Source organism: Vibrio sp. B1REV9 (genome assembly GCF_905175395.2).
Classification (GTDB): domain Bacteria; phylum Pseudomonadota; class Gammaproteobacteria; order Enterobacterales; family Vibrionaceae; genus Vibrio; species Vibrio alfacsensis.
Window position 1 is genome coordinate 1 of the sequence record NZ_CAJIMW020000552.1, and the last position, 57,671, is coordinate 57,671.

The 57,671-nt window shown below is 42.2% G+C and carries 42 protein-coding genes and 6 pseudogenes (1 of these 48 running past the window's edge); 20 read left to right on the forward strand and 28 right to left on the reverse strand.

Going from position 1 to position 57,671, the window contains the following annotated elements; translation table 11 throughout:
- From KHN78_RS04610 to ccoN, 6 genes are all read right to left on the reverse strand, one after another.
- Positions 1-173 (reverse strand): heavy metal translocating P-type ATPase metal-binding domain-containing protein (locus KHN78_RS04610; RefSeq protein ID WP_211920047.1); only part of this gene is annotated, 173 nt, incomplete at its 3' end.
- 4 nt (positions 174-177) lie between these two features.
- On the reverse strand, positions 178-654 hold the full coding sequence (locus tag KHN78_RS04615) for a FixH family protein (RefSeq protein ID WP_211920013.1): 477 nt from the start codon (positions 652-654) through the stop codon (positions 178-180).
- Between the two features lie 91 nt (positions 655-745).
- Positions 746-1,720, reverse strand: coding sequence for a cytochrome-c oxidase, cbb3-type subunit III (gene ccoP / locus KHN78_RS04620; RefSeq protein WP_211920014.1), 975 nt, complete (start codon positions 1,718-1,720; stop codon positions 746-748).
- A complete protein-coding gene (locus KHN78_RS04625) occupies positions 1,720-1,893 on the reverse strand; it encodes a cbb3-type cytochrome oxidase subunit 3 (protein WP_005396487.1) in 174 nt (57 codons plus the stop codon). The genes ccoP and KHN78_RS04625 overlap by 1 nt, the downstream gene beginning before the upstream one ends.
- 9 nt (positions 1,894-1,902) lie before the next feature.
- Positions 1,903-2,523, reverse strand: a complete 621-nt coding sequence (ccoO, locus tag KHN78_RS04630; RefSeq protein WP_211920015.1) for a cytochrome-c oxidase, cbb3-type subunit II — start codon at positions 2,521-2,523, stop codon at positions 1,903-1,905.
- Positions 2,524-2,535: 12 nt separating this feature from the next.
- On the reverse strand, positions 2,536-3,963 hold the full coding sequence (ccoN, locus tag KHN78_RS04635) for a cytochrome-c oxidase, cbb3-type subunit I (RefSeq protein ID WP_211920016.1): 1,428 nt from the start codon (positions 3,961-3,963) through the stop codon (positions 2,536-2,538).
- 256 nt (positions 3,964-4,219) lie between these two features.
- Here ccoN and KHN78_RS04640 point away from each other — a divergent pair, with 256 nt between their 5' ends.
- The 3 genes and pseudogenes from KHN78_RS04640 (at position 4,220) to KHN78_RS04650 (ending at position 7,598) form a co-directional block, all read left to right on the forward strand.
- Positions 4,220-4,576 carry a hypothetical protein gene (locus KHN78_RS04640; protein ID WP_211920017.1) on the forward strand — a complete coding sequence of 119 codons (357 nt, stop codon included), beginning with the start codon at positions 4,220-4,222 and terminating at the stop codon, positions 4,574-4,576.
- Positions 4,577-4,689: 113 nt separating this feature from the next.
- Positions 4,690-5,876 (forward strand): annotated as a pseudogene (locus KHN78_RS04645) (FIST signal transduction protein).
- Positions 5,866-7,598: pseudogene (locus tag KHN78_RS04650) on the forward strand (ATP-binding protein). Before KHN78_RS04645 ends, KHN78_RS04650 begins: the two co-directional pseudogenes overlap by 11 nt.
- Before the next feature lie 725 nt (positions 7,599-8,323).
- Here KHN78_RS04650 and KHN78_RS04655 read toward each other — a convergent pair.
- The 4 genes from KHN78_RS04655 to matP form a co-directional block, all read right to left on the reverse strand.
- Positions 8,324-9,538, reverse strand: a complete 1,215-nt coding sequence (locus tag KHN78_RS04655; protein ID WP_211920018.1) for a hypothetical protein — start codon at positions 9,536-9,538, stop codon at positions 8,324-8,326.
- Positions 9,539-9,648: 110 nt separating this feature from the next.
- A complete protein-coding gene (locus tag KHN78_RS04660; protein ID WP_223917771.1) occupies positions 9,649-9,972 on the reverse strand; it encodes a hypothetical protein in 324 nt (107 codons plus the stop codon).
- A 124-nt stretch (positions 9,973-10,096) separates the two neighbouring features.
- Complete coding sequence (locus KHN78_RS04665) at positions 10,097-10,408, reverse strand: DUF3634 family protein (protein ID WP_211920019.1); 312 nt, start codon at positions 10,406-10,408, stop codon at positions 10,097-10,099.
- Between the two features lie 10 nt (positions 10,409-10,418).
- Positions 10,419-10,868: a macrodomain Ter protein MatP gene (matP, locus tag KHN78_RS04670; protein WP_128810870.1), complete on the reverse strand. Its 450-nt coding sequence runs from the start codon at positions 10,866-10,868 to the stop codon at positions 10,419-10,421.
- Between the two features lie 197 nt (positions 10,869-11,065).
- On the opposite strand from matP, the gene KHN78_RS04675 reads away from it, so the two are divergent.
- Together KHN78_RS04675 and fabA are read left to right on the forward strand one after the other, a co-directional pair.
- Complete coding sequence (locus tag KHN78_RS04675; RefSeq protein ID WP_211920020.1) at positions 11,066-12,706, forward strand: Lon protease family protein; 1,641 nt, start codon at positions 11,066-11,068, stop codon at positions 12,704-12,706.
- A gap of 70 nt (positions 12,707-12,776) precedes the next feature.
- A complete protein-coding gene (gene fabA, locus KHN78_RS04680; protein ID WP_211920021.1) occupies positions 12,777-13,295 on the forward strand; it encodes a bifunctional 3-hydroxydecanoyl-ACP dehydratase/trans-2-decenoyl-ACP isomerase in 519 nt (172 codons plus the stop codon).
- A 148-nt stretch (positions 13,296-13,443) separates the two neighbouring features.
- Here fabA and rmf read toward each other — a convergent pair whose 3' ends face one another.
- The 14 genes and pseudogenes from rmf to KHN78_RS04750 form a co-directional block, all read right to left on the reverse strand.
- Positions 13,444-13,617, reverse strand: coding sequence for a ribosome modulation factor (gene rmf / locus KHN78_RS04685; RefSeq protein ID WP_005532367.1), 174 nt, complete (start codon positions 13,615-13,617; stop codon positions 13,444-13,446).
- 171 nt (positions 13,618-13,788) lie between these two features.
- A complete protein-coding gene (locus KHN78_RS04690) occupies positions 13,789-15,456 on the reverse strand; it encodes a DUF3466 family protein (RefSeq protein WP_211920022.1) in 1,668 nt (555 codons plus the stop codon).
- A gap of 7 nt (positions 15,457-15,463) precedes the next feature.
- Positions 15,464-17,383, reverse strand: coding sequence for an ABC transporter ATP-binding protein (locus KHN78_RS04695; protein WP_211920023.1), 1,920 nt, complete (start codon positions 17,381-17,383; stop codon positions 15,464-15,466).
- A pseudogene (locus tag KHN78_RS04700) lies at positions 17,361-17,560 on the reverse strand (glutaredoxin family protein). The gene KHN78_RS04695 and the pseudogene KHN78_RS04700 overlap by 23 nt, the downstream one beginning before the upstream one ends.
- Before the next feature lie 72 nt (positions 17,561-17,632).
- Positions 17,633-19,757 (reverse strand): annotated as a pseudogene (gene rlmKL / locus KHN78_RS04705) (bifunctional 23S rRNA (guanine(2069)-N(7))-methyltransferase RlmK/23S rRNA (guanine(2445)-N(2))-methyltransferase RlmL).
- A gap of 510 nt (positions 19,758-20,267) precedes the next feature.
- Positions 20,268-20,810, reverse strand: a complete 543-nt coding sequence (locus tag KHN78_RS04710) for a cell division protein ZapC (RefSeq protein WP_211920024.1) — start codon at positions 20,808-20,810, stop codon at positions 20,268-20,270.
- Between the two features lie 164 nt (positions 20,811-20,974).
- Positions 20,975-21,985: a quinone-dependent dihydroorotate dehydrogenase gene (gene pyrD / locus KHN78_RS04715; protein ID WP_211920025.1), complete on the reverse strand. Its 1,011-nt coding sequence runs from the start codon at positions 21,983-21,985 to the stop codon at positions 20,975-20,977.
- A 438-nt stretch (positions 21,986-22,423) separates the two neighbouring features.
- A pseudogene (locus KHN78_RS04720) lies at positions 22,424-27,275 on the reverse strand (NAD-glutamate dehydrogenase).
- Between the two features lie 198 nt (positions 27,276-27,473).
- On the reverse strand, positions 27,474-27,692 hold the full coding sequence (locus tag KHN78_RS04725) for a DUF2835 domain-containing protein (RefSeq protein ID WP_211920026.1): 219 nt from the start codon (positions 27,690-27,692) through the stop codon (positions 27,474-27,476).
- A 58-nt stretch (positions 27,693-27,750) separates the two neighbouring features.
- Positions 27,751-30,357 (reverse strand): aminopeptidase N, encoded by a 2,607-nt coding sequence (gene pepN, locus KHN78_RS04730; protein ID WP_211920027.1) that lies wholly within the window; start codon positions 30,355-30,357, stop codon positions 27,751-27,753.
- Positions 30,358-30,636: 279 nt separating this feature from the next.
- A complete protein-coding gene (locus KHN78_RS04735) occupies positions 30,637-31,302 on the reverse strand; it encodes a hypothetical protein (protein WP_211920028.1) in 666 nt (221 codons plus the stop codon).
- A gap of 328 nt (positions 31,303-31,630) precedes the next feature.
- Positions 31,631-33,625, reverse strand: coding sequence for a carboxy terminal-processing peptidase (prc, locus tag KHN78_RS04740; RefSeq protein WP_211920029.1), 1,995 nt, complete (start codon positions 33,623-33,625; stop codon positions 31,631-31,633).
- A 17-nt stretch (positions 33,626-33,642) separates the two neighbouring features.
- Entirely contained in the window at positions 33,643-34,269 is a 627-nt protein-coding gene (proQ, locus tag KHN78_RS04745; RefSeq protein ID WP_211920030.1) for an RNA chaperone ProQ, read from the reverse strand.
- A 97-nt stretch (positions 34,270-34,366) separates the two neighbouring features.
- Entirely contained in the window at positions 34,367-34,840 is a 474-nt protein-coding gene (locus KHN78_RS04750; protein ID WP_211920031.1) for a GAF domain-containing protein, read from the reverse strand.
- A gap of 93 nt (positions 34,841-34,933) precedes the next feature.
- Between KHN78_RS04750 and KHN78_RS04755 the strand changes: the two genes are divergently transcribed.
- The 4 genes from KHN78_RS04755 to rsmF all read left to right on the forward strand — a co-directional run bounded on the left by KHN78_RS04755 (position 34,934) and on the right by rsmF (position 42,318).
- The gene (locus KHN78_RS04755) at positions 34,934-36,730 is read left to right on the forward strand and encodes an ABC transporter ATP-binding protein (protein ID WP_211920032.1); all 1,797 of its coding nucleotides are present in this window, start codon (positions 34,934-34,936) and stop codon (positions 36,728-36,730) included.
- 21 nt (positions 36,731-36,751) lie between these two features.
- Complete coding sequence (locus KHN78_RS04760; RefSeq protein WP_211920033.1) at positions 36,752-37,999, forward strand: paraquat-inducible protein A; 1,248 nt, start codon at positions 36,752-36,754, stop codon at positions 37,997-37,999.
- Positions 37,992-40,646 carry an MlaD family protein gene (locus KHN78_RS04765; protein ID WP_211920034.1) on the forward strand — a complete coding sequence of 885 codons (2,655 nt, stop codon included), beginning with the start codon at positions 37,992-37,994 and terminating at the stop codon, positions 40,644-40,646. The genes KHN78_RS04760 and KHN78_RS04765 overlap by 8 nt, the downstream gene beginning before the upstream one ends.
- 235 nt (positions 40,647-40,881) lie before the next feature.
- The gene (gene rsmF / locus KHN78_RS04770; protein WP_211920035.1) at positions 40,882-42,318 is read left to right on the forward strand and encodes a 16S rRNA (cytosine(1407)-C(5))-methyltransferase RsmF; all 1,437 of its coding nucleotides are present in this window, start codon (positions 40,882-40,884) and stop codon (positions 42,316-42,318) included.
- Positions 42,319-42,636: 318 nt separating this feature from the next.
- On the opposite strand, the gene KHN78_RS04775 is transcribed toward rsmF, so the two are convergent.
- On the reverse strand, positions 42,637-43,470 hold the full coding sequence (locus KHN78_RS04775) for a S1 RNA-binding domain-containing protein (RefSeq protein ID WP_211920036.1): 834 nt from the start codon (positions 43,468-43,470) through the stop codon (positions 42,637-42,639).
- 218 nt (positions 43,471-43,688) lie between these two features.
- Here KHN78_RS04775 and KHN78_RS04780 point away from each other — a divergent pair, with 218 nt between their 5' ends.
- A complete protein-coding gene (locus KHN78_RS04780; protein WP_211920037.1) occupies positions 43,689-45,044 on the forward strand; it encodes a hypothetical protein in 1,356 nt (451 codons plus the stop codon).
- A 22-nt stretch (positions 45,045-45,066) separates the two neighbouring features.
- Here the strand turns inward: KHN78_RS04780 and KHN78_RS04785 are convergent, their stop codons facing one another.
- Complete coding sequence (locus KHN78_RS04785) at positions 45,067-45,573, reverse strand: PaaI family thioesterase (protein ID WP_211920038.1); 507 nt, start codon at positions 45,571-45,573, stop codon at positions 45,067-45,069.
- Between the two features lie 382 nt (positions 45,574-45,955).
- Here KHN78_RS04785 and KHN78_RS04790 point away from each other — a divergent pair, with 382 nt between their 5' ends.
- Both KHN78_RS04790 and KHN78_RS04795 read left to right on the forward strand, forming a co-directional pair.
- Positions 45,956-47,008, forward strand: a complete 1,053-nt coding sequence (locus tag KHN78_RS04790) for a 3-deoxy-7-phosphoheptulonate synthase (protein WP_211920039.1) — start codon at positions 45,956-45,958, stop codon at positions 47,006-47,008.
- A gap of 32 nt (positions 47,009-47,040) precedes the next feature.
- A complete protein-coding gene (locus tag KHN78_RS04795) occupies positions 47,041-47,523 on the forward strand; it encodes a YajQ family cyclic di-GMP-binding protein (RefSeq protein ID WP_128810850.1) in 483 nt (160 codons plus the stop codon).
- A 105-nt stretch (positions 47,524-47,628) separates the two neighbouring features.
- Here the strand turns inward: KHN78_RS04795 and KHN78_RS04800 are convergent, their stop codons facing one another.
- On the reverse strand, positions 47,629-48,549 hold the full coding sequence (locus tag KHN78_RS04800; RefSeq protein WP_211920040.1) for a bifunctional precorrin-2 dehydrogenase/sirohydrochlorin ferrochelatase: 921 nt from the start codon (positions 48,547-48,549) through the stop codon (positions 47,629-47,631).
- 554 nt (positions 48,550-49,103) lie between these two features.
- Between KHN78_RS04800 and KHN78_RS04805 the strand changes: the two are divergent.
- From KHN78_RS04805 to KHN78_RS04830, 6 genes and pseudogenes are all read left to right on the forward strand, one after another.
- A pseudogene (locus tag KHN78_RS04805) lies at positions 49,104-50,131 on the forward strand (amino acid ABC transporter substrate-binding protein).
- A gap of 79 nt (positions 50,132-50,210) precedes the next feature.
- Positions 50,211-51,416, forward strand: a complete 1,206-nt coding sequence (locus KHN78_RS04810) for an amino acid ABC transporter permease (RefSeq protein WP_211920041.1) — start codon at positions 50,211-50,213, stop codon at positions 51,414-51,416.
- A gap of 1 nt (position 51,417) precedes the next feature.
- Positions 51,418-52,515, forward strand: a complete 1,098-nt coding sequence (locus KHN78_RS04815) for an amino acid ABC transporter permease (protein ID WP_211920042.1) — start codon at positions 51,418-51,420, stop codon at positions 52,513-52,515.
- 23 nt (positions 52,516-52,538) lie between these two features.
- Positions 52,539-53,288 carry an amino acid ABC transporter ATP-binding protein gene (locus tag KHN78_RS04820; RefSeq protein WP_128810846.1) on the forward strand — a complete coding sequence of 250 codons (750 nt, stop codon included), beginning with the start codon at positions 52,539-52,541 and terminating at the stop codon, positions 53,286-53,288.
- A 359-nt stretch (positions 53,289-53,647) separates the two neighbouring features.
- Positions 53,648-54,310 carry a Bax inhibitor-1/YccA family protein gene (locus KHN78_RS04825; protein ID WP_211920043.1) on the forward strand — a complete coding sequence of 221 codons (663 nt, stop codon included), beginning with the start codon at positions 53,648-53,650 and terminating at the stop codon, positions 54,308-54,310.
- Positions 54,311-54,660: 350 nt separating this feature from the next.
- On the forward strand, positions 54,661-54,990 hold the full coding sequence (locus tag KHN78_RS04830; protein ID WP_128810845.1) for a TusE/DsrC/DsvC family sulfur relay protein: 330 nt from the start codon (positions 54,661-54,663) through the stop codon (positions 54,988-54,990).
- 2 nt (positions 54,991-54,992) lie between these two features.
- Here the strand turns inward: KHN78_RS04830 and yccX are convergent, their stop codons facing one another.
- A complete protein-coding gene (gene yccX, locus KHN78_RS04835; RefSeq protein WP_128810844.1) occupies positions 54,993-55,265 on the reverse strand; it encodes an acylphosphatase in 273 nt (90 codons plus the stop codon).
- 90 nt (positions 55,266-55,355) lie between these two features.
- Between yccX and KHN78_RS04840 the strand changes: the two genes are divergently transcribed.
- Both KHN78_RS04840 and KHN78_RS04845 read left to right on the forward strand, forming a co-directional pair.
- Entirely contained in the window at positions 55,356-56,759 is a 1,404-nt protein-coding gene (locus KHN78_RS04840; RefSeq protein ID WP_211920044.1) for a methyl-accepting chemotaxis protein, read from the forward strand.
- 168 nt (positions 56,760-56,927) lie between these two features.
- A protein-coding gene (locus tag KHN78_RS04845) for a class I SAM-dependent methyltransferase (protein WP_211920045.1) crosses the window boundary here: on the forward strand, positions 56,928-57,671 show its 5' portion. Its footprint extends 450 nt past the window's final position; 744 of the gene's 1,194 nt are visible here — the first part of the coding sequence; it begins with the start codon at positions 56,928-56,930; its stop codon lies beyond the right edge, outside the window.

Genomic DNA, 57,671 nt, shown 5'->3' on the forward strand with positions numbered 1-57,671 from the left:
TCTGCTGGTGCCGTTCGGTATTGGTAGTAGGAGACAAGGCCACTCTCAACGATAGTTTGCGCGACCGTTTCACAACCTGGACAACACATATCGCGAACTTCGCCCAATATTTCGACTTTGAAATCCGTGTTGGCTGGTACATCTTCACCGCAGTGATAACAGGATTTGCACATAGATTTACTTCATTAATGTTGTTGGTAATGCTGGAAACTCGACTCGTCCTTGGATCATCCACTCATTATTGTGAGGTTGTAGCTCTACGAACCAAGGTCCTTGTATCGATTGTTCCTGTGTAAAACGATAATTGCCTTTTGCATCCGCCGTTAACAACTTAGTGAAATCACGGTCAGGCAAGGTGCGATGAGTAAACGTTGCGGTTAACGCTGGGTAGTGGGGCAAGCTGCCTTTCGCAAAGGCGATAATAATATTGTTGTCATCAGAGGAGACGCTTGCATTAAGATCAAGATCTCGAGCGACATTCATTTTACTGATGTCGATGTTAATCCCTTTTCCTTTTTTATAGTAATCCTCGGCGACCAAAGATACTGAGTTATTGGCGAATACGACCACTGTAACGATCGTCCATACAATCACGGTAAGAGGCAGGATGATCAGAAACCACGGCCAAAATTGTTTATACCAAGGCTTTACCATAAAAAAGTTCTCAACAGCTAAATGAAAAAAATTGTAAGGCTTTAAATTTAAAGGAAAGACAGCCCCTGTAAAAGGGGCTGTTATTGAAATGTTACTTATTATCAGTGTTGCTTAGACTCCATACATAAGCGGAAACAAGTTGAACTTTGTCTTCACCTAAAATGTCTTTCCAAGCCGGCATCACACCAGAACGGCCATTCATTACCGTTTCTGTTACGTCTGCACGAGAATCACCAAATAGCCAATCTTGATCGGTAAGGTCAGGTGCACCAACCGCAGGGTTACCTTTACCATCTGTACCGTGACAAGCTGCACACACGACGAATCGGGCTTTACCAGCAGCCGCTTCTCGTGCGTTCACTTTACGTCCAGATAAGCTAAGCGTGTAACTCACTACTTCTTCTACGCCTTGCTCACCAAGAGCATCTTTCCAGCCTGGCATTTGACCAATGCGACCATCCATTATCGTTGTCACGATTGCCTCTGGCTCTCCGCCGTATAGCCACGCATCATCGGTTAGATTCGGGAAACCTTTTTGTCCGCGGGCATCAGAACCATGACATTGAGAACAGTTTTGCAAGAATAAGCGTTGACCCACTTTAATTGCTTCAGGGTCTTGAGCAATTTCAGGAATAGGGCGTAGACCATTCTCATTATGAGCAAGTGCACGGAATGCTTCACCGAAGTAAGCATCTGCATCATCAAGCTCTTTCGCATATTGGTTTAACTGCTTATTCTCTTGGGCTCTAGCGATGGCTTCTTTAGACTCTTCCAATGAACGGACTGTTTGATCCGAACTTTGCCAATTTAGGACACCTTTGAAGTTTCCTAAACCAGGGAAAAGTGTCAGATATACTGCTGCAAATACAAATGTACTAACAAACAGATAAGTCCACCACTTTGGCAGAGGGTTGTTAAGCTCGCGAATACCATCGTACTCGTGGCCCATGTCTTCCCCTTCCTCGACGCCCATTTTGTCTTTAGCGCACCAAGTAAGGAGAATCGCACAGCCGACTAGCGTACCGACAGTAATCACGATAATCCAGAGACTCCAGAATGTAGTCATTACTTCTTCACTCCTTGGTTATTTGGGGTCGTTTGTTCTTCGTCAGCAAACACCAAGTTGGCATCTTCTTCAAAGCGAGCCTTACGCTTTTTGCTAAATGCCCACCAAACGATGCCAATAAAACTAGCGAAGAGCACCACGGTATAAATACTATGAATTGTACCGAAATCCATGTGACCCCCTTATTTCATTGCATGACCAAGAGACTGAAGGTAAGCGATGATTGCGTCCATCTCTGTTTTACCTTCTACTTCTTGAGCCGCATTCGCGATTTGTTCATCTGTGTACGGAACACCAAACTGATTACGGAAGATTTCTAGCTTCTTCTGCGTTAGTTTGCCGTCAAGTACATTTTCTTCTAGCCAAGGGAAACCTGGCATATTTGATTCTGGTACGAGTTCTCGTGGATCGATTAGATGAACACGGTGCCATTCATCAGAGTAACGACCACCTACGCGCGCCAAATCTGGACCAGTACGCTTAGAACCCCATAGAAATGGGTGTTCCCAAACACTTTCACCAGCAACCGAGTAGTGGCCGTAGCGCTCTGTTTCTGAGCGGAATGGACGGATCATCTGACTGTGACAAACGTTACAACCTTCACGTATGTAAACGTCACGACCTTCCATTTCCAGAGCGGTGTAAGCGCGTAGGTTTTCTACGGGCTCCGTGGTTTGCTTTTGGAAAATCAGAGGCGTGATTTCAACAAGCGCACCCCAACTGATTGCAAAGACGATGAAAATAGCCAGCAAACCGACATTACGTTCTAGGATTTCATGGCGATTATTCGAATTATTACTCATTCTTTAATCTCCTTATGCCGGTTGAGGGATAGCTTTTAAGCTTTCTTTAGGCGCAGTTACCGTTTTGTACGTGTTGTATGCCATTAGAAACATACCGAATAGGAAAATGAATCCACCTAGGAAACGTACAAAATAGAACGGGTAAGATGCTTCTACAGACTCGACAAAGCTGTAAGTCAACGTACCATCAGAGTTAACTGCGCGCCACATTAGGCCTTGCATCACACCTGAAATCCACATTGCAACGATGTACAAAACCGTACCGATCGTTGCTAACCAGAAATGCACATTGATCAAACTAACTGAGTACATGCGCTCTTGGCCAAATAGACGAGGAACTAGGTGATACACAGAACCAATAGAAACCATAGCAACCCAACCTAACGCACCAGAGTGAACGTGACCAATGGTCCAGTCCGTATAGTGTGAAAGGGCATTTACCGTCTTGATTGACATCATTGGCCCTTCAAACGTAGACATACCGTAGAAAGACAACGAAACAATTAGGAAACGTAGAATAGGGTCGTAGCGAAGCTTATGCCATGCACCAGACAGAGTCATAATACCGTTGATCATACCACCCCAGGACGGAGCGAATAGAACCAAAGACATCACCATGCCTAGAGACTGAGTCCAGTCAGGTAACGCGGTATAGTGTAGGTGGTGAGGACCAGCCCAAATGTACAGAGAAACCAGTGCCCAGAAGTGAACGATAGATAAACGGTAAGAATAAACAGGGCGTTCAGCTTGTTTAGGGACAAAGTAATACATCATACCTAGGAAACCAGCGGTCAGTAGGAAACCTACCGCATTGTGTCCATACCACCATTGAACCATAGCATCCACTGCACCGGCATAAATCGAGTATGATTTACCGAGAGAGACAGGAATTGCCATACTGTTCACGATATGAAGTATTGCTACTGTAATGATAAAGGCACCGAAGAACCAGTTAGCCACATAAATGTGAGAAGTATTACGCTTAATGAGTGTTCCGAAGAACACCACCGCGTAAGATACCCATACAATCGCAATAGCGATATCAATAGGCCATTCCAACTCAGCATATTCCTTACCAGAGGTAATACCTAAAGGTAAGGTGATTGCTGCAGCAAGGATGATTGCTTGCCAGCCCCAAAAGGTGAAGGCAACGAGTGGGCCACCAAAAAGACGTGTTTGACAGGTACGCTGAACAACATAATAAGATGTTGCGAACAGAGCACTGGTACCAAACGCAAAAATTACCGCATTAGTATGCAGTGGACGTAAACGACTGTACGTCAACCACGGCGTATCAAAGTTTAGCTGTGGCCAAACTAATTGAGCGGCAATCAAAACACCAACAGCCATACCAACTATGCCCCATAAAATGGTCACAAGGGTAAATTGGCGAACGACTGTATAGTTGTAGTTTTGTTCAAGCTGCTTTACTTGGCTCATTTGCATGCTTCCAATTTCTAATTAACTACACTTTACTTCCAACACGACTTGCGTCGTAACACCACCCAAGTAAACTCTAGAACTGAAGTGTTATCATCACTTTATTTCCATTGCTGACTTTAATAAAAAGTGGCATTTTCAGTGCGTCACTATACTTGAATTAACAATTCAATGACAGAGTAGTAACCTTACTGGACCTCAGGAAATCATTTTTTATTTAAAAAGTTTGAAGTTTGTAACAAGGATATTAGGAATTATGGCCGCACAAAAGTTAACAAAGGCAAGACTTGCACAAATCTTAATCATGCTCAGTCTGTTAGTTATTGCATTTTTCTGGCGCACCTTTACTTACGAGACTAATAGCACGGTTGATTGTTCACAAAAACAGCGATGTGATGTAACAATTGGGACAGAGAAAGTCGTAATAACTAAGCGAACTGATGGTTTTTCGCTTGAACTTAAGGAAAATAGCAGTATAAAAATTGATCTAAATCAAGGTGGCAATTTTCTTGAAGTTGACGATAAATATCTAAATGTTGAATTGAATCGTATTTCTGAAGATAAGGTGATTAGATTCAAATTAAACCAAAATAATGTCGAAGTGTATTTATAAATTAGATCTGGCACGTAATAATGGGTTCTTCTTTGTACAACTAATGCAATTTAATGTAGCACTAATTAATTGCACTGGTATAAAAGAAGCGTGGCAATCAATATTAAAATCGTATGCACTGTCAAACATTATTCACTCATATCGCTGACGAATATTTAGCGATTGAGAAATTTCGAACAGAACTTACTCAAACGAACTTATGTCATCTCATTTGTTATTACACAGACGGGTACGATTTTCGGGCGATCCAAAAGGCACTGTTAGAGCAATTTCCTGGCATTTCATTTCATGGAGCAAGCTCCTGTCAAGCTGTCATGACCAATCACGGATACCACACAGGGCCAGTTATTGCTGTATTCGCGATCTATGATTCTGGTCAACATTCATATGGGACCGGTATTTCTAGGTATAGTAACAATATCGAGGTTAGCGTAAATGAAGCTCTGGACATGGCCTTGTTACATGCAAAACGCCCAGGAGAGGTGCCGAATCTCATTTTATTGCACGCGACACCGGGAAATGAAGAACAAATCATAGAGTGTATCGACGATCGGTTTCGTACTTTGGTACCGATTATAGGTGGTTCTGCCGCAGACGATAACATTGAGGGGCGTTGGTCAATAATTTCAACGCAAGGTAGTGAACAACACGGCATTAGCTTAACTCTATTTTATTCATCTCAACCAGTCGATGTTGCTTTTAGTGCAGGACACTCACCAACAAGCATCACCGGCATCGCAACGAAAACAAAAGGTCGATGCTTACTCGAAATTGATCATCAACCTGCTTTAGATGTCTATAGAGACTGGACAAATCATCAAGACACTCAGATTGATAAAGAGTTCTTCTTATTTACAAATACTAGCGCATATCCTCTTGGCCGCTCTGCAGGCAGTCTTTTTGAAAGGCCATATTACAAACTGTCTCATCCGATAAGAGAAACACCTGATGGTGGGATCGAACTGTTTTCCACGATTAAAGAAGGGGAAACCTTAACGCTAATGAAAGGTTGTCGAAAGCAACTGATCGCTCGAGCTGCGAGGGTGGTCAATAACGCATTTAATCAAAAATTAGAAAAGTCACAAAAAATTGGTGTAGTGAATATCTTTTGTGCCGGACCTATGCTGCACTTAAAGCAAGATATCAACGCAGTTTGTGAGCAAATTAACCAGGAACTAGACCACTTACCATTATCTGTCCTTTTACTTTTGGTGAACAAGGTAGATTTATAGGTGGCGAAAATGGACATGGAAACTTGATGATCTCATCAGCAATTTTCCACAAACCTTATGACAGATAATTATTTAGAGATATATCAACAGGAAGCGCTTCAAGAAGCCTTAGCAGAACTCAAACAAGCTAGGCATCGTGAAAAACTGCTAGCAGACGAGAACAATGCGATTTTGTCGGCAATCTCCGCAATGAGTGAGGCTAAAAACCGGAACGAGATCTTTTCTGGTTTGAATAACGTGTTAAAGAAATACATCGATTTCGATGATTTTATTGTGATTACCCGTGAATCTAGTGCACAAGCATTCAAAACGCTTATCTCTACGAATCATGTCTTTGAAAAGATGAATTGGTCACAGGGTAACGTCACCGATAGGGCACTCAATGGTGAATGCATTTTGTTATTCGAACCATTACATTTGAGTGAATTCAATCACTTGAACAGTTTTATCCAAAGTCATGTCAATTCGGTCATATTAACTGGCATTCGCTCTGAAGTTACCCAAAATATCATCCTTTTGATTGGCGCCCAAAAGGGCCAGTTCAGTATAGAAAATAAAGAAACGCTGCGACGTTTTCGACCTTTAATTGAACGGGCAGTTATTGATATCGAAACTAAAGAAAAGTTACAACGTATCGTTGATGTCAGAACTGCGCAGTTAGCAAAAGCGAGAGAAGAATCAGAAAAGGCAAACCAAGCAAAGTCTGAGTTCCTTGCCATGATGAGTCATGAAATACGCACGCCACTAAATTCCGTGTTGGGCATGCTTGATGTACTCACACACTCACAATTAAGTATTGAACAACGTGAAGCACTTAATCAAATGGAGTGTTCTGCAGAGCTTCTACTTGCGATCATCAGTGACATTCTTGATTTATCCAAAATAGAGTCGGGAAGATTTCATTTAAATGAACAATGGGTTGATTTGAGTGACGTGGTAACAAATTTAATTTCACAGAAAAAACAAACGGCTATCAACAAGAATATTAATCTGGACTTTACATTAGCGTTAGATAACTCGAAGCAATACTGGATTGATTCCACCAGGCTCTCTCAAATACTTTTAATTTGATTGGTAATGCGATCAAATTTACTGACGTTGGCAGCGTTCAAGTATCCGTAAGTGAAGAAACCCACAATAAATTGACTCTTGTTATTTCGGATTCGGGCATCGGTATCGCTAACGACAAGATAGAACATTTGTTTACGGCGTTCCATCAAGGTGACAATTCGATCACTAGACGTTATGGAGGCACAGGTCTTGGGCTAGCCATTACAAAACATTTAGTTGAGATGATGCGAGGTCGCATTCAAGTTGAGAGTGAAGAAAGCAAAGGTTCGATATTTAAAGTTTCGATACCGATTTTGTCTCGCAAGTTTCCTGTTGGACCGGAGAGCATCTCATCGAATGCGCAAACCAAATCTATGAACCTTCTCATTGTGGAAGATACTGAATCGAATCAACTTGTCATTAAATTATTGCTCAGCAAATTGGGTCACAATGTTTATATCGTCGATCATGGTGAAGAAGCATTAGCATTCTTAGAATCGTCCCAGATAAATGTCGATATGATTTTCATGGATGTCTCAATGCCAGTCATGGATGGCATTACTGCAACGAAAGAACTTCGGAAAAAAGGCATTTCAATTCCAGTTATAGCGCTAACAGCTCATACTTTAGATAGCGATAAGCAAACTTGTTTAAATGCTGGTATGAACGGATTCATATCGAAACCAATTCGCAGACAAGATATCTGCAAAGTAATTCAATCATTTTCAGAAACAGCGTAGCGCCTTAATATAGATCTTAATTATCGATAGATTATTAAGATCTATATTAAGTATTTTATGGTAAATAACGATTATGTTTAATGATGCTAATAAAATCCGTCTGATTTTAAAATCTGAGAGGGATAGGAGCCCAAAGTATTGTAGATTACGAATACAACCACACTCGATTTAACATAACACATATAATGCGCATCTAAATAAGGATAGAGTTTAGCGGTCGTTTACGTAAAATTATAGTGTTGATTTCCATCGAACTTCCAATCTGTTCCATTCATATTGCCCTTGAATGCACTAGTTCAAATACTTTGTTCACCTAACTATTCATGGCTAATTATTACTTCTCTAGCGCTCAATCAGATTACAAAGCTAAGACATGACAATTTCGTTCTAACTTGGGTAATCAGAATCTTCTATGGCTTGAACTTAGCTTAATTAAGTCGACGATTCGTCCAAGTCTCTAAGCTTATCGATAATTAAACGTTATACTTTTTTATTTGTGTTGCTCAATATCATTGTTGATGTGTTGATGTGTTGATGTGTTGATGGCAACCCGTTGCGACTCTTGGCTAACTGTCACTGACTTGATTTTATGTATGGGCTGTCGAATTCTTTAGTCCAGGCAAAAGTACCCGGCAAAATGTCGTATGACAAAAAAAACGGCCACTTTGGCCGCTTCTAACATTACATGGTAAGTTACACCGTAACTGATTTGTGTCTTGATTACCTTACATCATAGATGTCATTTTCCCTGGAGCATGCATTCTGATACTTGTCAGTGCTTCACCGGATATTTGTACGTTAGCAAACCAAAATGGTTTATGTTTTTCAAAAAAAAGTCCACTTCTTGAAAGACCATCGTAGATAGCATAAGCTCTAGCCTGCGCTAGCGCCGCACCGTATTGGCTTCGCTGTAAAATTGGAACTTGGTCAAGATCTTCTAAAATTGCAGCCTTTAAATGTTCAACGCTTTTGGGCCAATCAAACGTGTTGAGCAACTTCCGAGTTACTATCGATTCCATTTCAACAAGCACTTTAGGCAGACATGCCGTATTCATTTTTACATCTGCACAGGCATAGTATTCTTCTCTGCGATTGGCCTTTCTATAGTTCAGCATGACTTCAACCATCGCATCTTCAATTGCTGAGGTGAAATGGTTAATGATGATAACGCTCCCGAGTGTTCTTAAGGTTCCGAGAAGAACACCACTATCTGCGTCCCGAACACTGGCTGATTCTAGTCGCATCTTGGCCACATTTGATGTTAAAACAAGTTGTTGCCAAAGTTTTGGAACAAGAACCTGAATATTTTTGTCATTCCAGCGTAGCATTGGACGCGCCATCAATATGGGAAATAGCCGCCTACAGTTCTCAATGCCAATCTGGCCTATTGCCACTTTTGGGTCAGTATTGGTTTTACCTGAACGTGTATTTCTTTCGCCATATCGAGAGTTTGATATGACATCAAAGATTGTCGCACTGAGCTGATTACTTGCCGTTAGTGCTGATAATTTAGTAAAAGACAATGATGATGAATAAGCAAATGAGGCGAATTGATCGAAAGATGGGATGCCACTACAAAGTCTTTCGACGGGTAAAGAATTAAGCCTTTCAATGAGGACGTTCTCAGCAACCTTTGAAATATCAGAGACCACACGTTGTAACGTTTTTTGCCGATCTGCAATCTGTTGGCGCTTTTCTTTCACGCGTTCCTGTTCGCACAAAAGCAAAATGCGCTGATGACGCGTTATTCTTTCATTTTCATTAAAGATAACATCTTCGCAGTATCGCCCTTGTAAGCTAAGAAGTTTATCAACTTGCGATTGATCAACGACATGGGTCATGCTCGCTAGCCATTTAGCATACCTCTGCTCTACTTCTACGGATACTTTCTTTGCGATGTCTATTGCTTCTTGAGTGTATTTTTTATTTGTGAGCAACAAACTTATTCCTAACGTTGTTCTATTTATCCTGGTTGGATTTTATCATTCAAATGAACAACTCGTAAATTAAATGTGATGTTAATTCCAATATCTGCACTAGTACTGTATTTTCAATCACTGGTCGTTATGTGTAATCGAATGTATTTTTCCGTACGATCGTATCGATATTGTTTCCCTATTCTCAGATTAGATCTGACGGACTTGCAGACTTTGCTGTCTCCATTTCCCGATATCTTTTTTATTATTGCTCGCTGACTCTTGTATTCCATTTCTATCATTACATCGCAGTATCCTTGATAGTGGCTAAACTCTTTATCCACTTTCTTTTGTAACTTACGCTTGATCTTTTTTGCTAAAGGGTTCGATTCTGAATCATCAGAATAAACCCCAAAACTCACACATAATAAAATCAATAAAGTGACAACGTAATTCATTCTATTTCTCGCTTAACATCATAACTTTTAGAAAGATTACTTTTAGTCTTCTCACAAATAAAAACGGGACGCTAATAATGCGTCCCGTTTAAAAATGGTAAGTAACTGATATGTCATTCAAGTTCTAAGCGCTCTTTTTGCCCTTATTTGTTTTAAAACCCTGATGAGGAAATACGTTACGGATTCTTTGCTGCACTTTCTTTGGTACTTCTTTCGAAAAAGTTAAACGCATACCAGTGCGCTGGTTATAAACTTTCATCTCTCCAGCAAATGAATTGTGATCGACGATGTCTTGCAAATTATGCTTAAAAGATGGTGGAATATGACCTTTAATCTTCGATATCTTTCCATGATCAAAAGACACTTTAAGTACAGGCCTATCAACGGCAACTAGCCAAAAGATAACAACAGCAGCAATGAGTATTACATATAGCATCTTGTACTCCTTAACTAGATAACAATTTACTTAAGTCTTCTTTAATCGAAGTCACTTTCTGACTTGCCTTTTCACTTCTCGACGCTTCAGATAGTAAATATTCAATCGCATCAGACAATGTACAGCCCAGTTCATTCGCTCTACCGGATAGTTTTTCCCAAACACGATAATCTAGATCGATAGACTTTTTCTTGGTATGAACTTGTTCGGCATTAAAATGGCGTTTTCGTTTTGCTCGAATCGCCTGCTTGAGCTTATTTTCTAGCTCTTCAGACATATGCTTTTCTATCCAAGCAAGAACAAGTGTCGGTTCATGCTCTAACTTGCGAAGTTCATTTATTGCATGATCGGCTTCACTTGTATCAATATGGCGTGTCACGGCCTCACCATCTTTCCATTTCTTGATGAGATATTTCCATTTCCAACCACATTCCAAATTTTCAAGTTGCTGATATTTCATCCAATAGTTCCTCAAAGCATATCTAGTGACAGCGTAACCCATGATGAGGCGTTCAGCAATCAAAAGTAAACAGAGAGTCGATATTGATCACTGATTTCACGCGGTTATCGCTCTGGCTTATATTCAAGCAATTGGGACTAGGGAGTTAACCGGCATTTCGCTATAATGGCGCCAATATTAAATTATGATGATTATTAATGAACCCACTTAACTGGCAAGATGTCACGCCCTCATTTGAACCTTATGAAACTCTGTTGAATTCTGCTTCTACTATTCAAGCAAAGAGCTTCTCAGATCTTCAACCACGGTTAACCACGACGATTACGCGTTTTACAGAGATCAAAGGACTTACTCGTATCCTACTTGTAAATTGTACTGATAATTCAGTATATCGTGGTTTCATTCACGCTGCGGTGAAAAATTGCACTGATGCTCCTGTGTTAATTACGGAGTCATTGGATGCGAAAGCGCTATTTGATCGTATTCGTGTCGACTTAGATGGGAAAGTAACGTTCGAACCTGGGCTCATTTCTCGTTCACATGTTGGTTATCTAATTGTGCCCGCCAATTTAATTTTAGCAAACCCTGCACTTTGGCCGAGCATCAAATCAGCGGTTCAAGGCGCACCATTTGAACCGTTAAACGTAACACCTACTCGTATTCCTTCATCATCCGTCGAAGCGAAAATGTATGATGTTAAGTTAATTATTACCGGTGATAGAAATCAATTAGCTGAGATTGAATACGTCGATGATGACTTTTCTGCAGGCCTAACCATGTATACAGAGGTTGAAGAAGACATTCATTTGTCAGAGCGCAACCTAGAACAATACATTGGATTGGTCCATTGGATCTGTCATAAGTATCAGCTTCCTCGTTTAGAAGATACGGCATTTAAACGTCTAATGCTCGCTGGCATGCGTTATACCGAAGACCAACATTATCTTCCTATTGGCGTTATGTGGCATAGCCAACTGCTTGGCCTTGCAAGTCAGCACTGCAATACAAATACCATCAGCTTTGAGTCTATCGATCAGGCAATTGACGACAAGTACTATCGTGAATCTTATTTGCCCCAACGCGCTGTTGATGATATTCGCGATGGTCAAGTTGTGATTGAAACGACTGGCGAGCAGATCGGACAGATCAACGGTTTAACCGTGATTGATATGGCTGGACACCCGGTTTCATACGGTGAGCCGGCACGTATCTCTTGTGTTATCCACTTCGGTGATGGTGATATTTCTGACGTTGAACGCAAAGCTGAACTCGGTGGTAACTTGCATGCGAAAGGTATGATGATCATGCAAGCCTTTGTAAGCTCAGCGCTCAACCTTGATGAGCCACTTCCATATTCCGCTTCTGTAGTATTTGAGCAATCTTACAGTGAGGTTGATGGCGACAGTGCCTCTCTCGCAGAGCTTTGTTGCTTAGTGAGTGCCCTATCTGAGACACCTGTTAATCAACAGATTGCGGTCACAGGTGCGGTTGACCAATTTGGCCGAGTCCAAGCGGTTGGTGGCTTAAATGAAAAGATTGAGGGCTTCTACCAAGTTTGTAAGCATCAAGGCTTTACGGGTGAGCAAGGCGTCATTATGCCAAAAACAAACCTAAAGCACCTTGCACTGCACAAAGAAGTCATCGATAGCATCAAAAATGGTGAGTTCCATATTTGGTCAGTATCAACGGTTGATGAAGCAATTCCACTGTTAATGGACAAACCATTCCGTGGTGAAGATGACAGCATCATCAGTAAAATTGCCGAACGCATTGAAAACTTTGAAAGACACGAACATTCTGAAGGAATTGTGGAGCGCATCAAAAACTGGTTTGTCTAGTACTGATCGGAGTTGTTTAGCGTACACGTGTTCACTAAGATGCATTTGTCAAAAATTGGAGTAATTGATAATGCAAAACAAACGTGATTCTTATAACCGTGAAGATCTTATTGCGTCTAGCCAAGGCGAATTGTTTGGTCCGGGTTACCCACAACTACCTGCGCCTAACATGTTGATGATGGATCGCATTAGCAAAATGTCAGAAACTGAAGGTGACTTTGGCAAAGGTTTGATCATAGCGGAATTGGACATTACTCCAGAACTTTGGTTCTTTGATTGCCACTTCCCTGGTGACCCTGTAATGCCAGGTTGTCTTGGCCTAGATGCGATGTGGCAATTGGTTGGCTTTTTCCTTGGATGGGTTGGCGGCAAGGGCAAAGGTCGTGCGCTTGGTGTTGGTGAAGTGAAGTTTACCGGTCAAATCCTACCAACCGCGAAAAAAGTGACTTATGAAATTCATATGAAGCGTGTAGTGAACCGCAAACTGGTTATGGGACTTGCGGATGGTCGCGTTTGTGTAGACGGAAAAGAAATCTACGTAGCTAAAGATTTAAAAGTGGGCTTGTTCCAAGATACTTCTAGTTTCTAACTCCCCTACACCATTCATGCTCTAAAGGCTCCTCAGGAGCCTTTTTTATTTCAAACAAAATGTTCTGAAGCAATATCGTCTGCGCGAAACTAAATGCAGAAAAGGCTCATAATGAGCCCTTTCAAATCCTTCTTTTGTATGTGGAGAGTTATTTGTAGAGACCAGATTGTTTTTCATCTCTGGCATCACGCCAACCACCTAACCAATATGACCGAGCATCAATTTGCTGGTAAGGACAGGCCTCTTGAGACCTACCATTTAAACCAGCTTTGTATCCTTGAGATTGAGCTCGTTCTAGGCGATCACGCTTTTGTCTCTTCATAGTTAATTCCTCATACAGGTCCATTTACTAACGTACAGCTGTTATTGTGAAACTTAAATGGAGTTTTTATGACTCCAACTACAAGAATCGATCAGTTTATGAATTTTCTCAAGGCAAAAAAAAAGCACAGACTCAGATTTGTGAGCCTGTGCTTGAATTGAAAATTTCTGACTATTTTCTACGGAACCCTAACAATCCTAGCAATGTCAAAGCCCATAAACCAAGTCCCGCACCTTGACGGTCGACAGACTCACTTTCCATGCCACGTGGTTCTATCTTTCTTTCTGCTGCGTCAGCAATCGGTACCAGTTTTACTGCAACGACTTTCTCTAGCCCTGAACTGCCGTCGCCACATTTAGCGTTATGAGCCGTGCTGTTGTATCCACCTTGACACTTTAATGCCGTTGCAGAAATAACGCCCGCATCATTGATATCGCTTGCTTCAATAATGCGGTATTGATTGTTGTCCGTAGCTGCACCACCATTAGTGAGGTCATCTAAGAAACGAGGTTGAGAGCCGTACAACTCTTCATAACGCTTACCACCGTCTATGGAATCGGCTTCGAGTGTAGTAATGAATGCACTTTGTCTTCTTGGGGTACTGTCAATCTCTGGACGAGAATCGAAATCTGTCGTCCCGACTAATTCGTTAAAGTTATTGATTGAACCTACTTTAGTATTCGCGCCATCAAACAAGATGCCACCGGAGATGAATCTTGCTGTACGATCGTTTTCAACATCTTTTACGTAAAACAGGCGATTTGGATAAGCTCGTTTAAAACCACTACCACCTGCATAATACTTAGTCGTACCTACGGCAAGTTTATTTGCGTTCATCGTGTAGAGAATACTATTCTCATAGTTGTCTTGATCAGTACCAGCCCAATTCAAGCTATAAAAGGTCAGCTCTTCACTATTATCGGTTGGAACAACAAATACTGAAGCTCTAGGGTATTCGTCTTTATCGGCGTTATACCCAACACCGTAAATTTTATCACCAAGAACAGCAATGTCTCTCATACTTGCATTTGAAGTACGGCCACCGTCATATCCAGAACCACCATTCCAGTTATAGATACCATTTTGAAGTACAGAGGTTGGATTCGACTTATCAAACTTCCAAAAGGCTGCTTGTGAGGAACGAAAGCCAGGCTCAGAGCTGATTTCTGTAGAGATACTGCCTGCTACATAAACCGCATTATCAAGCTCTACTCGACCGAATGCTTGAGTACGTTTTTTACTTTCTAACTCTTGTGAAGCCAGAGGAAAGTTGCTTGTGAAAGCGACATTACGAATCTCTTCATGGTTATAATTACCCGTTACGCTACCATTTTGTGTAATTTGGGTGATAACCGTATTCGTGCTTTTATTTTTATAACCTTCCAACTCTGGCACGACGTAGGCTAAAGAGTTATCAAGTTGGCCATTAAGCTCTCTGCTATAGCCCAGATCGTATTCTCGTCTTGTCCAACTTTCATCACAATATGTGTCGTTGTAGTCTAAGAAAACATCACAATAAAATTCGAAGCCATCACGTCCATCAGTCAGATAGTCAAAACCACGCCCAATATTAAAAGGCGTTTCGCTGCGATAGTCGAAACCCGCTGCACCGTATTGCCTTGTTTCCAAACCCATTGGGTATTGGTCTACATTGGCATTACAATCAGACTTCCAACATGTCTCACCATCTTTTGACGCAGCAATTGCAACACCGTGAGTCTCTATGTCTCCCAACGGGGACGAAATCTCATAGACATTATACAGTGCCGCATTAGCATTCATCGCTGTGCCTACCATCAAAGCGACAGCGGTTAATTTGAATTTGTTTTTACAACTCATTGAATTCTTAACTATCCTGTTGCATTGCTTCGAGTTCTTCCCATCTCTCGAATGCGATTTCTAACTCCTGCTCTACAGCAGCGAGCTGTTCCAATACCGGTTGAGTTTGCTCTACAGATTTCGTGAAAAATTCAGGACTGTTCACTTGTTCTTGTAATGTCTCAATGTCCGACTCTAATTGTTCTAGTTTAGCTGGAAGAGCTTCTAATTCTCTTTGCAGCTTATACGATAACTTCTTCGAATTGTTCTTAGGTTGCGTAGTTTTGGGAGTTTCCTCAACCACTTTCTCTTTCTTCGCTGCTTTTTCAACCGAGTTACGCGAACTAAGCGCCTGTTCACGCTGCTGTTTTGCGTCGTGATAGCCGCCAACAAATTCTTCGATAACTCCGTTTCCTTCAAAGATCCAACTAGTGGTTACGGTGTTGTCAACAAACTCACGATCGTGACTCACAAGCAGCAATGTACCCTGATAATTGGCAAGCATTTCTTCTAAAAGTTCCAACGTTTCGATGTCCAAATCGTTGGTCGGTTCGTCGAGAATCAGTAAGTTGTTTGGTTTCAATAAGATACGAGCAAGCAAAAGACGATTTTTTTCACCACCAGAAAGTGCTTTTACTGGGGTTCTTGCACGTTTTGGAGCGAATAGAAAATCTTGGAGGTAGCTCAATGCATGACGTTGGCGTCCACCGACCATCACTTCCTGCTTACCATCAGCAAGGTTATCAATAACCGTTTTCTCAGGGTCGAGAATTTCACGGTATTGGTCAAAGTACGCCACTTCTAGTTTTGTACCGCAGTGTAGACGGCCTGATTGCGCTTCCAATTGACCTAGTAATAATTTTAGTACGGTACTCTTACCACAACCGTTAGGGCCGATAAGTGCGATGCGGTCGCCACGCATGATATTGAAGCTAAAATCATCAACAATCTTTTTACCATCAAAAGCAAAAGAAACATTTTCGGCTTCGAACACGATCTTGCCTGAACGTGATGCATCATCTATGTTCAAGTTGACTTTACCTTGAACTTCACGACGATCGCTGCGTTCTTCACGCAATTTTTTAAGCGCTCGAACACGACCTTCATTGCGTGTGCGACGTGCTTTAATTCCTTGACGAATCCAAACTTCTTCTTGAGCTAGTTTCTTATCGAACTCTGCGTTTTGCATCTCTTCAACACGCAGCATCTCTTCTTTATCAATCAAATACTGGTCATAGTTACCAGGGAAAGATGCCAATTGACCGCGATCTAAATCAACAATGCGTGTCGCCATGGATTTAATAAACGCACGGTCGTGAGAAATGAAAATGATCGAGCCTTTAAAATCTTTTAAGAAACCCTCTAGCCATTCGATAGTCGTTACATCAAGGTGGTTAGTTGGTTCATCCAATAGCAAAACATCAGGATCACATACTAGCGCACGTGCCAATGCAGCTTTTCGCTGCCAACCACCTGATAAATCGGTGAGTTTTGTTTCAGGAGTCAGTTTGAGGGCACCAAGAACGTTTTTTACTCGGTCATCAAAGCGCCATGCGTTTGCATGGTCAAGTTGCTCTTGAACTTTTGCAAGTCGGTTTATGTTTTTTTCGCTCGGGTCAACGGCAACTAGATCAAGAAGATCGTGATAGATCTTAAGGTGTTCGCCTACTTCGGCTAGGCCACCGGATACAAATTCGTAAACCGTACCCTCTTGATTACGTGGGGGATCTTGCTCTAGTCGAGAAACCACCACATCTTGAGTGATTTGAATTTTGCCATCGTCGAGGACAATGTCACCAGCAAGCACTTTCATTAATGTTGACTTGCCTGCACCATTTCGGCCGACTAAACAAACACGTTCGTTTTCTTGTAAAGCAAATTCTGCCTTATCTAGCAATGGGTGGTCACCAAATGCAAGTTGTGCGTTATGAACGGTAAGTAATGCCATTTTTATCCAACCAATGTGTAAGTTGATTTAAGTCGAACGGCCAGTTCAACTCAGATTCTTGAAATTTTAGAACGGGAATTGTGACGCCGTAACGAGAAAGAGTACGTCGTCAAACGCTATGTCGACGACGTGAGTTTGTTCGGCAAGACCCGTTTGTTTGACGAGGTCTAATGCCATCTCACAGAGATGGCATCCTTCAGTGCTGTATAATGTAAGCACGTTTAACATCCTTTTACTTAAAATCCTTATTTACTCTGCGTGGGTAACAAGCCAACAGTTGTGGATGTGTTTGTTACGTGAGAAATCTAACGGCAAAGTTTGGGAAGAAATATTTTGTGCTTTCAAACCTAACTCTGCTAATGCTGCTTCATCCATTTTGAAATGACGTTTATTGTTAGAGAAAACGATCGTACCACCATCACGTAACAATCGTTTTAGGTTCGTCATCAATTTAATGTGATCGCGTTGCACATCAAACGAGGTATCCATGCGTTTAGAGTTAGAGAACGTTGGCGGGTCGATAAAGATCAGATCGTATTCCCCTTTCGCGTTATCTAACCATTGCAAACAATCTGCTTGTTCGTAACGGTGTTGACGGCCCACACAACCATTGAGCTGCATGTTGTCTTTTGCCCAGTTTAAGTACGTATTGGACATATCAACTGTCGTCGTTGAGCGCGCACCGCCAACAGCAGCGTGAACTGTCGCACTGCCGGTGTACGCGAACAAGTTTAGAAAGTCTTTATTCTTCGCCATTTCACCAAGTCGACGACGAGTGATCTTATGATCTAGGAATAGACCCGTATCCAGATAATCATGCAAATTCACGATTAGTTGAACGCCGTACTCATTAACTTCTAAAGTCTGGGAAACTTGACCTAGTTTTTGGTATTGACTGCGACCTTTTTGCTTTTCACGAACCTTGAGCACTACCTTATTCGCTTCAACGCCCGTCACTTGAATCGTTGCGCGAATGATATCCGTTAGGCGACGTTTTGCTTTTTCTTCCGGTATATTTTTCGGCGCTGCGTATTCTTGAATCACGATTTGGTCTGCGTAAACATCAATAGCAACGTTGTACTCTGGAAGATCGGCATCGTAGATACGATAACAATCTAACTTTTCCTTTTTCGCCCACTTGCCAATTTTACCGATGTTTTTCTTCAAACGGTTTGAAAAATCTGGCGCTATTTGAGCATGAGTATCCGCACCTTTCACTTCATCGGAACTACGCTCAGCGATGCTATAGTTCTTCTGGTGACACGGTAACGCACCGTTGTTCAATTTAAACTGCTTATCTGCGCGCATACGTAAACAGCTAAGTAGTTCGTCAGAACTTGAGAAAATGGATGCTTTACAACCGCCAAATTCAGCTTTCAATTGGCCGCCAAATGCAGTGTACAGCGCAATCAAACCAGGCTCAGTTCCTAAGCGTTCACCGTATGGAGGGTTAGATACGATAACACCTGCTTCAAAACCTGCAGGACGAGTTAGCGTTGCTGCATCACCTTGAGTAAAGACAATCAGTTCTTCAACACCGGCACGACGTGCGTTGTCTTGAGCAACTTTCAGTACTTTTGGATCGTTATCGAAGCCAAAAAACTTAGCGTCAACTTTTTTTGACGCCACGGCGAGCCTGAACATTTGCTTCTGATTTTATTTCAGCCCAAAGCTCAGGTTCGAAGTCTTCTAATGCTTCAAAGCCCCACTGTTTACGCTTAACACCGGGAGCCATGTTCGCTGCCATCATTGCCGCTTCAATCAATAGCGTACCAGAACCACACATCGGGTCTAATAATGGTTGATGACCGTCCCAACCACAACGCATGATGATCGCGGCTGCAAGCGTTTCACGCAAAGGTGCACGACCCGACTCTGGGCGGTAACCACGTTGATGTAGACCGCTACCTACCATATCAACGCCCAAAATCGCTTTGTCTTTATGCAAACGTACGTGAACACGGATGTCTGGGTTTTCTTTGCTGATATTAGGGCGAGGTAGGCCTTTCTTCTCGAAACAATCAACGATACCGTCTTTTACTTTCATTGCTCCGTATTGGCTATTGCGGATCTCACGGTTAGTACCATTGAAATCAACGACAAATCGCTTTGAGCTATGGAACTGATTTACCCAATTAATCGAAGACGTCGACAAGTAAAGATCCATGTCGTCGTTACAAGTAAATTCCGATAAAACACGTACAAATCGAGACGCCAAGCGGCTCCACAAACAACAGCGATAGATTTGCTCTTTCGTTGCCTTAAATTTAACGCCTGCCTGTACTGGTTTTGCGTTTTCAATGCCCAGATTTGTCAGTTCTTCAACAAGCAAGTTCTCCATGCCATTTGAAGTTACCGCGAGATATTGATTCATAGTGTTCTTTCGCTGATAAAAAATGGCTTTAATTATACCTGACTTTACGATCAATGCCTCGTTTTTAAAGGTATTTTCATTTTGTTAGTACAAATACCGCCCAAACCGATGATCTGAAACTTACATCAAGTCTTTTACCAATCGCTAAAACCCTTTCCAAAACATTATCTCAATTTCATCGCTCAAATTAAAAGTGAATACTTATTTACATCAAAACTGGTATATACCAAATAATGAAATTGATCGTAATTTTATTTCAAATTGCTCTTATAGGGGAACTAATGCTGTGAAAACAATCAATCGGAAAGGTGAAATCGGTACGAATTAGATTGAATAATTTGAGATAATAGTGAGCCAGCTCATGATTGATTGATGAGTTTTCATTCAAGTTTCAATGTGACAATGATTCAAAAACTGGAAGTTTGATTATATGGGGGCAAAAAAAAATCGGCCTATCTGGCCGACTAATAAAAACAAAGGAACGAAATTATGAGTAAATCAAAAGGAAAGCTACCCGACCATCGCCATCGGAGTCAGAATAAACAGATGGTTAGCACAGCTCATTCGGTCATGCATAACCTTAATCGGTTGCCCAAACTGCAAACACTTGTTTCCATCGAGTAAAAACTCATCCTGCCCTACGTATGCACATAGACTTGATGAATCTCCAGCCTCAAGAACGATAAAAACACCATCTGAGTATTGATTGTTTAAGAAAACCATATCGCCCTCTTCTGGTTCGTGGCCACAAGATTGAGCATCGAAAAACCAGCTCTTTGGTTGTACCGGTTTATGGAAGCGCTTGGCGGCAACACAATAAAGTGTCAGCTCAGCTTGGCGATATTCATTGATGTCCAAGCAGCGTATTCTTTCGCTATAGGTTTGAAATGCGCTGGCATCATCAACGGTAAATTCATTATGTGAGAAAGCACAGTTGACCAACAACTTACGGCTAAGGTTGGTTTGGAAGAGCATATCCTCTCCCAAATCCAGCATTAGATAAGTGCTTTGCTCATCAAAATACCAATTCCATTTGTCGCTGGGTTTAAGCATGATTCCGTTCTCTTTTGATTCATTTGATCAGTAGTAAGAGGTAAGACGCTTAATTACCTTCTCATAATTTCAAATTTTACAAATGAACGGCCAAAAAAAAAGAGGAAACCATATCCTCTTTTTTAGTAACAAGCGTCGAATTCTCAACGAGTTAATAGCATGTATTATAGATTCTTAACGATATCACGTACTAAGCCAGGACCATGATAGATGAAGCCTGTATAAACTTGCACCAATTGCGCACCTGCCATCATTTTCTCTTTAGCGGCTACGTAAGAGTCAATGCCACCTACCCCAATGATCGGAAGTTTATCGCCTAGTTGCTCATGAAGCTTACGAACAACTTCTGTCGAACGTAATTGAACAGGACGGCCACTCAAACCACCCGCTTCATTCGCGTGCTTCATACCTTCAACAATTGTTCGATCGAGCGTTGTATTAGTTGCAATAACACCATCGATGTTGTTCTTCACTAATGAGTCACAAATTTGAACAATTTCATCATCAGTTAAATCTGGCGCAATCTTAAGAGCCAGTGGTACATACTTACCATGTATTTCTGCAAGTTCTGACTGTTTTGCTTTTAGTTCAGAGAGCAATTCATCAAGCGCCGCACCGTATTGAAGAGAGCGAAGTCCCGGAGTATTTGGAGACGAAATGTTCACCGCAATGTAGCCTGCGTATTCGTACACTTTCTCCATACAAATCAGGTAGTCTTCTGCACCTTTCTCGATTGGTGTGTCTTTATTCTTACCAATGTTGATCCCGAGAACGCAATTAAATTTCGCTTTCTTTACGTTTTCAACAAGATGATCGACACCTTCGTTATTGAAGCCCATTCGATTGATAATACCCTCTGCTTCAAGAAGGCGGAACAATCTTGGTTTGTCATTACCTGGCTGAGGTCGAGGTGTTACTGTACCGACCTCGATAAAACCAAAGCCCATGGCATCAAAAGCTTCTATACATTCGCCATTTTTGTCCAAACCCGCAGCTAAACCAACAGGATTACGGAAAGTGAGTCCCATACATTCTACTGGACGATTTGGTAATTGTTGGCGATAGAATAAATCAAGTGGTGTGCCGTTAAAGCGCTGGAAGTTTTGAATTGCAAGATCATGTGCCTTTTCGGCATCAAGTTGGAAAAAGCCAGTTCTGGCTAGACGGTAGAGCATTGTGCCTCCGAAAGAAAAAAGCCCCGTGTAAACGGGACAATATTATTTACCCTTTTCCAAAGTAATTCAATGAAAATGATTGAATTCTGCAAAATAACATATAACACCAGTATTATTTCATCAAAATCATAAGGTTAGTCTTACTTCTCCAATGAATTTTTGTTATTTATCTTTGTTTGGCAAACGATTTCCTCCATAAAAAGCACCACTATTAGTGACAGTGTAACTAGTCGATTAGGTACAATCCATCGTTATAAGCAACTAGTTATAAACGATTGGTTATAAACGATTGATTATAAATAATCTATTTGGTCATAAAAAAGACCCCCAATAATTGGTGTCCAACTATTGGGGGTCAGTTTAATACTAGGTTTCTATCTATTTACGTTCAATTCTATACATTCAAGGTTACACATCTAGATGGATAATGGTGCAACACTAGGAAGACGAATCACTAGATGAGCAATTGAGGTTTAAAAGCACCAACTCACGTAACGCAACTGAGAATTTAGCAAACTCGTGTACAGAACCAACTTTAAACTCATTAAGTATGCTCTCCCAACGTTGCAAAGAAGGCTCATTACTTAACATCCAATCTTCAAGTGCTTGCATCACATCTAACTCTTCAACTGCACAACCACAACTCAATACTTGTGCCGTCAACTGACGTTGTTGCCAATCAAGATCTTCCCTAAATGCGGCTCGTGCTAATGCTTGCCAGTTGTTATCAACAGCTTGACCGTTGATCTGTTTTAAGAACCAGTGCAATGATAAGCGATCGCCCAAGTTGAAATATAACTTCGATGCTTGCTCAACCGTTTTTCCTGTCTCGCTTGCAACCGCCGAGATATCAAGAGCAGATTGGAGGCTTGAAAGACGAGCAACATGGTGCGCTAATCTCTCTTCTACCCCATTATCAATCCATTTTTGAGCCAATTCATTGTGTTCTTTAACTTCTGATTCAACGAGCATCTGGTCGAGTGTTTTAGTAATCACATGCACATCCTTTTTGTACATGTCGATTAACTCACTGACTCGACTTTTCGCGCTACGATTGCGTAACAACCAACGAGAAATTCGACGCAATGCACGACGAACATAAAACATGATTTCATATTGGGCCTGTGCTGTCGCAATATTATCTAGTGCTCGCGTTTGTTGAAGAATCTCTGCAAGCTCAAAGATTTCACGGCTTGCACTATAAGCATTTGCTATATCTACAACCGATGCCCCTGTCTCTTCTTGCAATCGAGTAACGAAGTTGCAGCCCATCTCATTCACCATCTGATTCGCAAGCGCGGTAGCAATAATTTCAGCACGAAGTGGATGTTGATTCATCTGCTGCTTGTAGTTACGGCGTAACTCACTTGGGAAGTACTCAACCAATTGTTTAGCATGGAAATCGTCATTTGCGATTTCATCAACGGCCAGTTGCTCTTTGAGGACCATTTTTCCATAGGCAACGAGAACAGATAGCTCAGGTCTTGTCAAACCTACGCCCTGTTTTTCTCGTTCAATCAGTGTTTCATCATCAGGAATGTACTCTAACCCGCGATCCAAATACCCGGCTTTTTCCATAGTATGAATAAAGCGCATTTGCTCTTTGACGATGCCTACGCCTTGTTGTTCAGTCACGGAAATAGATTCAGATTGTCGATACGCGTCATCCAATACGATTTCGCCGACTTCGTCCTCCATAGATTCTAGAATTTGATTACGCTGCTTAACGGTAAGATCGCCGTTTGAAACTAGACCATTCAAAAAGATCTTAATGTTAACTTCGTTATCCGAACAGTCTACGCCACCTACGTTATCAACAAAGTCCGTGTTTACTCGTCCCCCTGTTTTGGCGTATTCAATACGACCCAACTGTGTCATGCCCAAGTTACCGCCTTCACCGACGACTTTGGCCCTTAAGTCGCGCCCGTCAATACGCAGCACGTCATTCGCACGATCACCAACGTCGGTATGCGTTTCACTAGACGCTTTAACATAGGTGCCGATACCACCATTCCAAAGCAGATCCACTTCCATTTGTAAGATCATCTTAATGAGATCATTGGGCGCTAAAGACGCTTTTTTAGTCCCCAACATTTTTTGGATTTCCGGTGTTAACTGGATTGACTTAGAACGTCTGGAGAAAATACCACCGCCCTTAGAGATCAGTTCTGCGTTGTAATCTTCCCAACTCGATCTTGGTAAGTTAAATAAACGATCGCGCTCTTTCCAACTGATCGCTGAATCTGGATTTGGATCAATGAAGATATGCATGTGGTTAAACGCAGCTTGAAGACGAATATGCTTCGAAAGTAGCATCCCGTTACCAAATACGTCCCCCGCCATGTCACCAACACCGATAACCGTGAAATCTGTAGTTTGGCAGTTAATACCCATTTCGCGGAAGTGACGTTTAACCGATTCCCAGCCACCTTTAGCAGTGATGCCCATCGCTTTGTGGTCGTAACCATTAGAGCCACCGGATGCAAACGCATCACCTAACCAGAAATTGTATTCAGTAGAGACTGAGTTAGCTAAATCAGAGAATGTTGCTGTACCTTTATCAGCAGCAACAACCAAATATGGGTCATCTTCGTCGTGGCGAACAACACTCTTAGGTGGAATGATTTCACCCTCTATGATGTTATCAGAAACATCGAGTAGTGCTCGGATAAAACGTTTGTAACAGCGCTGACCTTCAGCGAAAATTTCATCGCGGCTCGTTAGTGTTGGCTGACGCTTGCAGACAAAGCCGCCTTTCGCGCCGACTGGGACAATAACCGTATTCTTAACTTGTTGCGCTTTAACCAGACCAAGAATCTCCGTACGGAAGTCTTCTTGACGGTCTGACCAGCGCAAACCACCACGTGCAACCTTTCCACCACGTAGATGCACACCTTCGATATCCGGCGCGTACACAAAGATTTCAAAGGCTGGTACTGGTTGAGGAATATCTGGGATTTCACTTGGCTTCATCTTCAATGATAACCAAGGTTTTGGCTGCTTATCTTTATCAACTTGATAATAGTTAGTGCGAAGCGTGGCCATGATCATATCCATATAACGACGGATAATACGATCGTCATCTAAGCTTTCTACATGATCTAACTGCTCAGTAATTTTTTTAATGAGATCTTTTTGACCTTTCTCGCTTCCTTTGTGTTTCGGATCGAAACGCTTAACAAATAGCGATACCAGTTCGGTTGCCAAATCTGGGTAGTGACTTAGGGTTTCTTCAATGTACTGTTGACTAAATGGAAAGCCAACCTGGCGCATGTATCGAGCATAAGCACGTAGAATTGATATTTCACGGCCAGATAATGACGCTCCTAATACCAAGCGGTTAAAGCCGTCACTCTCTAAATCTCCAGCCCAGATTGCCGCGAATGCTTGTTGGAAACGATCACGGGCTTCACGAAGATCAACGGTTTTCTCGCTCTTATGAAGCATTGAGAAATCGAGGATCCAAAACGTTTGTCCGTTGTTTTTTTTCGATCTCATAAGGTGATTCACCGATCACGCGCAGACCTAAATTTTCCAACATCGGCATGACGTCAGATAAGTGGATTGGCTCATCACGATGATACAGTTTTAAGCGTACCGCTTTTGAATCTACCGCTTCCTCTTGAGGGCGATAAAACAGCATCCCAAGTTTATTCTCGTCACTTAATGCTTCTAAGCGCTCGATGTCCGCAACTGCAGAGCCTGGCATCATGTCTTCTTTATATGAACGAGGGAACGCGCTCATGTACTCTTTAGATAGTGGAAGCCCTTTACTTTCACCAAAGTTGGCAATAATAGATTCTTTAAGGCGGTCATCCCAAGAGGTCGATACTTCCATCAAGTTTTGCTCAATTTTTTTCACATCTACATCTATATTGTTGTTGTCTACACGAACAATGTAATGGGTTCTCGCAAGTGGGCTCTCTGAGAAAAATGTTGTAAATTCAACCTCTTGCTCACACCCAAAGTACTGTTTAAGAATGCGTTGAGTTTCTTTTCTCAGCTCTGTGTTGTACCGGTCTTTCGTCACATACACCATGCAGCTAAAGAAGCGTCCGAATGGGTCTTTACGAACAAACAAGCGCAATAAATCACGGTCTTGCATTTGAACAACGCCCATTCCTACCTCCAATAGCTCCTCTTCTCGAGCTTGAAGAAGTTCATCTCGTGGGTAGTTCTCTAAGATATTGTGCAGAGCTTTATAGGAGTATGAGCCTAGGCGATAACCACTTGCCTCAAGAATGCGTCCAACTTTTTCACGAATAAGAGGAATGCTTTGCACGGCTTGGTTGTAAACCGCTGACGTATAAAGGCCAGTGAATCGGTGTTCTCCTATCACTTTTCCATTTTCATCAAACTTCTTCACTCCAATGTAGTCGGTATATGCCGGGCGGTGAATCCTTGAAGCTTGATTGCCTTTAGTGATAATCAGTGCATATGGTTTTTTTGCCTCTAGACGAGCAGAATCTGATAGCTCAGATAATTTAATACTACGAACTCGTTTCTCATCAGCAAACAGCCCTAGCCCTTTCTCTTTTGCAGGACAGAGTTCATTGTCTCCATTGATACTTGCAAGATCGTACTCTTTGTATCCCATGAAAGTGAAGTTATGATCACCCAACCAGCGCAAATATTCGATCGTCTCATCTAAACGATCTGTGTTCATAGAAACACGATCTTTGTTGTTTTCAAGATCATCCGTTACGATCTTTAGTTTGTCGACCATTTTTTTCCAATCATCAACCACTAGACGCGTGTCGGAAAGAATTGAAAGCAACTCCGCTTTAAGGGTAAGCATTTCATCTTTACTCGTGAGTCTGTCAACTTCGATATGGAAAAGTGATTGAAGAATGCCGCTTTGACCATTTACATCCGTTACTTGGCCTTTTTCACCACGTTCCAGTTGCGTTGGGTTGTTTAACATTAGGTGCGAAACAAGATCGAGACGATTCAATGCCATCTTAATTGAATCGACTAAGAATGGACTATCTGGAACAACAATTTCCACAATAGTATGTGTGGACTGCCAACCTTGCCGACTTACCGTTGGATTAAATACCCTTACGGAAATGTCTGCTGGTTTTTTTTCATTGATATGGTGCCAAAGGCTGACAACAGCACCATAAAGATCAGATTCATTTCGCTGAATCAAATCATCATCAGCAATGTTACTAAATAAGTGTTGAGCAAGTTTAGTTACAAGCGGTTGGTGAGAAAGCTCGAGTTTGTCTTGAATCAGTTGGTACACCTTTTCAAGCAGAACCGGCACTACATTTTCACGCGCGGTCATATTCACACTCCACATTAGAATTGTTGTTTTGTAGGGGGACTCAGTTCAGGTATTCATCCCGAATCTAAGCATAGGTAATGCATAGACTTATTGTAAAAGGTTAATTACAAATGTTTAACAACTATTCGTAGTGGTAAGAGGTGAAATGTTTGATTATGTGACTAAGATTCCTGTTTAACTCTCTAGTAATATTGGGCATCACAGAGTTTCTAACTTGAGAAACTTATTATTTTGGTCAGTTGTTAGCCTAAAATGGCCTCGAATACCTAATTGACTAAGAAATGGTCGAAACTTCAGTGCTGGTAGTTGCAATCGCAAGCCGTTGTCGGTAATGACTTGAACCGAACTTGCCGCACCATTGTAATGTGAAAGAAATGTTTGATATGAAATATTGAGGGAGAAATGGTATTGGTTCATATTTCGAAATTACATAAAAGTGAGGGTGGCATTGATTACCACCCTATTCTCTCGTGGATTATTCGTCTAGCGCTTTTGTCACTTTCTCGAACAAATCTTTTGCTAAGTTGTCCATTGACTTGAGTTTTTCAAGCTCGGCACGAATCAACGCTTGGCGGTCCTCATCGTATTTACGGAACTTAAGAAGTGGATCGATCATGCGTGATGCAACCTGCGGGTTGGTGTCATTCAACTGACGTAAAATTTCCCCTGCGAACTGATAGCCAGAGCCGGACTTATCGTGGAATCGTACTGGGTTAGCGTTCAGGAATGAACCAATCAGGCTACGGGTACGATTTGGGTTCTTCAGGCTAAATGCTTCATGACTCATGGTCGCTTTTACATTTTCTAGCGCATCTTCTACAGGATTGCTACCTTGAAGCGCAAACCATTTATCCATAACTAAGCCGTCATGCTTCCACTTGTCACTGTAGTCGGACATTAACACTTCACGACATGCTAACTGAGCACTATTCGCAGCACTCATTGCCGCGATGGTATCAGTCATATTGTTCGCCGCGTCATATTGAGCAATAACAAGATCATTACCTTTCTCGGTGTGAGCCAAGAATTGCAAACAACGGTTGCGTAATGCGCGTTTCCCAATTGCATCATGCCCAATATTGTACTCGGCTTGACGCAAGCTGTGATATGTCGCACTCAGTTCATCTTCAAGCGCCTTAGAAAGTGACACTGTAATGCTATTAAGTACTGCATCAACCGCATCAATATCTACCTGTTTGTACCAACCTGTAATTTCGTTGATAGACGGAAGAAAAAGCACTTGAGCAATAAACGCAGGCTCTAAGTTTGCATCAAGAAGCACACCTCGGAATGAATCAATCAACTCATCTGAAAGTTTAACTTCACTACCCGATTGAATGTTAACTACATTCTGTCGGATATATTTTGCTAATAGCATTTGGCTTGCGTCCCAACGAGCAAAATCATTGGTTGCATGCTTCATCAAGAAACTTAACTCTTCGTCGCTGTAGTCGTATTCTAGTTTCACTGGCGCAGAAAATTCACGTAGCAATGACGGGACTGGTCGCTCAATCACATTTTCAAATACGAACGTTTGCTTATCTTGCTTCACATCTAAAACATGATGCACAGATTCACCGTTCATGATCAAAGGAATCACATCACCGTTTTGTGCATATAGTTCAATATCAAATGGAATATGCAGTGCTTGCTTAATCGCTTGGTCATGTGTCGGTTCAGTAAACTGTTCAACCGTTAGTGCGTAAGTCTTTTGAACAGCATTGTATTCGCTGCTTACTCGAAGTGTTGGTGTGCCTGCCTGGCTATACCATAAACGGAATTGAGTAAGATCCACACCTGTCGCATCTTCCATTGCACAGACAAAGTCTTCACAAGTTGCAGCCGTACCATCATGACGTTCGAAGTACAGCTTCATGCCTTTTTGGAAACCCTCTTCGCCAAGCAACGTATGATACATGCGGATCACTTCGCTTCCCTTTTCATACACGGTTAATGTGTAAAAGTTATTCATCTCAATAACTTTGTCAGGACGAATCGGGTGTGACATTGGGCTTGAATCTTCCGCAAATTGAGGACCACGGATAATACGAACGTTATCGATTCGGTTGTCGGCACGTGAACCAAGATCTGAAGAAAACTCTTGGTCGCGGAATACGGTTAATCCCTCTTTTAAACTCAATTGGAACCAGTCACGGCAAGTGACTCGGTTACCCGTCCAGTTATGAAAATACTCGTGACCGATAACCGCTTCAATGCCAAGGTAATCACGGTCTGTCGCTGTTTGATCATTTGCTAGGACGAACTTAGAGTTAAATATGTTCAACCCTTTGTTCTCCATCGCACCCATATTGAAGAAATCAACTGCAACGATCATGTAGATATCAAGGTCATATTCTAAACCAAAGCGCTCTTCATCCCACTTCATTGAGTTAATGAGTGACGTCATTGCATGGCCTGCTCGATCTAAATTACCTTTATCAACGAAGATTTCTAGATCAACAAGACGTCCCGACATTGTTGTGTATTTGTCGCGTAGAACATCAAAATCACCAGCAACAAGTGCAAACAAGTACGCTGGTTTTGGATGTGGGTCTTGCCACTGTACCCAATGACGACCATTTTCTGCATCACCCTCTGCAATACGGTTGCCATTACTCAGCAAAAATGGATACGCTGTTTTGTCTGCAATCACTTTTGTCGTATATTTTGCGAGTACGTCAGGTCTGTCTAGATAATAAGTAATGCGACGGAAGCCTTCCGCTTCACACTGGGTACAGAATGCTCCACCCGATTTGTACAAACCTTCAAGCGCTGTATTCGCTTCAGGATCCATCTTTGTGATGATCTCAAGTTCAAATTCTGCTGGCAGTTCCGCTAAAAGTAGAGAGGTCTCTTTTACTTCATGATGTGACCACTCTTCACCGTTCACTTTTACGGAGCGCAGCTCTAGCCCTTCGCCGTCTAGTTCTAGTTTTGTCGAATCGGCGTTTTGTATAACTTTTGAAACGGCCGTTACGATTGTGTCGTTATCATAAAGATCAAACGTGAGATCAATATCAGTGATAAGGTGTGATGGTACTTGATAGTCTTTGCGATATTTCGCTTGAGGAGCTTGAGACATGTCCATAAATCCTTGTATATAGAGCCACAAAAATACCAGGACGAGAGGCTCAAATACCTCTTACTGGTATCACGATATAAGCTATTTTTAGGGGTTGTGGTATCAGAATACAAGTCTTTCTACGAAAAAACGGTGCTTTTAGTGCCTTTGCTTTGTCGTTTGTTTAACATTTAATCAACATCAGAATATTTCACTATTAATCATGCACCGCGAATTAATAGACCCAAGTAACCTCAACAAGTTGGTTTTATTGAGATGCCTTGGGTATCGATGAACATGTTATGGCGTGACTCGATTTAGTACGGCGTACATCTCTCCACTCGAATCTTCAATAGTCAATTCGTTTTGCTTCAGTTTATAAGTCGTGCCTTGCTCACCATTTTCGTACATGAGTATTAGATGTTCACCTTCGGTGTAATAGACACCTTGTTTCACCGACTCTTCACCTGAGTCGTTCGAAATTCGAAACATAAAAACAAAGTCAGGCTGAAGGATGAGATCCATTTGGTTAATGTTGTTGGCCAACATCACATCACCGGCGACATGAGAACTGGACCAAATACCAGCAAGCGCATTTGGTAAACCTTTGACAAAGGTAACCCCATTTAAGTCCAATGTATTATGGTTATTGCGGTATGCGTAGATTTGAGGCGCGTCGGAATCTACGCCAAGTATGATGGTATCTTCATTGGCATTATAAAGACCTTCCCAGTGGTCTATCGAATAATCTTTTTTCTGGATATCGATAGAAAATGTATAGTCAGAACCAAGATTAAGTTTGATAGCAAGAAAGTCTTCTGTTGAACCCTCTGGATTGGGGTTCATCAAGTACCAATCCCCAATAAGAAACGGCGTATCAAACTGACTCAATTTATCTTCTTTCAAGTCTTCTGCACTTGATACGCTAAAGCAGCAAAAGCTAAGTAAAATCATGAACCATTTCATATTCGGCACCCTTATGCTTTTCTTTTAGCTTAGGCTTTAGATCTCATTTACGCTAAAAATTTGATCTATATCACGTAAATTATTGGAGAAAATTAACCAATGGTTATGCATTCCGATCAGTACTTGACGTTAACTCGGAATGAAAAAGTCTACGGTGCTCAATAAATCGTTGTTAGGAATAATCAATGATGGAAAAGAAAAACGATTTGTCTTTTTGTGCATAACGACAAATAAAATATGCCCGTTAAATAAAAAAAAGAGTGAGCCATTATGACTCACTCTTTAGGTTTGACCGTTTGTTGCTTTTACTTAAACAACGTAGCAAATATTAACGATTGATCATATCAACCGTGATCGCCACTGACTCATCAAGATAAACATCCGGCGCCTCATAATCTTTAGGAATATCATCTAAAGATTTAAACGCAGGTTTACCCAATGTTGCTTGACGTTCGTTGATGCGCTTCAAACGAAGTGCTTCCGACTTATCTGATTCTTCTTCACGCACTTTTTCGTTTAGAGACAACCAGTTATCGTCTTTTTCTTTGCGGTACTTCTCAATATCTTCTTTGATGAAACGGAATTCCATTTCATTTGCAATACGCTTGTTATGGCGTTCTGTTAAAGAAGCAATCAAAGTATCATTGCTTGGAAACACGTCATATTTTGCTTTATCAATGCTATCCCACGGCAGTGCGTTATCTTCAACACTTTCACCGGTTTCACTGGCTTCAACAGCTGTAGGATAAGCGATATCTGGTGCAACGCCACGATTCTGAGTGCTTCCACCGTCAATGCGGTAAAACTTCTGAATTGTGTATTGAACATAGCCAAGTTCTTTATCAAAAAGATCATAGATATGATTCAATGAGCGATGCTGTTGAACAGTACCTTTACCAAACGAGTTTTCACCAAGTATGACTGCACGATTGTAGTCTTGCATTGCTGCAGCAAAAATTTCTGATGCTGATGCGCTATAACGGTTAATAAGTACCGTTAATGGACCATCATAACTTACGTTACCATCAGTATCTGCATTAACTTTGATTCGGCCATAACTATCACGAACCTGAACCACTGGCCCTTCTTTAATAAAAAGACCTGTCAATGCCGTTGCTTCGGTAAGCGCGCCACCACCATTGTTTCGTAAATCAACAATGATGCCGTCTACGTTCTTAGTTTTCAGCTCAGATATCAGTTTATCTGTATCTTTGGATAGACCAACATAAAAGCTTGGCACTTCTAACACGCCAATCTTCTTACCGTCTTTTTCAATGATTTCAGATTTAACCGCACGATCTTCTAGACGCACTTTGTCACGAACGATAGTGACAACGTAACTCTTGGCTTCTTTGCCCTCAGGCAGGATCTGCAAGTTTACCTTAGTCCCTTTTGGACCTTTAATTAGCTGAACAACATCATCCAAACGCCAACCGATCACATCAACAACATCTTTGCCATCTTGGCCAACACCGATGATGCGATCACCCTCACCCAGTTGTTTACTTTTAGACGCAGGTCCACCAGCAACAAGAGAACGAATAACGGTGTAGTCATCGGTCATTTGAAGTACGGCACCAATGCCCTCAAGAGAAAGGTTCATCTCTGATTGGAATTGTTCTGCGTTTCGAGGAGAAAGATAGCTAGTATGCGGATCCACTTCACGAGCGAAAGCATTCATATATAGCTGGAATGCATCTTCGTTGCGTGTTTGTGTAATGCGCTTCATTGCGTTGTTATAGCGCTTCTCTAACATTTCCTTAATTTCCGGCCACTCTTTGCCGGTTAATTTAAGATTTAGAGCATCGTATTTAACACGTTGACGCCAAAGTTCGTTGAGTTCTGCTTCGTCTTTTGGCCAAGCAGCTTCAGAACGATCTAACTCGATCTTGTCATCAGTATCAAACTTGATTTCTTGGTCGAGTAACGTTAACGCATACGCAAAACGATCGAAGCGTTTTTGCATTGCAAGGTTATAAACATCAAAGGCAATTTTGTTGTTACCAGCTTTAAGCTGATCGTCCAATTGAATTGACCAGTTGTTAAATGAATTGATGTCATCTTGAGTAAAAATATTTCTATTGTAATCAAGCATCTCTACATAGCGTTCAAAGATCGCTTTAGAAAAGTCATCATTCAGATTGAAATGTTTATAATGAGAGCGGGTAAAACGAGATGTTACGCGTTTGCTAGCTGTTTCATGCTGCACTTCTGGAGCAAGAACCGGCAAATCATCCCTGTCTAATTTGGCTTCGAGAGCCTGAGCTGAAGCTGCTAGCAAAAAGCTAGCAGCAAACAGTGTCACTTTTGAACGGCATTTCATGCGTAGGAGTATCTCCCTTATGCGCGCAAGTGCTCCGCTTTCACAACCATTTGTAGGCCGTTAGCAAGTTGAACACGTACATCTTCCTTATTGATCTCAACAATGGTCGCAGCCATGTTTCCTTTGCCCATGTTCACGTTAACTTCATTGCCAACAGTAATTTCATCAGCATTTAGTGTGCGTGTTTCTACAGGCTTTTCTTGTTTTTGTGCTTTTGGCTTGCTTGGGCGACGAGGCTGTTGCGGTTTCTTAGCCGCTGGTTTTGCTTTTGCCTTGCCTTCTTCGCGAGCTTTTTGAGCTTGCTCTTTACGACGAGCTTGAACCTTAGCTTTGCTCTCAGCCAGTGTCGCTTGAGCGTGTTCAACGTGCTCTTCTTCTAGTGTGCCACATGGGTTGCCATCTAGATCAACACGTTCTGCACCAGCTTTTACACCGTGTAGGTAACGCCATGATGAAGTGTACTGTCTTAACGCTGCACGAAGCTGAGTTTTGCTTACTTTTTCGTCTTCATTTAGACGTTCCGCAAGATCTTGAAAAATACCAATTTTCAGAGGCTTTGCTTCACCTTCTAAAGTAAAGCACTTAGGGAAACATTCAGCAATGTATGCGATAACTTCTTTGCTGTTTTTTAACTTTTCAGTCATGAGGGGTCCTGGTTTAAGCGGATTTCCGCGAAGCATTAAGAAAAATATTCTCGTATTATAGAGACATGCCAAGGAAAAACCACACTCATGGGTGAATTTATGCGTCGTTCGCGTGTGAATTAAGCAGCTTTTCTACTTCTGACATGAAATGAACCAGGCCTTCTTCGTCAATTTCACTAAAACGGCCAATGTTCGGACTATCTATATCTAACACACCAGCAACTTCTCCATTAATAGAAAATGGAATCACAATTTCTGAATTACTCGCAGCATCACAAGCAATATGCCCCTCAAATTCATGAACGTCGTATACTCTTTGTACAAGGTTTGTTTCTGCTGCCGTACCACAAACACCCTTGCCCATTGGAATTCGAACACAGGCTGGTTTGCCTTGGAACGGACCGAGAACAAGTTGTTCACCTTTTACCAAGTAAAAACCTGCCCAATTAAGATCTTCTAGTTCCATAAATAACAATGAGCTTAGGTTGGCTAGGTTTGCAATGTAATCAGACTCAGACTCGATCAATGCGACCGCTTGTTTTGTCAGTCTTTGGTATTGTTCTATGTTCATATTACTTTCCCTTTTGCATATTAAGGCTTCCATTCTCGTAGTATGTAGCTAAAATGCACACCCACTTTATAATAGGAATTATTCTCAATTAAAATGAACCCAATAAACGACACTATTAGCCGTTCTTGGTTGATAACTCAAGTAAAAAAGCACAAGTCAAAGCTGATAATAGCCAACTTGATCGCCCTACTTGCGACCTTGATTAGTGTTCCAATCCCACTTCTTATGCCATTGATGGTCGACGAAGTGCTATTGGACAAACCTGCATCTGGCCTAGCCGCAATGAATGCCGTTCTGCCCGAAGCATGGCATACACCGACTGGTTATATCTTTTTTACACTATTTTTAGTTGTGCTCATGCGCGCCGCGAGCCAAGTTCTTAATATTGTTCAAAGTCGTCAATTTACACTCGTATCTAAGACCATCACTTTCGAAATGCGCAGCAAGATGATCGACAAACTTGGTCGCATTAGTATTCGCCAATACGAAACGAAAGGCAGTGGTGGTATCAATGCTCATCTTATTACCGATATTGAAACGATCGATAAATTTATTGGGTCTACCCTTGCTAAGTTCGTTATAAGTTTTCTTACTGTTATCGGTACCGCAATCGTTCTTCTTTGGCTTGATTGGCGCCTTGGCTTATTTATTCTCTTAGTCAACCCTATCGTCATTTACTTCTCACGGAAGTTGGGAAGTATGGTTAAGCACCTTAAACGCAAAGAAAACCACTCGTTTGAGATTTTTCAAAATCGCTTAATTGAGACGCTCGATGGCATTTATCAACTACGAGCTGCGAATAAGGAGCGTGAGTTTCTACAACAACTAAAAACGAACGCCGATCAAGTGCGAATCGATGCGGATAAATACGCTTGGCAATCGGAAGCCGCAGGTCGTGTTTCGTTTCTCCTTTTCTTAATTGGCTTTGAGTTATTTCGCGCCGTTGCGATGCTTATGGTGATGTTTAGCGACCTGACCATTGGCCAGATTTTTGCTGTGTTTGGCTACCTTTGGTTTATGCTGTCTCCAGTTCAAGAGCTATTAGGCATTCAATTTTCGTGGTATAGCGCGAAAGCCGCATTAAAACGAATTAATGACCTACTAGAGCTCGAAGAAGAACACAGACCGGTATCTAAGGTGAACCCTTTCAAAGAAGATCGAGAAGTTGACGTTCGTATTGAACATGTTGATTTTTCGTACAACAATGAAACGAAAGTGCTAGATAACCTATCACTGTATATACCTGCGGGTAAAAAAGTTGCGTTAGTCGGTGCTAGTGGCGGTGGCAAATCAACATTGATTCAATTGCTCATCGGCGTTTATCGTCAAAATAGCGGTACTATCCGTTTCAATGATGAGCCAACCGAAGATATTAGTTTTGATGTGATAAGGGATAAAATTGCCGTTGTATTACAGCAACCTATACTATTTAACGACACCTTAAGGCATAATCTGACTTTAGGCGGCCATTTTGATGAAATGTCATTATGGCGAGCATTAGAAGTTGCTCAGTTGCAAGATGTGATATCACAGCTTAGCAACGGTCTTGAGACTCAAATTGGACGAAATGGTATTCGCTTGTCAGGTGGCCAACGTCAAAGACTAGCGATTGCTAGAATGGTGTTAAGCAATCCACAGTTCGTCATTCTGGATGAGGCAACGTCAGCGTTGGATACGGCGACTGAAGCTGCCTTGCATAAAGCATTAACTGAATTCTTACGTGGTAGAACGACTTTAATCGTTGCACACCGATTATCTGCTGTAAAACAAGCAGATTTAATCTACGTACTCGAAGACGGAAAAGTGACACAAACAGGTACTCATGGTGAGCTCGTTGAGCAACAAGGCTTATATCAAACGTTATATGGTGGAATTCAATCACACGCATAACCAACATTCAGAGGGGTCTCTATGACCTCTCTATCTAAACACACCAACCCACCAGCAAAAGTACGTTTGTGTCAGGGTTGCGAACTGCCCGTTGATATCGTTCCTCTCGCTCAAGGCAAAGTGGCGCATTGTCCCCGATGTGGTTATGAGCTTTACCGAGGCGGAAATCCAAGTTTGTCAGGTAACCTAGCGATTGCGATTACCTGCCTATTACTTTTTATCCCCTCTCATTTCTTCGATTTTATCAGCATTCGACTATTTGGAGTGATGATACCTGCGACTTTGCCGTCCGGCATGATCGCGCTGATGCAAGAAGGTTTTGTCCTTTTAGCCTTGTTAATTTTCTTTTGTAGCTCTATCGCACCTCTTATCGTCTGTGGATCTATTGTTACCGCACACTTCTCGCTGCATCAGCGATGGTTTAGAGGGTTTCAAATCTCGCTGTGGCTTGCTCAACACCTTAAACACTGGGTAATGATTGATGTATTCCTTATTAGCATCGCCATTTCGTGTTTCAAGCTACAAGATTATTCCGACATTTATGTTGGTCCGGGTTTAATCGGTCTGGTTCTATTGCAAATATCAACAGTGCTGCTTCTTTCTCGAGTAAGTATTCGTCGCTATTGGGAAGCATGGCAAACTGAAACCACCTATACGTTTAAACATAAAGATGTGCATTGTCATGAATGTCATTTATCGCAACCAGAAAGTAATAAATGTCGTCGCTGTCATCATGCGCTGTATCACCGTAAGCCACATTCTATCCAAAAAACGTGGGCTTACCTCGCAGCCGCAACCATCGCGATTTTTCCCGCTAATCTAGTTCCAATATCAATATTGATTACGAATGGACAAAGACTCGAAGATACCATTTTCTCCGGCGTCGCCGCGTTAGTGAAAAACGATATGTATGGCATCGCATTTATCATATTTGTTGCAAGTATCATCGTTCCCGTAGCTAAAATCCTAGGGTTGGCATACATACTTCTCTGTATTAAGTTCAAGCGTACTGTATTTAAAAGACAGCGAATGATGGCCTACTTCGCAGTTAAATGGATTGGCAAATGGTCAGTGATGGACCTGTTTGTTATTTCAATCATGATGACGTTAGTCGATCGTGGTCAGATTCTCGATTTCACTCCAGGATATGGCGCAGTTGCGTTTGGACTGGTTGTGGTATTCACAATGCTTGCAGCTGATAGCATTGACCCTAGGCTTATCTGGGACCAAGTCCCAAAACAATCTAAAAAAGAGTCAATTAATGAGTGATCAGAAAAGTTCTCAAACGTCATACGTGCCGGATGTTCGGAAAAGCAAGGGACTTTCTCCCCTTTGGTTGTTACCAATTCTAACGATGCTGTTAGCAGGTTGGTTGGTGATGAAATCAATCCATGATGCAGGTCAACGAGTTCAGATTTACTTTTCCGACGCGGCTGGCTTAGTCGCAGGGCGAACCACCATTCGCTACCAAGGTCTAGAAGTCGGCATGGTGCGAGACATAAACTTGTCTGAAGATCTCAAAAGCATTTACGTCGATGCTGATATATACCCAGAAGCGACAAAACTGCTCAAAGAAGATACTCGTTTTTGGCTCGTAAAACCAACCGCAAGTTTGAGCGGGGTGACAGGTTTAGATGCGTTAGTTTCCGGTAACTATATTTCGATCAAGCCAGGCGAAAGCGATGAATTCGAAACCAAATTCCATGCATTAGATTCTGCACCGACAGATTTGCACGTAAATCAAGGCTTAAATATTAAATTGAAAAGCCGAGATTTAGGTGGTGTTTCTATCGGTTCTCAGATTGTGTATAAAAAAATTCCAATTGGAGAAGTCTATAGCTATCAATTGGATGATGATGCTAAGTCGATTACCATTCGCGCCAATATTCAAGAACAGTATCGCCATTTAATTAATGACCGCAGTCGTTTTTGGAACGTCAGTGGTATTGGTACAAGCATCGGTTTTGATGGAGTTGATGTTCGATTAGAAAGCATGAGCGCTCTACTTAGCGGTGCAATCGCTGTTGATTCCCCAGATGATGGCGAACCTGTAGACGAAAATTCTCAATTCCGCTTATACAAAGATTTAAAAACCGCTGGTCGTGGTATTCCGATCAAAATAGCGTTGCCAGATGATAATAAAGTCAGTGGTGAGGGAGCACCTATCATGTACAGAGGGATAGAGGTTGGCCAGATTACCGATTTGAATCTATCCGAGGGACGAGAAGTCATCTTAGCATCTGCCGCTATTCAACCTGCTTTTAGTGACATGCTCACTTCCGGAACGCGTTTTGTTTTGGAAGAAGCAAAAGTGTCGCTTTACGGCATCGAAAATATCACCAACTTAGTACGCGGCAATTTTTTAACGATTGTTCCCGGTGAGGGCGAACGCGCTCGACGCTTCACGGCCATTCGCAAAAATGAATTTGACCAACAACAAGAAAAATCCATCATGATTCGTCTTGTATCTGATAATTCATTCGGCTTAGATAGCGGTGCAAATGTTCTTTACAAAGGCATTGTCGTAGGTTCGATCATTAAAGTTGGCTTACTTGATGCGAAAAACGCAGAAAAAGCCAAACACGAAGTCTTCATGGATGTTCTCATTGACAATGAATACAAACATCTCATCAAGTCGAATAACCGCTTTTACGTTACGGGAAGTGCATCAGCTGAGCTTACCGAATCAGGGCTGAGTGTCACTGTCCCACCTGCAAAACAATTGCTAAGTGGATCCATCAGTTTTGTCACTCAAGGCTCCAATAGTATCTTGCCGCAATATCAATTGTTCCAAAGTAAATCTTTGGCTGAGTTGGCGCAGTACAATCAAAGCGGCTCAAAAGTTCTGAGTTTGTTTGCTTCTGAGTTACCGCCAATTTCTAAAGGTAGTCCGCTTCTGTACCGCAACCTCCCTGTCGGAAGCGTGTCTGACTTTAGGCTGGTTGATGGTGGCGTCATTGTGAATGCCACGATAGAAAATCGCTATGCCCATTTAGTCACCGCGCAAACCGTATTTTGGAATCGCTCTGGCGTAGAAATAGATGCGTCCCTAGCTGGCATCAGCGTTAAAGCACAACCTCTCAAGTCCCTCATTAAAGGTGGTATTGCTTTCGATTCTATTCCTGGTATTGAGAATAAAACAGGTGAGCGTTGGAAGCTCTACCAAGACCACAAGCAAGCACGAAAATATGGTCGTGTCATTTCTTTAGAGACTGATGGTACCCAAGAAGTGGCGCAAGGTATGCCGATAAAATATCAAGGCGTAAAAGTGGGTGAAGTGACGTTAGTTGTACCGAACTTCCGCCGTGAGATTGTTGATATTACCGCAAGAATTTTGCCTGAATACGTGGATAACATTGCCGTTTCGGGTTCGCATTTTTGGTTAACGGAACCAGAAATAGGCCTAGGTGGAGTGAAAAACTTAGGTGCATTAGTAGCAAAATCAATCAGTGTTGAGCCTGGTAAAGGCGATGCGAAATTTAAGTTCATTTTGGCAAAACAAAAACAGGATGAACAAGGCATTTCGTTTACTTTGCAAAGCGAACAACGTGGTTCAGTCCAAGTTGGCACCCCTATCTTGTATCGTCAAATTGAAGTCGGCCAAGTCACGGATGTTCGACTCGGTGAGTTTGCAGATCGGGTAATGACTCGTATCGAAATTCAGCCAAAATACGCTTATCTTGTTCGTCAAAATAGTGTGTTCTGGAATGTGTCCGGTGTGGATGTATCTATCGGTATTACTGGAGCAAACATTAAAGCGGGGACGATTGATAGCCTTGTTCGCGGCGGTATCGCATTTTCTACGCCAGAGCAACAAAACATTGCGCCAGTAGCCAAAAGTGGACATTCGTTTTACTTGAACCCACGAGCCGAGGAAAGCTGGATTAAGTGGCATACTGCCATTCCAAAGCCTTAATATTTTATGCTTACTTAGTATCGTGGGCTTACTTAATGCCTTATGCTTGTGAGCCTACCTACCGATCTCATGTTTCGGCTTAGTCGCTCTATCGCTAAGTGAGACAAATAGCTAAGAATAAATATCAAAGAGTAGCCATCGCTGCTCTTTTTTATTATCCAGCCCTGAGCAAGTATTCGTTTCTGGCCCGCTTTCGTATATTATTTGCGTCAAATTCTGCAATCGAGATTCCACTTTGCATCCGAACGTTTACATCCCAGAAGCTTTTCTAGAAAAAATCCGAACTATTCTCCCTGCTCACCTCAACATGGATGACTTTGTTGCGTCATGCCAAAAACCATTACGTAAAAGTATTCGTGTCAACACACTCAAAATCAGCGTTGAAGCATTTTTAGATCGTGCGGAAGCAAAAGGTTGGGAATTATCACCGGTTCCTTGGTGTGAAACTGGCTTTTGGATCGATGCCGATGAATCGAGCGTCCCATTAGGCAACACCGCTGAGCATATGTCTGGCTTATTTTATATCCAAGAAGCCAGCTCAATGATGCCTGTATCGGCATTATTCATGCACAATGAGTCTTATGCTGCTGTTCTCGACACGGCAGCCGCTCCCGGCTCAAAGACGACTCAGATCGCTGCGCTTATGAATAACGAAGGCGTTTTGGTCGCCAATGAGTATGCCGCAAGCCGAGTGAAAGTTTTACACGCAAACATTGAACGTTGTGGTGTACGTAATGCGGCATTAAGTAACTTTGATGGTCGAGTATTTGGTGGTTGGCTTCCAGAGCAATTTGACGCGGTATTACTTGATGCCCCGTGTTCAGGCGAAGGTACGGTTCGTAAAGATGAAGATGCAATGAAGAACTGGACACAATCGTCAGTTATTGAAATTGCAGAGACGCAGAAAGATCTGATTGAAAGTGCTTTCCATGCTCTGAAACCAGGTGGCGTAATGGTTTATTCCACCTGTACGTTGAGCACCGAAGAGAACCAACAGGTTTGCCATCATCTAAAAGAGACATTTGGGGATGCGGTTGAATTTGAAAGTTTAGAAAGTTTGTTTGAAAATGCAAACGCGGCACTGACTGACGAAGGCTTTTTGCATATTTTCCCTCAAGTGTATGATTGTGAGGGCTTCTTTGTTGCGCGCATTCGCAAGCTATCAGCCGTCGAAGCGCCAAACGTGAAAAAGCGAATGGGTAAATTTCCTTTCGTGAAAGCATCAACTAAAGAAGCCGTAGATATCGAAAAGCAACTTCAAACTGCATTAGATATTGAACTCCCAAGTGATAGCACTGTTTGGATTCGTGATAAAGATGTGTGGTTATTCCCTAACGCTTTAGAAACCATGATTGGCGAGCTGCGTTTTTCTCGTATGGGAATAAAAATCGCAGAAGCTCATAAGAATGGTTATCGCTGGCAACACCAAGTCGCCACTGCCCTAGCGACTGGTACGGAGAAAAATACGATTGAACTGACGATCGAAGAAGCTCGCGAATGGTACATGGGCCGAGATGTTCGCCCACAAAACATACCCGCAGGGGCTCAAACCGGTAAAGGCGAAGTACTGGTTAAGTATGATGGCGCAATCATTGGTCTTGGTAAATGGGTAAGTAACCGCATTAAGAATGGATTGCCAAGAGAGCTCGTTCGCGACAAGAACCTTTTCTAATCCTGACATTCGATTAAACAAAAAACCATCGTTTCTACGATGGTTTTTTTCACTATTCAAATTTGTCACAACTCAATGCTAATGGGGATAACTAGCTATCTAAGTGCTCTGTACTAAACTGAATGTATCATAGCTCCGCTTTGATAGACATTTCTCTCTAGTTTTACCCGTGCCTAATTGTTTACCAATGCTGATAGGTTAACAAGAATGGGATAACAAGTTTAGCGCAGGCTCTTAGGAGCCTATTTCCCCTAGGCCCAAAATAAGGACGAGTTTGGGCCCTTTTTTTCATCGTATCTTCTAATCGTACCTCCTAAACTAGGCGATACGAATTCCGTCTTTTTCGATAACGATTTTGCCCTGCTTATACAAACCACCAATGGTTTTTTTAAACGTGCCTTTACTCGTACGAAACGCATCAAAAATTGCTTCCGGTGTTGACTTGTCATTTAGCGGTAAGTAACCGCCTTTCTTTTCAAGCAACTCAAGCACTTTCATCGACAAATCATCCATCTTCGCCACACCCACTTTTTGAAGTGCTAGGTCAATTTTACCATCTTCACGAATCTGTTTGATGTAACCTTTCAGTTGTTTACCAATGAATAATTTACCGAAAACATCAGATGGGAAGATCATTCCCCAATGTTTTCCATTCACGATAGCTTTGTATCCAAGTTGGCTGCGCTCTGCGATGATTAAGTCGACCTGCTCATTCACTTCATAGTTTGCCGGTGTTTTATCAAGCCATTTATTGAATTTCGTCGTACCTACAATGCGGCCAGATGCTTTATCTGTGTAGACATAAACCAAAATGTTTTGACCTTCGGTAAAGCGAGCACGTTGTTCACTAAATGGGATAAGCAGATTTTTATCGCTAATACCCCAACTTACGAACGCACCCGTCACGTTGATGCCTTCGATTTTCATTAAGCCCCACTCGCCAACTTGGGCAATGGGTTTTTCAGTGGTCGCAGCTAGTTGGCTTTCAGAATCGAAGTAAAGAAATACATCAAGACGATCACCTATTTCGGTACCCTCTGGGACGTGCTTGTTCAGTAGCAGTACCGAACCATAATCCGCTCCATCCAGAAAGACGCCAAAATCAGCCTTTTTAATGACTTCTAAGCTGTTAATTTGACCAATTTTAATCATTGAATTTGTCTCTTTTTAAATTTACTGGCGATTATACCCAAACTCATAAGAAAATCAGAGAGAAAAGCAAATCTCTCTGCTATGCTGTCGTCGATCAACCATTTATCCTAGTCGCCCTTAATTCAGAACAACTACTTAAGTTAGGACAATAACTTAAGTTAAAACAACTAACTGACGCTTTAAGGCTTAGGATGCGTTAGTAATATCAGGAGCTTTTCTTGGTCACCGTCGACAAACAAGACTCTGTCACCCTAAAAATCAGTCATGCCTTGGCAAAGAGTAAAACACTCGATCTTGATATCTATATTTTTGTCCCTGGCGAGCTGGGCTTAAATGCCGATATTATCAGTGAGTCGGAGTTCTATTACACGTCTATTACTCAAAAACGCTCCTACTACAGTACCGAGGTGCTACTTCCTCTGGTTCACAGCCGATTGGCCAAACGTGGGCGACTGTCAAACCAACAATACCGTGTTAGTTTGAGTTTGTTTGCCTATCAATACGTTATCGCACTAGATAAAGCCGTTGCAGCTCTCAATAAACACGAAAAAGATGACAGTGTTACGGCTGACGAAGTTGACGAGGTTATCGAACTGACACTTGATATTCTCAAACGTCTTCGCCGCTCTATCCCGTATGAAGAAAACTTAAAGCGATACTATGTGAACATCGACAACTACTTGTCTTGGTACACTGAACAGCGCTTTCTGTCTCTTGTCGCTCACCTCCCGCGCGAGGGCGACTATGGAACGATCAAAGAGCGTCTGATCACTTTATGCGAAAAAGAACAAGCTCACCGCAAATTAAACAATTACAACTCAGCGAGTATTGTGGAAGACGTCACCCGCCTTTCCAATAAGATGCGATTGCTAAGACGATTGATTGAGCACCCTATCGTATTACGTGAAAAAACCACATCGATGGGTAATAACATCAAGCGAGCTATAAAAGGTATTGCAACTGGATTAGTGATGGTGGTGGTAACCTCGACCGTGATCCTCGCACGTGATTATCTTGGTGAGATCTCGGCATCGTTTATCGTCGCAATGTCATTTATTTATGCGTTACGTGAGATCTTTAAAGATGATCTTCGCGATGCAATGTGGCGTTGGATTCGTAAGGGCAAACCAAAGTGGCGTAAAAAGTACATGGACCCGACCACGAAAAAAGTCGTGGGCCGAAAATTGGAGTGGCTAGACTACAAAACGTTGTCCAACTTGCCAGACAGAATCCAGAACATTCGTAAGAAACGAGTTGTGCAGCGTGAAGAACAGATCCTTCATTACCATGCAAAAACCGAAATGGCGACGTCACTTTTTTTAAGTGGTTACGAACAAACTCGCGAAACGTTGAACGTCAGCTTGCGGCCAATTATCCGACTGATGGATAAAAGCTCGAACCGCGTATATCGTTTAAATGATGGTCAAGTGAGTAAAGAATCCGTTGAAAAACGCCATCTGCTCAATGTGATTGTCAAAGAGGACAATCACACAGATGAGCCCGTTTACTATCGTTGGAAAGTGGTCTTAAACCGTTCGAAGATCGTGTCTATTGAGAAAATCGAACTCACTTAGAGCTAAACGATGGAATATCAAACTAAGCAGCTTCTTTTTGAGCTGCTTTTTTTATTGCTGCTTTTTTAATAGACAGTGTTAACGAAAACTCAGCCATGGGCTCATTTCCATTAATACTTGGACATAGCGCAGTAATTCTTACATCTCGATTCACTCGCTCCCCCGTTTTTAGCGTAAGCCGTAACATCTCATCAATCACGGGGCCGTCATGACAAACAAAATGTACATCCGCTTCGGGCCTTTTTAGAAACTCTGCCTTTACTCCCTTAAACGCCAAAGATATGCGTTCACCTTGATCTTTCGCCTTACTCATCGCCAAAAAACCACCTGCCACATCGGCACCTACTGCTAACGCGCCGAAATACATGCTATTGAGGTGATTCTTCGTTCTTCGACGAAGCGGAATTTTAACTTCAACATGCTTATCATCAATGGCGAGAATCTTTGGGCGGCATAGCCAAATGAGAGGCACTTTAGAAAATCCGAATAGATTAAGATAAAGATTGGCACGACGAACGGAAGACAACATTTTTGGACTCCTTTCCAAACAAGTCAGACCAGTTAATCAGTAATCGCTTTTGCTGTCAAAGAGATGTTAAAAAAAGGTGACATCAGAAGCGTAGAGGCACCCAAACCGTGACAGCGTCACTATGATTTGCATTTTTTGCCCCCTCACGCGTCCATCACTTTCGTTCTTTTCACCTTAACTCAGAACAAATAGGAATAAATTCAAACAACTATGTATTGATGTTGAGATCAATTCCTGTCATTTTTGCATAACTTACATCAATACCCATTAACCTAATTGTATACAATTCGATAGTTACTAGATAAGAATCCCGTGAAACGGTTTATTCCTAAGTGTAATTCCGTTATCTTTACCGCTTCGCAATAGAGAATAAAGCTATAACATGCCTATTAAAACAGATGAATTGAGAACCCAACCTTTGGGTCCAATGCCGACTCCAGCAGAATTAGGCAGCACACATCCAATCACCGATGATGTCGCTGACCGTATCGCTACATCTCGTCGTCAAATTGAAAATATTTTAACTGGTGAGGATGATCGTATCCTTGCTATTGTTGGTCCATGTTCAGTTCATGACACTGAAGCTGCGATTGACTACGCTACACGCCTCAGCAAAATTCAAGATAAGTACAAAAACGAACTGTTTATTGTTATGCGTACTTACTTTGAGAAACCTCGCACAGTAGTAGGCTGGAAAGGCCTAATTACCGACCCTAACCTAGATGGCTCTTATGCACTTGAGGCTGGTCTTCATAAAGCCCGTAAGCTGTTACTGGATATCAACAAACTTGGCTTAGCAACCGCGACAGAGTTTCTTGATATGATCACAGGTCAATACATTGCTGACCTTATCACTTGGGGGGCAATTGGTGCCCGCACAACTGAGTCTCAAATTCACCGTGAAATGGCGTCTGCTCTATCTTGTCCAGTTGGATTCAAAAACGGGACAAACGGTAACGTGAAAATTGCGATTGATGCTATCCGCGCTTCTCAAGCATCCCACTACTTCTACTCTCCGGACAAGAATGGTCGTATGACGGTATACCGCACCAGTGGTAACCCTTATGGTCATATCATTCTTCGCGGTGGTGAGAAAGGTCCTAACTTTGATGAAGCATCGGTAAAACAAGCGTGTGATGCGCTTGCTGAGTTCAATCTACCACAACGCCTGATTGTTGACTTCAGCCACGCAAACTGTCAAAAGCAACATCGTAAACAAATTGACGTTGCAAAAGATATTTGTGATCAAATTAAGTCTGGCAGTACACAAATTGCTGGTATCATGGCAGAAAGCTTCATTGTTGAAGGCAATCAGCCAATGACTGATATTAACAACCTAGCTTACGGTCAATCTATTACCGACCCATGTCTAGGTTGGGATGATACTGTGACAATGCTAGATATGCTGGCAGAAGCAGTTAAATCCAGTAAATAATTTCCCTATAACAAGATAATCAAGGAATCTTCATGCCATCGTTTGATATTGTTTCAGAAATCGATAACGTTGAACTACGTAATGCCGTTGATAACGCGAACCGTGAACTATCGACTCGTTTCGATTTCCGCAATGTAAATGCGAGCTTTGAGCTAGTAGAAGAAAACGTAAAACTGTCTGCTGAAGGTGACTTCCAGCTTAAGCAAATGCGTGACATCTTGCGCAGCCATTTGGCAAAACGTAACGTAGACGCAAATGCAATGGACGCTAAAGAACCTGAAGTAACGGGTCGTAACTGGCACCAAAACATTGCATTTCGCCAAGGCATCGATACGCCAACCGCTAAAAAAGTGGTTAAGCTAATCAAAGATGCAAAGCTGAAAGTTCAAGCTTCTATTCAAGGTGACAAAGTACGTGTTACCGGTAAGAAACGTGACGATCTACAAGCGACCATTGCAGCAATCCGAGAAGCAGAAATGGGTATCCCATTCCAGTACAACAACTTCCGTGATTAATCACATACTCCATTTAGCACTTGTTAATTGAAGTAAAGATAGAATGAAAAACGCCGACGATGATTTCGTCGGCGTTTTTGTATTTGTCGAGATCCAGTGTCTCGGTTAGATAACCAAATCTTGTCCTTGTAGAAGCGAAAACTCGTTCGTTCCTTGGGGAATAAACACGCAAACACGCAATTTATCTTTTTTTGCTTGCCTCAACATATCAGAAAGCTCTGCCGCACAAGAAAAAGACTCACGCTCTGCATCTCTTCTTACCAATTCCATGACATTGGCTTCACATTTTGTCGAAGACAATGCCAGTTCTGCCTGCTGCATATAGCGTACTGCTTTTATAGGCAACATCTCTACATCAGCCCCTACATGAATCCATGTGCAACTACCCTCGCTATCGAGTGGCATTGACATCGCTTGCTGATAAATCACTTCAAGTTCACGATTATCTTTGGCATTTTCAACATCGGGATGGGAAAAGTAGTTCTCCCAAAACTTGCGACGTAAATCAACCGTTGGCAGAGCTTCTTTGATGGAATTGCGTTTAGAATTTGCAAATTCTGCCATTAACCCCATATTTTGCGGAAGAATGGCTTCAAGCTTTTCACGGATATTTCGAATTAAAACCGGAGATGCTCCGCCGCTAGAAATGGCAATTTGGATACGCCCTCGATTGATCATTGATGGCGTAATAAAGTCACAATAGGGCTTATCATCAACGACGTTAACTAAAATGCCGAGCGCTTTCGCATCTTTATACACTTGATGGTTGAGATCAGGATTGTCTGTTGTCGCCCACACTTGAATAAAAGAGTTTGTGACAATGTCACTTGAATAGAAGCGTTGAATCCAGTGCACTTGCTGCTCTTGTGCAAGCTTACTTAAAAAATCAACAAGACTTGGCGACACGATGGTAACGGCAGCTCCTGCTTTCAACAAAGCCTCGACTTTACGGCTTGCGACTTCGCCACCGCCGACCACCAATACTGGCTTATCTACTAAATCTAAAAACAGAGGAAAATAACGCATTTCAATCCATGACCACTTCAAATAAATATACCCAAATAACCTTACTCGCTTGGTTCAGCGGAAATGACGACATTGAACGGACAACGCTTGTTTACGTGTTGTACCTTTAAGTCACTTGGGTATAACCCTCTCATGCTACCAAAAATAGGGCAAACACTTCATCTTGTTTCATCACCAGAAATAATTTTTGTTCGAATTTTGTCTCTGGTGACTTTTGCTCAGCTGATGATAGTTTTAATAACAAACAATTATTCTACGTTTATTCCCTCCCCATTCCCAATTGTGCTGATGCACCAAAACGTTACCCAGTCGCACTATTTACAATCAGTTAACATTTCGTCATCCTAATTTGTAAGGCAATTTGTGATTCTCATCAAAACTCTTTTTAAATTATATATTTGAGAATTAGCAAATCCTTTTCTACGCTTATAACTGATTGATTTGCCGATTACCGTCTCTTCAAAATCAATCACGTAGGATAAAACAATAAACGAATTGGACACGTTGCATCAGGCCACTCCTGATTTAACATGGATCATACAGGAAGGATACACATGGCAAACAAACTCACAATTCTTGCTTCCGTCGTAGCGGCATCTACTGCAATGATGAGTACTAGCGCTCAAGCAGCAGACACGACTCTGGACAAAGTCACAAAACAAGGTTTCATTACTTGTGGCGTAAGTACCGGTTTACCTGGCTTTTCAAACCCTAACTCAAAAGGTGAATGGGAAGGCATCGACGTAGAATATTGCCAAGCGCTGGCTTCTGCCGTTCTTGGGGATAAAACGAAAGTTAAATATGTACCCCTAACCGCGAAAGAACGTTTCACTGCACTTCAGTCTGGTGAAATCGATGTGCTTTCACGTAACACCACCTGGACACTTCATCGTGATACTGCTCTTGGTTTGAACTTCGTAGGCGTTAACTACTACGACGGTCAAGGCTTTATGGTGAAGAAAGATCTTGGTATCTCAAGCGCTAAAGAGCTTATGGTGCATCTGTATGTGTGCAATCAGGTACAACAACAGAGCTAAACCTAGCCGATTACTTCCGTAACCAAGGCATGGCATATAAACCTGTCGTATTTGATACTGCAGCGCAAACTTCAAAAGGTTTCGATGCAGGCCGTTGTGACGTACTTACTACCGACCAATCTGGCCTTTATGCACTTCGCTTAAACCTTAAAGACCCATCTTCAGCTACCGTACTTCCAGAAATCATTTCAAAAGAGCCGCTAGGTCCAGTGGTTCGCCAAGGTGATGACCAATGGTTCAATATCGCTAAATGGACATTGTTTGCAATGGTGAATGCGGAAGAATACGGCATTACTTCTAAGAACGCGGATGAAATGTTGAAATCGAAAGATCCAAACATTAAGCGTATTCTCGGTGTAGACGGGCCTAAAGGTAAAGGCTTAGGTATTCGTGATGACTGGGGGTACCAAGTCATCAAACAAGTTGGTAACTACGGTGAGAGCTTTGAACGTACTGTAGGCGAAGGTTCACCACTGAAAATTTCTCGTGGTGTAAACGCTCTATGGAACGCTGGCGGCTTTATGTACGCGCCACCAATCCGCTAATAAAACGATTGTCACTGGGCGGTTTTTTGCCGCCCTTTTTAGTGAGTAAATCTATAAATAGGTTTGAGGTTATCGCTGTATGAAACCGACAAATAATGCATCGCCAAGTACGATGTCCAAGCCAAGCGGAAATAAAAGCCTGATTTACAATCCTGCCTTTCGCTCCGCTCTTTTCCAGATCATTGCCGTCGCCGCACTGGTATTTTTCTTCTACACAATCGTAAATAATGCCCTTAACAACCTAGAAGCTCGAGGTATCGCCACTGGATTTGGGTTCCTTGATCAAGAAGCAGGTTTTGGTATTGGCCTGACTCTGATCGAATATGACGAAACGTTTTCTTATGGTAGAACCTTTGTTATTGGTCTTCTTAATACTGCATTGGTTTCTGTGCTTGGTATTATTCTCGCGACCATCATTGGTTTCACAATGGGTATTGCCCGCCTTTCTTCTAACTGGCTAGTTAGCCGATTGGCTGCGGTATACATTGAAACATTTCGTAATATCCCTCTACTTCTACAGATTTTCTTTTGGTACTTTGCTGTTCTTCAAGCGCTACCATCACCGCGTCAAAGTCTTAGCCTTGGTGAAGCGGTTTTCCTTAATGTCCGAGGACTATATTTCCCTGCCCCTGTGCTGGAAAGTGGCAGTAGTTTTGTTATAGCAGCGTTTATATTGGGCCTTATTGCAAGTATTTTTATCAACGTCTGGGCTAAAAACAAACAACGCCTTACTGGTCAACAAACACCAATGGGCAGAATTGTTTTAGGATTGGTGGTTGTATTGCCACTTATTGTGTATTTCATTGCGGGTATGCCGATTTCTTTGAATTATCCAGAGTTGAAAGGCTTCAATTTCCGTGGCGGGATAAGCATTATTCCTGAGCTTGCGGCCCTTTTATTAGCACTAAGCGTATACACCGCGTCATTTATTGCTGAAATCGTACGCTCTGGTATTAACGCGGTCAGCCATGGGCAAACTGAGGCTGCAATGTCTCTCGGTCTGCCAAGATCGAAAACCCTGAAGCTAGTCGTTATTCCGCAGGCTCTGCGTATTATTATTCCACCTCTTACTAGCCAATACCTAAACCTAACCAAAAACTCATCTCTCGCGATGGCCATTGGTTATCCTGATTTGGTTTCTGTATTTGCTGGCACGACGCTAAACCAAACCGGGCAAGCGATAGAGATAATCGCGATGACGATGGGCGTTTACTTAACCTTAAGTTTGATTACTTCTGCGTTAATGAACTTGTACAACCGTAAAGTAGCGCTGGTGGAGAGATAATATGAGCATACATCAATTCCAACCAGATCTACCTCCTCCAGCAAACACTGTCGGGGTTATCGGCTGGTTGCGCAAAAACCTATTCAATGGGCCTATCAATTCGATCGTGACACTCATCTTAGCGTATATCGTCTTTTCTGCTCTTTGGAATATCATCGATTGGGCGTTCATCAATGCCGATTGGATTGGCAGTACACGTGATGACTGTAGCCGAGACGGCGCATGTTGGGTATTCATCAGCGTGCGCTGGGAACAATTCATGTATGGCTTCTATCCAGAATCCGAGCTTTGGCGCCCCCGTCTGTTCTACATCAGCTTGGCTATTTTTACTGCACTGCTTGCGTATGAAAAAACGCCGAAGCGTATCTGGATCTGGCTGTTTTTTGTCAATGTGTACCCTTTTATCATTGCTGCACTCTTATACGGAGGCGTATTCGGTCTTGAAGTGGTCGATACTCACAAATGGGGAGGTCTGCTTGTTACTCTGATCATTGCACTTGTCGGTATCGTGGTTTCTTTACCAATTGGGGTTGCATTAGCACTTGGCCGACGTTCTGACATGCCGATCATCCGCAGCATCTGTACGGTTTACATTGAAGTCTGGCGTGGTGTTCCACTGATCACTGTTCTGTTCATGGCATCCGTAATGTTGCCTCTTTTCTTGGCTGAGGGCTCAGAAACAGACAAGCTCATACGTGCGCTGATCGGTGTGGTCATGTTTAGTGCCGCATATATGGCGGAGGTCGTACGAGGTGGCTTGCAAGCCATTCCAAAAGGTCAATACGAGGCTGCCGATGCTCTGGGTTTAAGTTATTGGAAAAAGATGGGTCTGATTATTTTGCCCCAAGCTCTTAAAATCACGATTCCATCGATAGTAAACACCTTTATCGGCTTATTTAAAGACACTAGCCTTGTATTGATTATCGGCATGTTCGATGTACTAGGCATTGGTCAAGCAGCGAATACCGACCCAGAGTGGTTAGGTTTCGCTACAGAAAGTTATGTATTTGTCGCGTTAGTGTTTTGGGTATTTTGTTTTGGCATGTCGCGTTATTCGATATGGCTTGAGAACAAACTTCATACCGGTCACAAACGATAGCTCATCAAGGTCAAGGACGTATTATGACGCAACAACAAGACTACATGATCCAACTCAAGGACATGAACAAATGGTATGGTGAGTTTCACGTACTAAAAAACATCAATCTCGAAGTGAAGCAAGGTGAGAAAATCGTCATCTGCGGCCCGTCTGGATCGGGTAAATCGACGATGATTAGGTGCATAAACCGCCTAGAAGAGCACCAGGCTGGAAGCATTTATGTTTCAGGCACTGAGCTCACAGAAGATCTAAAAAACATTGAAGCTGTCCGCCGAGAAGTCGGGATGTGTTTCCAGCACTTCAATCTATTCCCTCACCTTACGGTGTTGGAAAACTGTACCTTAGCACCTATTTGGGTTAAGAAAATGCCTAAAGAAGAAGCTGAAGCTGTCGCAATGCAGTATCTGGAACGTGTAAAGATTCCTGATCAAGCAGATAAGTACCCGGGGCAGTTATCAGGTGGCCAACAGCAACGTGTTGCTATTGCTCGATCTCTTTGCATGAGCCCAAAAGTGATGCTGTTTGACGAGCCAACATCCGCACTCGACCCAGAGATGGTACGCGAGGTACTGGATGTTATGGTCGAACTAGCAGAAGAAGGCATGACCATGTTGTGTGTCACGCACGAGATGGGCTTTGCCAAAGAAGTGGCTGATCGAGTCATTTTTATGGATGCAGGTGAAATCATCGAAGAAAATAACCCTATCGATTTCTTTGAGAACCCACAATCTGATCGAACACAGAACTTCTTAGCTCAGATTCTTCACCATTAAAATCGTCCCATTAGTCGTAACGGCAGGGGCAAACGTTAAGCGCTGATTTTTATTTCAGCGCTTTTTCTTTAAGCAATGCTTCTCTAACCATTGAATAAATAGTAAATCTCAGCGAGCTGATAGTGACCTACTTTGTCTTTTTGTACCAGACTTAATGACAAAGCGGACACAAAACGAGTCTGCGTACATCGCAGCTATGCAAGACGGTAATATTGTGTTACAAGTTGCCACATACATAACACACTATTTCTATTATTATTTTGTTCTAGAGATAGACGTGTCGGGCTTGATCTTTTGAACTTTCGGGCCCATATATGTCTATATATCAAAGATAAGATGGTCCCTTATAGAGGAAGATTATGAACAGTCCTATGTTTTCACGCACTACTACTCAAGAGAGTGCTCTACAAACCAACAAAGTATTGCGTAATACATATGCACTACTTTCAATGACTTTACTATGGTCAGCACTGGTTGCTGGCGTTTCAATGGCATTTAACTTACCACGTCCGGGCATTATCCTAATGTTGGTTGGTTTCTACGGCCTACTGTTCTTGACTGAGAAAAACCGCAACAACAGTATGGGCCTAGTGTTTACGTTCCTATTTACGGGCTTCTTGGGTTACACCATTGGTCCAATCCTGAACATGTACATCGGCGCTGGTGTGGGCGATGTGGTTCTTACAGCACTTGGCGGTACTGCGCTGTCGTTCATGGCTGCTTCTGCTTACGCTCTAACAACGAAGCGCGACCTATCTATGATGGGCGGCCTGATGTTATCTCTATTCGTTGTACTAGTAGTAGGTATGATTGCGAGTATCTTTATCCAATCAACTATCCTACACCTAGCAATGAGCAGCTTGTTTATTGTTTTCTCTACCATGGCTATTTTGATGACAACTCAAGGCATCATCCGTGGCGGCGAAACAAACTACATCTCGGCAACGATTACGCTGTACGTATCAATCTACAACATCTTCATTAGCCTACTAAGCATTCTAGGCATCATGAACGACGACTAATTCGTTGGACGTTAGATTGACTCTCAATTTTAAAGCCCGAAGTTTTTGCTTCGGGTTTTTCCTTTTCTAGCCCCCCTCAAAATAAATGGTCACTTAACATTTGACTTAATATGCAAAAACCAACGTATCCACTCGGGAATTTTTCTAACCAAATGCATGAACTTTCAATTTTGTGAATATTCTCATGTCAGCATCAGTTTGCTATGGCACGACTATGAATCCATCATCTATTGAACACGTGTTGTATGTTTTCGCTTCATTCAGTGACCATAACTGATTCTTTTGTTGAGCAATCCCTTAGCTCTACGCTACCCTATAATCATCAAAGACAATTAAGCGGATAACACATCATGTTCGTTTACAACGGCAAACAAATTGAAACCGACGCTCAAGGCTATCTTCTTGACCACACACAATGGGAAGAAGGTATGATTGAGCTTTTAGCGAAAGAAGAAGAAATTGAGCTTACCGAAGCGCATCTAGAAGTTATTCACTTCGTTCGTGATTTCTATGTGGAGTTCAACACATCACCTGCGGTGAGAATGCTTGTAAAGGCAATGGAAAAGGCTCATGGCCCTGAAAAGGGGAACAGCAAATATCTATTTAAGCTGTTTAAAAAAGGTCCAGCAAAGCAAGCGACAAAACTCGCAGGCCTGCCTAAGCCAGCTAAATGCTTGTAAGATCATAATATTTTAAATCCGCGGAAAGGTTTATAAGAGGCTGACTCTCGAAGCACACTTTCGACCGTAGCTGTCCGCGGACCATCCTCTAGCCATAAAGCAAACTCGGATATTTGATCCGGCGTCCCGCAGGCCATCACTTCAACATCACCACTGTTCAAGTTTTTTGCGTAACCTGTCAGTCCCAACTTAAGCCCTTGGTGTGACGTGTGATAACGAAAACCTACACCTTGAACATGACCTTTTACTATAAACTTCTCACACTTTAGGTTCATCCGAATACCGCTCCTTTTCATTGAGTGATATATTATTTCCGTCTATTTACCCCACTAAGGATAGTGGGTTTTTGTATGGTTATAATAATTATGAAAGAAATTCCTTTCCGCTGGATTGATAAATATCTCATCCACTTAAAGATTCAAGAAAAGTTTTATTTGCTTTTCTTTCTACCACTTCTCGCTATCGTCATCCTCACATTTGTTATGAATAGTGCTGCGGATGCCCTCATTACGAACATGTACGCTGAAGAGCTTCAGCTAATGAAAGGCCTTATTGAAGCTGGCAACCTTTCTCAGTCACAAGTAACAAGTTTAATTGCTGGTTCAAGTACTATTTCTATTGGTTCTGGTCCAGGATCTATCTCTGTCTTAGATGGTTCGTACAGTTTGATCGCCAATCATGACAAATCGTTGTGGTCAGCCCTTTCGACAATACAAGTTTCAGTGATCTTAGTTAGCCTTGTTCTCGTTGCATTGAGTGTTTATTACATCATGACGTTCATTGGCGGTGCGATGTTCACGATGAACAAAGCCCTTAATACGTTAGCAGATGGCAACCTGACAGAGCGTATGAACTTCTTTCCTGTTCGTGATGAGTTCAGTGAAATCGCGATCACTATTGACAAAGTCGCGGAACGTGAACAAAAGATGGTGCTCTCTATTCAAGAATCGGTTGCGCTTATGCAACAAATCAGCTCCGATCTCAATCAATCCATCAAAGACAGCTCGAACATTTCTAATACACAGCAAGAACACCTAAACTCTCTGGCAAGTGCAACCGAAGAAATGGCATCTACTATTCGTGAAGTTGCTATCCTCGCCCACAATTCTAGTGAACAAACAGAAGACGCTCGCAGTGTTGCTCAATCGGGTCAAATCAAGGTAGAAAATACGCTGGCTTCCATTTCTTCTCTCTCTAGCGAAATTCAATCAGCGTCACATGCCGTTGAAGAACTTGATGCTAACGCTGCGCAAATCGATGAAGTGGTCACAACCATCAATGGGATTTCAGAGCAAACCAACTTACTGGCGCTTAATGCTGCCATCGAAGCTGCTCGTGCTGGTGAACAAGGTCGTGGATTTGCTGTCGTTGCGGATGAAGTTCGAGCTCTAGCGGGCAGAACCCAGCAAGCAACCGTCGAAATCCAATCAATGATTGAATCATTACAGCGTAACAGCCAATCATTAACTAAGTTGATGGAAGTAACCGTTAATAACGCGAATGATGGTCAAAGCTTAATGACTGAGGTCAATCATGAAATTGGGTCTTTAGCTGATAAGAACCTGAGTATCTCAGACAGCAGTATCCAAATTGCAACCGCAGCCGAAGAACAAGGCGTTGTGGCTGACAATATTGCTTCTAGCGTAGAAGAGATTCGAGTGCAAGCAAACAACGTGTGCACCATGATTTCCAACACCTCACAAAATGTAGAGCAGCTACGTCAACAAAGTGATGCGATGGAATCCTTACTCATAGGATTAAGAGCATAACTGAACAACTATTGTATAGGGTCACTTCGGTGGCCCTTTTTTTTCCTGTACTTTTTCCCCTATACTCCTTTGTCCGCATCGTATTTTATTGATTGTTTACACTTATTGCTTTTACCAACAACATCCCGGACAATACGACCCTTTCTTGATTCAATAAGAGCTAAAGATATGACAGCTGCTATCTATTTGGTAAAAGGTCGTGAGAAATCGGTTAAGCGCAAGCATCCTTGGATTTTCTCTCGCGGTATCAGTAAAGTTGAAGGCGAACCCGCTATTGGTGAAACCGTTGATGTATTCGCTCACGACGGAAAATGGCTAGCAAAAGCAGCATATTCTCCAGCATCTCAAATCCGCGCTCGCATCTGGAGCTTCAATAAAGAAGACATTAACAAAGCGTTTTTCACTAAACGCATCAAAGATGCACAACTGCTTCGTGAAGATATTATCGAACGTGACGGTTTAACTGGCTATCGACTAATCGCGGCAGAGTCCGATGGTTTGCCAGGCGTTACTATCGATCGCTACCAAAACTATTTCGTTTGCCAATTGCTCAGTGCTGGTGCGGAATATAACAAAGCGGCGATTGTTGATGCGCTGGTTGAATGCTTCCCAGAGTGTCATGTTTACGAGCGTTCTGACGTCGCGGTACGTAAAAAAGAAGGCCTAAAAGAAGTCACGGGCGTACTTCATGGTGAAGAGCCACCAAAATCTGTCGTCATTGAAGAGAACGGCGTCAAAATTAGCGTGGACATTGTTGGCGGCCATAAAACAGGTTTTTACCTAGACCAACGCGATAGCCGTCAGCAAGCAATGAAGTACGTACAAGGTAAAGATGTACTCAACTGCTTCTCTTACACCGGTGGTTTTGGGCTTTACTCACTTAAAGGTGGCGCTAAACGCGTTATCAATGCC

Bases quoted from the DNA above. Each gene is read 5' to 3' on its own strand.
- KHN78_RS04790 (WP_211920039.1), top strand. From the start codon at position 45,956: ATGCCTATTAAAACAGATGAATTGAGAACCCAACCTTTGGGTCCAATG.
- KHN78_RS04735 (WP_211920028.1), bottom strand. From the start codon at position 31,302: ATGAAATGGTTCATGATTTTACTTAGCTTTTGCTGCTTTAGCGTATCA.
- KHN78_RS04695 (WP_211920023.1), bottom strand. From the start codon at position 17,383: ATGGCATTACTTACCGTTCATAACGCACAACTTGCATTTGGTGACCAC.
- KHN78_RS04765 (WP_211920034.1), top strand. From the start codon at position 37,992: ATGAGTGATCAGAAAAGTTCTCAAACGTCATACGTGCCGGATGTTCGG.
- KHN78_RS04675 (WP_211920020.1), top strand. From the start codon at position 11,066: ATGAACCCACTTAACTGGCAAGATGTCACGCCCTCATTTGAACCTTAT.
- pepN (WP_211920027.1), bottom strand. From the start codon at position 30,357: ATGTCTCAAGCTCCTCAAGCGAAATATCGCAAAGACTATCAAGTACCA.
- KHN78_RS04615 (WP_211920013.1), bottom strand. From the start codon at position 654: ATGGTAAAGCCTTGGTATAAACAATTTTGGCCGTGGTTTCTGATCATC.
- ccoO (WP_211920015.1), bottom strand. From the start codon at position 2,523: ATGAGTAATAATTCGAATAATCGCCATGAAATCCTAGAACGTAATGTC.
- proQ (WP_211920030.1), bottom strand. From the start codon at position 34,269: ATGACTGAAAAGTTAAAAAACAGCAAAGAAGTTATCGCATACATTGCT.
- KHN78_RS04690 (WP_211920022.1), bottom strand. From the start codon at position 15,456: ATGAGTTGTAAAAACAAATTCAAATTAACCGCTGTCGCTTTGATGGTA.
- KHN78_RS04810 (WP_211920041.1), top strand. From the start codon at position 50,211: ATGAAACCGACAAATAATGCATCGCCAAGTACGATGTCCAAGCCAAGC.
- KHN78_RS04710 (WP_211920024.1), bottom strand. From the start codon at position 20,810: ATGCTTAAACCCAGCGACAAATGGAATTGGTATTTTGATGAGCAAAGC.
- KHN78_RS04725 (WP_211920026.1), bottom strand. From the start codon at position 27,692: ATGAACCAATACCATTTCTCCCTCAATATTTCATATCAAACATTTCTT.
- KHN78_RS04830 (WP_128810845.1), top strand. From the start codon at position 54,661: ATGTTCGTTTACAACGGCAAACAAATTGAAACCGACGCTCAAGGCTAT.
- KHN78_RS04820 (WP_128810846.1), top strand. From the start codon at position 52,539: ATGACGCAACAACAAGACTACATGATCCAACTCAAGGACATGAACAAA.
- KHN78_RS04785 (WP_211920038.1), bottom strand. From the start codon at position 45,573: ATGTTGTCTTCCGTTCGTCGTGCCAATCTTTATCTTAATCTATTCGGA.
- yccX (WP_128810844.1), bottom strand. From the start codon at position 55,265: ATGAACCTAAAGTGTGAGAAGTTTATAGTAAAAGGTCATGTTCAAGGT.
- pyrD (WP_211920025.1), bottom strand. From the start codon at position 21,985: ATGCTCTACCGTCTAGCCAGAACTGGCTTTTTCCAACTTGATGCCGAA.
- prc (WP_211920029.1), bottom strand. From the start codon at position 33,625: ATGAAATGCCGTTCAAAAGTGACACTGTTTGCTGCTAGCTTTTTGCTA.
- KHN78_RS04755 (WP_211920032.1), top strand. From the start codon at position 34,934: ATGAACCCAATAAACGACACTATTAGCCGTTCTTGGTTGATAACTCAA.
- KHN78_RS04775 (WP_211920036.1), bottom strand. From the start codon at position 43,470: ATGATTAAAATTGGTCAAATTAACAGCTTAGAAGTCATTAAAAAGGCT.
- KHN78_RS04760 (WP_211920033.1), top strand. From the start codon at position 36,752: ATGACCTCTCTATCTAAACACACCAACCCACCAGCAAAAGTACGTTTG.
- KHN78_RS04625 (WP_005396487.1), bottom strand. From the start codon at position 1,893: ATGGATTTCGGTACAATTCATAGTATTTATACCGTGGTGCTCTTCGCT.
- matP (WP_128810870.1), bottom strand. From the start codon at position 10,868: ATGAAATATCAGCAACTTGAAAATTTGGAATGTGGTTGGAAATGGAAA.
- fabA (WP_211920021.1), top strand. From the start codon at position 12,777: ATGCAAAACAAACGTGATTCTTATAACCGTGAAGATCTTATTGCGTCT.
- KHN78_RS04800 (WP_211920040.1), bottom strand. From the start codon at position 48,549: ATGCGTTATTTTCCTCTGTTTTTAGATTTAGTAGATAAGCCAGTATTG.
- KHN78_RS04815 (WP_211920042.1), top strand. From the start codon at position 51,418: ATGAGCATACATCAATTCCAACCAGATCTACCTCCTCCAGCAAACACT.
- ccoN (WP_211920016.1), bottom strand. From the start codon at position 3,963: ATGAGCCAAGTAAAGCAGCTTGAACAAAACTACAACTATACAGTCGTT.
- KHN78_RS04795 (WP_128810850.1), top strand. From the start codon at position 47,041: ATGCCATCGTTTGATATTGTTTCAGAAATCGATAACGTTGAACTACGT.
- KHN78_RS04840 (WP_211920044.1), top strand. From the start codon at position 55,356: ATGAAAGAAATTCCTTTCCGCTGGATTGATAAATATCTCATCCACTTA.
- ccoP (WP_211920014.1), bottom strand. From the start codon at position 1,720: ATGACTACATTCTGGAGTCTCTGGATTATCGTGATTACTGTCGGTACG.
- KHN78_RS04665 (WP_211920019.1), bottom strand. From the start codon at position 10,408: ATGCTATATGTAATACTCATTGCTGCTGTTGTTATCTTTTGGCTAGTT.
- rmf (WP_005532367.1), bottom strand. From the start codon at position 13,617: ATGAAGAGACAAAAGCGTGATCGCCTAGAACGAGCTCAATCTCAAGGA.
- KHN78_RS04750 (WP_211920031.1), bottom strand. From the start codon at position 34,840: ATGAACATAGAACAATACCAAAGACTGACAAAACAAGCGGTCGCATTG.
- KHN78_RS04660 (WP_223917771.1), bottom strand. From the start codon at position 9,972: ATGAATTACGTTGTCACTTTATTGATTTTATTATGTGTGAGTTTTGGG.
- KHN78_RS04640 (WP_211920017.1), top strand. From the start codon at position 4,220: ATGGCCGCACAAAAGTTAACAAAGGCAAGACTTGCACAAATCTTAATC.
- KHN78_RS04825 (WP_211920043.1), top strand. From the start codon at position 53,648: ATGAACAGTCCTATGTTTTCACGCACTACTACTCAAGAGAGTGCTCTA.